The following is a 55,916-nucleotide window of genomic DNA, read 5'->3' on the forward strand; positions in this document are numbered from 1 at the left end:
AAGCGCTGAGGTAACTCAGTAAATATGGCCGGTGTCGATGACGGTGAGGACCCACCTGTTCCCATTCCGAACACAGAAGTTAAGCTCACTTGTGCCGACGATAGTTAGCTGGAAACGGCTTGTGAAAATAGGTAGTCGCCGGCTTCTCTTGAAAACTCCTGGAGCGTGTGCTCCGGGAGTTTTTTGTTTTTGATCGGTATGCAAGGGCAGAGGGGAGAAAAACGCAATGAAAGTTCTGTTTACAGCGACCGTTGTTAAAACCCACATCATGCAGTTTCATATTCCCTACCTCAAGATGTTCCAGGAAATGGGGTGGGAGACCGCCGTGGCCGCCCGGAACGATTACGAGAACCCGGCCGACTGTGTCATCCCCTATTGCGATGTGTACTATGACATCAAGTTTGAGCGAAACCCCCTGAATCCCAAAAACCTGGAGGCATATCGGGAGCTGAAACGGATTCTGGACGAGGGGGAATATGACCTGGTCCACTGCCACACCCCAGTGGGCGGGATGCTGACCCGTCTGGCGGCAGGTTCCGCCCGAAAAAAAGGCAGCAAAATCTTTTACACCGCCCATGGGTTCCACTTTTATCAAGGGGCGCCGCTGCTGAACTGGCTGGTCTATTACCCGCTGGAGCGCTGGATGGCCCGGAAAACCGACGTCCTTATCACCATCAACCAGGAAGATTACCAGCGGGCAAAACACTTCCCGGCAAAACAGGTGGTCTATATCCCGGGAGTAGGGGTGGATTTGCAGCGTTTTGCTCCGGACCGGGCCGCACGCCTCGCCAAGCGGAAGGAATTGGGGCTGGGGGAGGAGGAATTCGCCCTGCTTTCGGTGGGGGAACTGATCCCCCGGAAAAACCATGCCCTGGTGCTGGAAGCCCTGGCCCGGCTCCGGCAGGAGGGAAAACTGGAAAAGATCCGGTATCTGATCTGCGGCCGGGGAAAAATCGAGGCGGAGCTGCGGCAAAAGGCAGAAGCTCTGGGGGTGGCAAATCGGGTTGCCTTTCTGGGATATCGAAAGGACGTTCCCCAGCTCTGCAACGCCTGCGACCTGTTCGTCTTTATGTCCTTGCAGGAGGGGCTGCCGGTGGCGCTGATGGAGGCGATGGCCTGCGGTCTGCCGGTGGTCTGCTCCCGGATCCGGGGGAACACCGACCTGGTGGAAAGCGGGGTCAACGGCGAAATTTTGGACAGCACGCCGGAGGCTCTGGCGGAGTCCATCCAGCGGCTGCGCCTTGACCCGGTGCGCCGGGAACGATACGCCGCCAGCGCGGGCCACACCGTCCAGGCCTACGACCTGCAAAATGTGCAGGAACAGATGAAAAAGGTCTATCTGGAAAATCTATAAATCCAAAACCCCTGGAGAACTTCTGCCCCAGGGGTTTGCTGTGTCGAAATATTCTAAATCAAACAGAAAGCAGCCCCCCTGGCCAAAGCCAGAGGGGCTGCTGTTTTAAAAGCTTTTTGCTCGGCTTTTTCTCGAAAAAGCCGAAGACTCAGGCGGAGAGATTAGCCCTTGCCGGCGCAGCCGAACAGCTCAATCTTCTCCTTGCACTTGGCCTCGATGGCCTTGGCGCCGGGAGCCAGCAGCTTGCGGGGGTCGAAGCCCTTGCCCTGCTGATCCTTGCCCTCTTCGATGTACTTGCGGGTAGCCTCAGCGAAGACCAGCTGGCACTCGGTGTTGATGTTGATCTTGGAGACGCCCAGGCTGATGGCCTTGGCGATCATCTCGTCGGGGATGCCGGTGCCGCCGTGCAGAACCAGAGGAATGTTGTTGGTAGCCTTGTGGATGCGGTCCAGAGCCTCGAAGTCCAGGCCCTTCCAGTTGGCGGGGTAGACGCCGTGGATGTTGCCGATGCCGGCAGCCAGGAAGTCAATGCCCAGAGCGGTGATCTTTGCGCACTCCTCGGGGTCAGCGATCTCGCCGGTGCCCACAACGCCGTCCTCGACGCCGCCGATGGAACCAACCTCGGCCTCGATGGACATGCCCTTGGAGTGAGCCAGCTCCACCAGCTCCTTGGTCTTGGCCACGTTCTCCTCGATGGAGTAGTGGCTGCCGTCGAACATGATGGAAGAGAAGCCGGCCTCGATGCAGGCCATGCAGCCCTCGTAAGAGCCGTGGTCCAGGTGCAGGGCAACGGGAACGGTGATGCCCATGGACTCCACCATAGCCTTGACCATGGCGGCGACGGTCTTGTAGCCGGTCATGTACTTGCCGGCGCCCTCAGAGACACCCAGGATGACGGGGCTCTTCATCTCCTCGCAGGCAGTCAGGACAGCCTTGGTCCACTCCAGGTTGTTGATGTTGAACTGAGGCACACCGTAGTGGCCGTCACGAGCTTTCAAAAGCATTTCGGTTGCATTTACCAACATTCTATTTACCTCCATAATCGTCTGACGCGGCGAGGATTTTTCCGCCGCACATGTACGAAATAAGTATAACCCAAACGAAGGTCAAAATCAATCCACAGCCAGGGTTTTCAGGGCTTTTTTATCCCGGTTTCGGGGCAAAGACTGGTGCGGGCCCAGGCGAAGATATATTGCTGGGCAATTCCCGCGCAATTTCCCGTCCGCCGGTTGAGATAGGCGGCGGGGTCTTTGACCCGGGCGGTAAAGAGGGCCCGGTCCGCCCGCTTGATCCAGACGTCGATGGGGTAGGCGTCCCACCGGCCCAAGCCATAGAGCAGGGTGCAGTCCGCCACCTTGGGGCCCACCCCCTTACATTCCATCAGAATTTCTTTGGCCCGGGCCAGGGGCAAAGCCCGCAGGGCTTCGGGGTCCAGCTGGCCCTCCGTCACCCGACGGGCCGCGTCCAGGATGTATTCTACCCGCCACCCGGCCCGGAGATAGGCCAGCTCCTCGGGGGCACAGGCCGCCAGCCGCTCCGGGGTGGGGAAGGCGTAGTACGGCCCCCCGGGCCCCGGCAGAGCCTCGCCCAGCCCCTCACAGAGACGGGAGACAATCCCCTTGATCCGGGGGATGTTGTTGTTCTGGCTGATCAGAAAGGTCACCAGGGCCTCGAAAAAAGGCTGGCGCAGCACCCGAATCCCCGGGGCGGCGGCGATGCACTCCTTCAGGCCCTTGTGGGCGGCGGACATCTGCTCCAACAGGGCCGGGTAGTTCAGGTCCAGGGCGAAATACTCCCGCCAGAACGCCGGCTCGGCCTCGGGCAGGGGGCCCGCCAGCCCGGTGAGCTCCAGCGCTCCCTCCGTCGATTGACGGGCCCGGACCGCCCGGCCAGCCACCACGCCCACCCAGCCGCCGGAGACGATCTCCGGGGCCCAGCGGAAGCACTGGCCACAGTCCAGGGTCTGGGCCAAATCCAGCCCGTTTGTCTGCGAAATCAACAGCATAAGTCCCTCCAGGAAGTGTTTTCAACATTATATCACATTCAGCAAATTGATGTGGGCGTTTGTTGCAAATCCGGCCAGAATCCGGCGGAAAAAACTGTCAAAATCCCAACTTGAAAATTACAAAGCGTATGTTGGCGGGGAAGATTGGAAAAAGCCAGCCGGTGGAAAACTCGGTGGAAAGTGTGGAATTCCACACGGAAAACAGGCTCATAGAGTGGACTTTTTCACTTTTTCCACGGGGTTTTCCACATGTTGAAAATAAAAAGGGCTGTTTACAGCTTGTATATCGCCCCAATGTGGAAAACTTTTGGGCAGGGCAAAACAGATGAATCGCCCGGGCGGCAGCGGCCAAAACTCCAGCCAGCGGGCAGATGGGCGTTTATGAAAAATGTGCATTTCTATGGCAATATGGGAGGGGTTATGTTATAATTGCCATATATAACCATTGTTTTGTTAGGTTGGAGGAAAAGATGGAAGATACAAGACCCAGCCGCGGCCGACGCCGCCCGGAGGACCCCGCCCAGAAGACCGCCGAGAGCCTGGTTTACGGCAAAAATCCGGTGGCCGAGCTGCTCAAGAGCGGCGCCGGGGTGGATACCGTGCTCCTGGCCGAGGGGATGGCCCCCGCCGTCGCGGCTTATTATACAGCGCTGGCCAAGGAGGCCGGCGCCACCGTCAAACGGGTACATCCGAACAAGCTGCGCATGATGACCGGCACCGAGAGCCACCAGGGAGTGGCCGCCTTTGCCAGCGAGATCGCCTACGCCACGGTGGAAGATTTGCTGGAGGCCGCCCGGGCCAAGGGCGAGCCGCCTTTTTTGGTGCTGAGCGACGGCATCGAGGACCCCCACAACCTGGGGGCGGTGATGCGCAGCGCCCTTTTGTGCGGCGCCCACGGCATGGTGATCCCCAAGCGCGGGGGCGCCTCGGTGACCCCCACCGTGATTAAATCCAGCGCCGGCGCCGCCGAGCGTCTGCCGGTGGCCCGGGTGGCCAACATCGGCGAGACCATCCGCCGGCTGAAGGACCAGGGCGTTTTTGTCTACTGCGCCGATATGGACGGCGTTTCCCTGCGGAAAAACAACCTCACCGGGCCCATCGCCCTGGTATTGGGCAGCGAGGGCAGCGGTGTTTCCCAGCTGGTGAAAAAGCTCTGCGACGGGGTGGTGCGGCTGGATATGGCCGCCCCCGGTACCGGCGTGGACAGCTACAACGTCTCGGTAGCGGCTGGGATTATCCTCTATGAGATCCAGGCCCAGCGCGGGGCGCTGGGGGAGAAATAACCGAAGCTGTGGGCTTCGACAGTGGGAGGGACAAGGATGCCGAGAGATACAGATTCCCGGACCGACACCTGGAACGCGGCCGGGCAGGAAGAAAATGAGAAGTTCCGCACCTTTTTCAGCAACAGTGTGGCGCAGATCCCCAAAAACATGACTGAGCCCATACCGGAGAAAAAGGGCGGGTTCCTGGCCCGGCTGTTCGGAACGAAAAAACGAGAAGAGGACTGGGACGACGAGCCCACCCTGGAACAGACCATCGCCCCCGAGACGGGGGAGATCTTCCTGGAGGAGATGGAGCAGGAGGCCCCTCCGGCCCCGGCGGAACCCATCCGCCTGGCCCCCCAGGCGGACCCGGAACCCCAGCCCGAGCCCCGGGAAGAAAAGCGCTATACCATCCCGGAGGAAGAAAAACGGGCCCCGGGCTATACCCGCGGCGCAGCCCGCCACGCAGCTAAAAAGCCCGCCCGGAAAGGGCCGGGGCTGCGGCTCTTCGGCAGCGGCGAGGATGAGAACACCTCTCCCTCGCCGGTGACCGGGTCCAGCCGGACCGACGGGGAGGACACCATGAGCCTGGATCTCTTTGAGCCCGGGCAGGAGGAGATGGACCAGCCCCTGGAAACCCCGGCGGCGGTGACCTTCCCCCAGAGCGCGGCCCAGACGGAGACCCGGCCGGAGCCCGCCCCCGCGGCAAAGCCCGCCGAGGCCCCGGCGGAAAAACCGGCGGAAACCTCCGCCCCGGAGGCCCCGCAGGAAGGGGAGAAATCCGCAGAGCCGGCGACCCAGACCCGGGAACCGGCGGCGGCCCCGGAGGAGGCCCGCCACGCCCGCTCCAAGCTGAGCGGACCGGACGAGGAGGAGCCCGAGACCCCCGAGGAGATCGGGGAGAGCCTCCACCGTCTCTGCGCCAGCTTGAGTCTGCGGTGCGGCCTCAGCGGTGTGCTGGCGGCGGCCCTGCTGGGGGTCGGATTGATCGGCGAGGGCCTGCTGCCCGCGCTGCCCGGCCTGGACCCGGTGGGAGCGCCGGTGCCCTTTATGGGGGCCAACCTGCTTTTGCTTCTGGCGGCCATGGCCGTCTCCTTTAACGTCCTGCGGGATGGTTTGTGGGGGCTTTTGGATGAGCCCTCTCTGGACGCCATGCCCGCTCTGGCCACGGTGGGCGCTCTGGTACAGGCCCTGGTGGCCGTGATGAACGCCGAGGCCTACCAGGGCGAGGGGCTCAAATTGATGAGCGGGGTGGCCGCCCTGCTGCTCTTCCTGGCCACATTGGGCGAGCGGCTGATGGCCGCCTCGGTGCGGGACGGCTTCGAGCTGATGGACTGCGGCGTGGATCACCAGGGGGCCTACCGGGCCGCCGATAAAGATCTGGTCCGCACCCTGGCCGAAGGGCTGGAAGAGCCCGACCCCTGGATTCTCCTGAGTCGCCCCATCCGCTGGACGGCCCGGTTCATTGAACAGAGCTTCAGCCCCCGGGCCAGCGAGCGGAGCGCCCAAAAGACCGCCCGGCTGCTCTTGGTGGGCGGGCTGCTGGGGGCCGGCCTGATGCTGGTCACCGGCCGGGGCCTGAACGCCGCCGTGGCCGCTCTGGCGGCCATCCTCTGCCTGGGCGCGCCCCTCTCGGCCACCCTGATTGCCGGTCTGGCCAGCCTGCGGATGCAGCGCACCGCCGGGGCGGTGGGGGCCGTGATCCCCGGCTGGGCCTCGGTGGAAGAGCTGGGCGGGGTGGACACCATCCAGGTGGACGCCAGCGAGCTCTTCACCCCCGAGAGCGCCCAGCTGAAGGACATCCGCATCTTCAAGGGCGGCCGGATTGACAAGGCCATCCTCTATGCGGCCAGCACCTTCAACCAGGGGTGTAACACCCTGAACACCCTCTTCCGGGAGATCATCGAGAACCGCACCGATATCCTGCTGCCGGTCAAAGACCTGGTGCAGCGGCCGGGGCTGGGCTTCTCGGGCTGGTGCGACAACAACCAGATTCTCATCGGCACCCGGGAACTGATGGAGCAGGAGGGGGTCCCCCTGCCGGAGAAGGAATACGAGGAGAAAAACTCCAACCACGGGGAGTACCAGCTGCTCTACCTGGCGGTGTCCGGCAACCTCCACGCCATGTTTGTCCTCCACTACATCGGCGGGCGGAATGTGGCCCGGAGCCTCAGCGCCCTGCGGCGGGAGAACATCCGGCTGCTGGTCACCTGCCAGGACCCCTCCCTCACCGCGGAGAAGATCGAGGCGGCCTATCACCTGCCCGAGGGGATGGTCACCATCCTGAACGCCGCCCAGACCGAAGCCCTGGCCCCGGCCCTGGCTTATGTGACGGACGGCCCCTGCTGCATGGTCCACCTGAAAGGCTTTGCCAGCCTGGTGGGGGGCCTGCGGGCCGCTGAGCGGGCCCAGAACGGCGAGAACTTCGGCACCGCCATCCAGAAAGTGTCGGTCTGGTTCTCCCTGGTGATCGGGCTGCTCTTGGCCTATGCGGGCAGCATCGGCGGTCTTTCCCTGGCGGTGGTGCTGATGTACCAGGCCGCCTGGAGCGGGCTGAGCATCGCCGCAGCCGCTATGAAGCAGAACGGCTGATGGGTCAGAATGTGTTCAAATTGTGATAAATGAGAAAAATTCCTAAAAATTCCAAAATACGGGGAAAAACCTCTTGAAAAACCGGGCCAAATCCGGTATGCTGGGAGCAGAAGCAGCCCATGCTGGGCATGGGTGCGAAATAGAGAGTAACCAACCCAAATCTGAAAGGAGCGACAGGGTATTATGGAACTGAAAGGCAGCAAGACCGAGAAAAACCTGATGGAGGCTTTTGCAGGCGAGAGCATGGCCCGCAACAAGTACACCTATTTTGCCAGCAAAGCCAAGAAGGAAGGCTTTGTCCAGATGAGCCAGATCTTTGAGGAGACGGCCAACAACGAGAAGGAGCACGCCAAGATCTGGTTCAAGCTGCTGTGCGGCGGCGCAGTGCCCGATACCGCAGGCTGCCTGGCCATGGCCGCCGGCGGCGAGCACGACGAGTGGACCGAGATGTACCCCCGGATGGCCCAGGAGGCCAAGGAGGAGGGCTTCGACGAGATCGCAAAGCTCTTCACCATGGTGGCCGCCATCGAGAAGGACCACGAGGAGCGTTACCGCGCCCTGGCCGAGAATCTGGCCAAGAGCCAGGTCTTTGCCCGTGAGGAGCAGCAGGTCTGGCAGTGCTCCAACTGCGGCTACACCGTGGTGGCAAAGTCCGCCCCCAAGGAGTGCCCCGTCTGCGCACACCCCCAGAGCTACTTCCAGCTGAAGGTCAAGAACTACTAATCGTTTTTTGACAAGGCTCAACTAAGCGCAAAAAAACCCCCGGCGCCCTGAGCGGTTTGGACCGCAGGCGCCGGGGGTTTTGGTTTTGGGTGGGGATGGGATTACAGATCCAGTTTGCCGGTGACCTTGTTGACCACATAGTAGGCCACGCCTTCCTCCGGCTTGATATAGATTTTGCAGGACTGCACCCCGACTTTGTGGGTGGCGCGGTAATCTGCCTTGGCGCGCTCCACGATATCGGTGACGTTGTACTGGTGGGATGCGGTCTCGACGTAAATTTCGGGCGAGAGGGGCGGGCGGCCGCGGCGGGCAGAAGGCTTGCCGGCCTTTTTGGCGGCTTTCTGCTCAGCAGCGGGCGTTTCCGGGGCGGGCGCTTCCACAGACGCAACGGTCTTTTTCTCAGACATATCCATCTACCTTCCTTTATTTCAAAGTTGCCTGTGCAGGGGGTGCCCCGCACAAGAGGCTGTCTCGGGCGAAAACAAAAACACTCCCCTTATATAATAATTTTTTATTCATCATTTGTAAAGTTCTTTTTTCAAAACTTTGAGGGGAAAAAACAAGAAATAAGTCCATAAATTCGGCCCCGCGCCGCCCCGGCGGGGGCTGCCCCCGAAAAACCGCCCCCGGATCGGTGGCCGCCGGGCACAAATGCGGGGGCAAAATCCGGGGGTAATGGGGGCCGGGTTTGGCCGGGCCGGGGGCTTTTGGCCCGGGAAAAAGATTGCCGCTTGATTTTGGGCCGGGAATACGGTATAATATACCGTGCAATACGCCGGTGTGTCGGAATGGCAGACGAGGGGGACTCAAAATCCCTTGTGCTAATAACACGTGTGGGTTCGACCCCCACCACCGGCACCAAAAAAGACAAGCTCCGTTTGGGGCTTGTCTTTTTTCATTTATATCCAGTTGACTTTTTTCAGGAGCCGACCCGCCGGGAAAAGCGAAAAAACAAAGGTCAATCCGGCACTAGTAACCTCGGCCCGGGCCGGGGGTTTTTACCCGGTTTGGGGGTGGTTTCTCCCGGCGGGGCGGGGCGGCGGCGCCGGGGGCTAAAACTGGCCCAAATACCCGGGGCCCGGGGGGCCCGCATTGGCCCGGTTAAAACCGGGGCCCCCGCCCTTTACACCGCCGCGCCGGATGCGGTATACTAAAACCCAAAACAAGACCCAAAAACCAAAGGAGGGGTGCGGATGAAACGCAGCTGGGCCGCCCGGGCCGGGGCGCTCGTGTTCTGGCTGGGGGTGTGGCAGGCCGCCGCCATGGCCATCGGGCAGGAGGTCTTTTTGGTGTCGCCCCTGCGGGCCCTGGCCACCCTGGCGGGGCTTTTGCCCACCGCGGATTTCTGGGGCCGGGTGGCCTTCAGCAGCGGGCGGATTCTCTTGGGCTTTCTGTTGGGGGCGGTGTCCAGCGTTCTGCTGGCCGCGGCGGCCCACCGTCTAAGCTGGGTGGAGCTGCTGCTCGCGCCGGTGATGCAGCTGGTCAAAGCCACCCCGGTGGCCAGTTTCATTATTTTAGCCCTGGTCTGGGTGCGGGGGTCGAGCCTCTCCACCCTGATCGGCTTTCTGATGGTGCTGCCCGTCCTCTATGGGGCGGTGCAGACCGGCATCCGGAGCGCCGACCCCCAGCTGTTGGAGATGGCCCAGGTCTTCCGGCTGCCGGTGGGGCGGCGGCTGCGGGCCATCTGGCTGCCCGCCGTCCTGCCCGCCTTCCGCCAGGGGTGCAGCGTGGCCCTGGGCATCTGCTGGAAAAGCGGCGTCGCCGCCGAGGTCATCGGCCTGCCCAATGGCAGCATCGGCGACGCCCTCTACCGGGCCAAGATCACCCTTTCCACCGGGGAGCTCTTCGCCTGGACCTTCGTGATTATCTGCCTCAGCGCCGCCTTTGAAAAACTCTTTCTGGCGGGGCTGGACCGGGCCGTGGCCCGGGTGACCCGGGGGGAGGAGCTGTCATGAGCCTGCGTGTGGAGGGGCTCTCCAAAACATTCGGAGAGAAACCCCTGTTTCAAAACCTGACCTTTGAGGCGGCGGGCCCGGCGGTGCTCTGGGCTCCCAGCGGCTGGGGCAAAACCACCCTGCTGCGGATCTTGATGGGCCTCGAAACCCCGGACGCCGGCCATGTAACCGGGGTGGGCCGGGTGGGGGCGGTCTTTCAGGAGGACCGGCTCTGCCCCCAGCTCACCGCCCCCGAGAACGTGGCCCTGGTTCTGCCCGAGGGCAGGGGAGCGGGCCCGGCCCTGGCGGCAGATTTCGCCCGGCTGGGGATGGGCCCCGACGCCCTGAACCTGCCCGCGGGGCGGCTGTCCGGCGGGCAGAAGCGGCGGGCGGCCCTTTTGCGGGCCCTCTGGGCCGAGGCCGACACCCTGCTTTTGGACGAGCCCTTTACCGGGCTGGACCCCGCCGCCCGGGAAGAGGCGGCGGCCCTTCTGCGGGAAAAATGCGCCGGCCGGCCCACCCTGCTGGCCACCCACGACCAGCAGGCCATCCAGGCCCTGGGCTGGCCGGTGCTGGAACTGGCAAAGCTCTGCGATTAAATCAGCTCCACCAAAATACTGTTCTGGACGATCATCCCGGCGGGGGTGAGGGCCAGGGTCTCGCCGTTAAACCGGGCGTACCCCTGGCGGGCGCACTGGTCAAGAAAGGCCCGCTGCCGGGGGGTGAACTCCTTGCCGAACCGGCGCTTGTACTCCGCCAGGTTCAGCCCATGGCGCAGCCGAAGCTGGAGGATCAGATAATCCTCGGCCCCGCAGACCCCGTCCTCCACCGGGGGCGTGTCTCCCCGGAGGAAGGCCTCGGTGTCCGCCGGGTAGTAAAACCGCCGCCCCCCTACGCAGGAGTGGGCCGCCGGGCCCAGGCCCAGATAGTCCCCGCAGTCCCAGTAGATGAGGTTGTGGCGGCCCTCCTGGCCCGGGCGGGCAAAGTTGGAGATTTCGTACTGACGATAGCCGTGGGCTTCCAGCTGTTCCACCCCGTAGAGGTAGAAGTCGGCGGCCTGGTCGGCGGTGGGCAGCCCCTCGGGGGGCTTGCGGCCGAAGGCCGAGTCCGGCTCGATCTTCAAAAGATAGGCGGAGATGTGGTTTGCGCCCCCTTCTTCCAGCAAAGCCAGGGTATCATCGAACTCGGCCTGTGTATAATAAGGGAGAGCCATCATAATATCCCCGTTGATCCGCTCGAACCCCGCCCGGACTGCATCGGCCAGAGCTTGGCGGGCCTGGCGGGCGGTGTGGGGGCGGCCCAGACGGCGGAGCTGGTCGTCCCGGGCGGACTGGACCCCGAAGGAGATCCGGTTGACCCCCGCGGCCCGGTAGGCCGACAGGGTATTGTAGTCCACCGTCTCGGGGTTTGCCTCCAGGGTGATTTCCGCCCCGGGGGCGGGCTGGGCGGCCTCGATCAGCCGGGCCACCGCCGCCGGGTCCAACAGGCTGGGGGTGCCCCCGCCGAAATAAATGGTGTCGGGGCGCAGGGGCTCGCCCCCGGTGTGGCGGGCCAGCTCCCGCAGAAGGGCGTCCGTATACTCGGGAGGAACCCCCCGGGCCCCCGGCCGGGAGTAAAAGTCACAGTACCGGCACTTGGAAAAACAGTAGGGAATATGCAAATATAACCCAAATGGCATAAAGAGATCACGGCCTTTTCATGATTCGTTCATTTCTATGTAGTATACTATGACTCAGAAACCGGCGCAAGGCTCACACCCCTCGGCCGGGAATTGCAATAGGAGGATTCGACTATGGATTACAACAACTACGATCGCGGCTATGCGGAACCCGCCATGACCGCTGCCGATTATATGTCCCGTACCTACCGCTGGATGGCCTGCGGTCTGGTGCTCACCTTTGCCACCGCCTTTGTGACGGCCACGTCCTACACCATGCTCTCCCTGGTCAGCTCCCTTTACCTGGTCCTGACCATCGCCGAGCTGGCCCTGGTCTTTACCCTCAGCGCGCGGGTGCAGAAGATGTCCATCGGCACCGCCCGGGCCCTCTTCCTGGCCTACTCGGTGCTCAACGGCATGGTCCTGAGCTTCTACTTCCTGGCCTTCTCGGTGGGCACTCTGGTGATGGCCTTCCTGAGCTCGGCGGTCTACTTCGGCCTGATGGCCGTCTATGGCCGCACCACCAACCGGGATCTCACCGGCTGGGGCCCCAAGCTGATGCTGGGCCTCATCGCCCTGATGATTACCAGCCTGATCGGCGGCCTGTTCGGCTTCGGGTTCGGCGGCAGTTTGCTGTACAGCGGCATCGGCCTGGTGGTCTTTATGCTGCTGACCGCTTACGACACCCAGAAGCTGCACCAGGTGTACGCCTACTACGCTTATGACAGCGAGATGGCCGAGCGGGCTTCCATCTACGGCGCCCTGACCCTCTATCTCGACTTCATCAACATCTTCCTGTTTGTGGTCCGCCTGATGGGCAGCCGCAGCCGGGACTAAACTTTAAAGACCCACCAGCGCCGCCGGGCCAGCCCCGGCGGCGCTTCTTTTGTGCCGGTTTGCTCCCCCGGATAACCCTAAAGAAAAACCCCCGCCCCGTGAATAAACCCGCCGCCGCTGCTGCAAACTAAGGGCAGACAAAAACTCGTACACAGAAAACGACGGAAAGGGATTGGAGAATCAAACAATGGAGCATATCAGAAACTTTCTGCGGGGCAAGGGCTTTGTTCTGGCCCTGGTGGCCTGCATTCTGGCGGCGGCTGCCGTGGGGGTCTGGGCGGTGCGCACCATCCGCAATGAGATGGAACAGGATCTGAAAAACCAGCAGACCGAGATCATCCCCGGGCAGGAGACCGCCCCCGGCATCGACGAAGGAATGGAAATGGAGGAGGACACATGGCAGCAGGAAACCGCCGACGCGGCCAAAAATGTAGAGGGGGTGCCCGAGGAGGATGCAAAATCCAGCCCGAAACCCTCTTCCTCCTCTTCTGGTGCGTCGTCTGGGTCTGGTACGGTGCTCGAACCCTCCGAGCTGCAAACCGAATCGCCCGCTGCCAGCGTGTCAGTAAAGCCTGCCTACACGCAGCCCGTCTCGGGTCAGGCGCTGGCCGTTTTCAGCGGCGATGACCTGGTGTACAACGAGACCCTGGGCGACTGGCGCACCCACAACGGCGTGGACTACGCCTGCAAGGAGAGCGAAGAGGTCCTCGCCCCGGTCTGCGGCACGGTGGAGATGGTGACCACCGACGGCAACTGGGGCCCGGTGGTGGTGCTGAAAGACGGCGAGGGCCGGCTGTGGCGGCTCTGCGGGGTGGATGACCCCGCCGTCCAGGAGGGCGACGCCGTCACCACCGGCGACAAACTGGGCCAGGCGGGGAGCATCCCCTGTGAGAGCGTGCTCAAGAGCCATATCCACCTGGAGGTGCTGGACGGGGACAAGTATCTGGACCCGGTGAGCATCCTCAAGGGCTGATGCGAAACTGAAACCCCAACGGACGGACGGCAGCGCGGACCCCGCGCCCGGCCGCCCGTTTTTGTTTTTTGCCGCAGGAGCCAGGTTTTTCCGACTCTTGGGCGGAACCGTGGATTGCTTTTGGACGGAGATTCTGGTAAGATAAACTGGAGACACTGTTCGACAGAGAAAAGCAGCCGGGCCGAACCCCGGCAGAAAGGGGATCGGATTTTGGCGGAAGTTATCATCATCGGCGGGGGTGCAGCGGGCCTGATGGCGGCCGGCGCGGCAGCGCGGCAGGGCCACCGGGTCACGGTGCTGGAGCACACCGGCAAACCGGGGCAGAAGATCCTGGTCACCGGCAAGGGCCGCTGCAACCTGACCAACGACTGCGGTGAGGAGGAGTTTCTGCGCCATGTGCGGACGAATCCCCGCTTTTTGTATTCGGCGCTGGCGGCCTTTCCGCCGGCCAAAACCATGGAGCTGTTTGAGAGCCTGGGGGTCGCCCTGAAGGTAGAGCGGGGGCGCCGGGTGTTCCCGGTGTCCGACAAAGCCGAGGAGATCCGCCAGGCTCTGCTGCGGTATGCCAAAGAGGCAAAACTGGTGGAGGACGGGGCCGCCGAGCTCTTGCTGGAACCGGTTGTGACGCCGCCGGAACCGCTGGAAGAAAGCGCCGCCAGCAAGAAAAAGAAGGGGAAAAAGACCCCCGACTTCCGCTGCGTGGGGGTAAAAGGGACTTCCGGCCGGGTCTACCGGGCCGAGGCAGTGCTGGTGGCCACCGGCGGACTCAGCTACCCCACCACCGGCTCCACCGGGGACGGCTACAAGCTGGCCAGACAGGCCGGCCACACCATTGTGGACCCGGTGCCCAGCCTGGTGAGCCTGGTGTCCCACGACCCGGACTGCAAAAAGATGATGGGTCTCGCCCTCAAGAATGTGAATTTGACCCTCTTTGAGGATCAAAAAGCCATCTTCTCGGAACAGGGAGAGATGCTCTTCACCCACTTCGGGATCAGCGGCCCTTTGACCCTCAGCGCCTCCAGCCATCTGGGGGATATGAAAAAGCACCGCTACCATGTGGAGATCGACCTGAAGCCCGCCCTGGACGAGGAGACCCTCTACGACCGGATCACCCGGGATTTCGCCCTGCTTTCGAACCACGCGGCCCAGGGGGCCCTGGTCAAGCTGCTGCCCGCCAGCATGCAGCCGGTGATGGTGGCCCGGTGGGGGATCGACCCCGCCACCCGGGCCAACCAGATCACCCGGGAGCAAAAGCGGGAGCTGGTGCGGCTGTGCAAACACTGGGCGGTGCCCATCGACGCCCGGGGCGATTTGGCCCACGCGGTGATTACATCGGGGGGCGTATCGGTGCGGGAGGTGGACCCCCGCACCATGGAGAGTAAAAAGGCCGCCGGGCTCTACTTTGCCGGCGAGGTGCTGGACGTGGACGGCTACACCGGCGGCTATAATTTACAGATTGCGTTCAGCACGGCCCAGAGCTTTGCCCGGGGGCTGAACCAGGAGAGGAGCTTATAAAGAGAATGTATTCCATCGCCATCGACGGCCCCGCCGGGGCCGGCAAATCCACCCTGGCCCGGCGGCTGGCCAAAGAGCTGGGGTATATTTATGTGGACACCGGGGCCATGTACCGGGCCATCGGGCTGTATGCCCTGCGGGCGGGAGTGGACCCCGCCGACGCCGCCCGGGTGGAGGGGCTTTTGCCCCGGATCGCCCTCCGGCTGGAGAACCCCGCCGGGGCACAGCGGATCTACCTGAACGGCGAGGATGTGAGCGAGGCCATCCGGGCCGAGCAGGTGGGGATGGCCGCCTCGGCGGTGGCCGCCCACCCGGTGGTCCGGGCCTTTTTGCTGGATTTGCAGCGGGGGATGGCCCGCACCCAGAACGTCCTGATGGACGGCCGGGACATCGGCACCGTGATCCTGCCCGACGCCAGCGTCAAAATCTTCCTCACCGCGTCCCCCGAGGCCCGGGCCCGCCGCCGCTGGCTGGAAAACAAGGCCAAGGGGATCGAGGAGGAATACGAGGCGGTGCTGGAGGACGTGAAAAAGCGGGACTATCAGGACAGCCACCGGGCGGCGGCTCCTCTGCGCCAGGCCGAGGACGCCATTCTGGTGGATACCTCCGAGCTGGATTTTGACCAGAGCTTTGAAACCTTAAAAAAGATCATTGCGGAAAAGCTGGGCTGACCGCAGGACAGGATGGAGAAAATGCTGTATTATATTGCTATCCCGGTGGCCTGGCTTCTGTGGCACATCGGCTTCCGGATTCAGGTCATCGGGCGGGAGAATCTCAAAAACCGGGGCACCAAAGGGTTTATCATCGCCCCCACCCATATCTCGGCCATCGACCCGGTGTTTGTGGTGCTGGCCCGGTTCTGGGGCAAACGGATGATGGTCTTTGCCAAAAAAGAGCTGTTCGAGATGAACGCCTTCATCACCTGGTTCATCCGCCAGTGCGGCGCGGTGATGGTCCGGGGCACCCGGGACGAGGTGGACACCATGAACGACACCATTGAATACTGCCGCAGCGGCGGCGGGCTGCTGATCTTCCCCGAGGGCACCCGGGAAAAGGAAGGGGAGCTGATCCCCCCCAAAAGCGGCGTCTTTGTGGTGGCGGCCCAGGCCGGGGTGGATGTGATCCCCTGCCGGGTGCTCTACGACACCCCCGACGGACGGATGAAACTCTTCTGCCGGGTGCGGGTGGTCTTTGGCCCGGCCATGCCGGCCGAGCAGTTCGCCATGGAGGGCCGCCGGGACACCAAGAAGCTCCGGGCCAACAAACAGGCCCTGCTCACCGCCTGGGAGACCCTGGGGGAGGCCAACGCTTTCCCCCCGCGGGCGGCGGTTTGACTGGAAAAAGCCCCCGGACGAATCAAACCGCCCGGCGGCGCGTACACTAACCAGGGTGACACAAGATGAAGATATTGTTAGCCAAGACGGCGGGGTTCTGCTTTGGGGTGAACCGCGCCGTGGAAATGACCTATCAGCTGGTGGACGGGGGGCACAAGGTGGCCACCCTGGGCCCCCTGATCCATAACCCCCAGGCGGTGGCCGAGATGGAAAAGCGGGGGGTGCTGGTGGCGGAGAGCCCCGCCGGCCTGCCCCCGGGGTATGAGGTGGTGATCCGCAGCCACGGGGTGCCCCGCAGCGTCTACGACGAGCTGAGCGAGCGGGGAATCTGCTGGCACGACGCCACCTGCCCCTTTGTCAAAAAGATCCAGAACATCGCCCTCCGGGCCGAAAAAGAGGGGGCTACCCTGCTGGTGGCGGGGGACGCCGCCCACCCCGAGGTTCAGGGCATTGTGGGGCACACCAGCGGCGAGGTCTACGTTTTTTCCGATTTGGCCGGGCTGAAAGCCTGGGCCGGCCCCAAAGACCCCCAAAAACCCCTTTTTGTGGTTGCGCAGACCACATTTCAGGTATCAAAATGGCAAGAATGTTCGGAGTTTCTCAAAAAAGCCTATACAAACGCCGAAATTTTTGATACAATATGTAATGCGACGTGGGCGAGGCAACAGGAAGCGGAAGACCTCAGCCAAAAATGCGACATCCTTGTTGTCATTGGCGGTCATCATTCTTCCAATACCCAGAAGCTGGTCGAGGTCGCCGCAAAGCATACGCGGGCCGTTACGGTTGAAACCGCAAGCGAGCTTCAGCCAGAGTGGTTTGCAGATGTTAAAACGGCGGGCGTGACAGCAGGGGCTTCAACGCCATCGTCTATTATTGAGGAGGTACTTAACAGTATGAGCGAAGAAATCAATGACAGCATGAGCTTTGAGGAGATGCTGAATGCATCTGAGGAGAAGCGTGTTCATGCAGGCAGTATTGTGAAAGGAATCGTGACCAGCATTTCTGCCAACGAGATCCAGGTGGATATCGGTGCGAAGCAGACCGGCTTTGTCAAGCTGAGCGAGCTGAGCGACGATTCCTCCGCCAAGGTCGAAGACCTGGTGAAGGTTGGCGATGAGCTGGACCTCATCGTCGAGAAGGTTATGGATCAGGACGGCGTCATCCAGCTCTCCCGCAAGAAGCTGGCCTCCCGCAAGGGTATGGAAGAGATCGCCAAGGCTGCTGAGTCCGGCGAGGTCGTCGAGGGCGACGTCACCGAGTTCAACAAGGGCGGCGTCGTCGTTAACGTTAAGGGCGTCAAGGTGTTCGTCCCCCGCTCTCAGGCTACCATGCGCCGCGACGAGGACTACACCGCTCTGGTGGGCCAGCACGTCCAGCTGGTTGTCACCGAGTGCTCCGGCCGCAAGATCGTCGGCAGCATCAACAAGGTGACCGCCGAGCAGAACAAGGCCAAGCGCGAGGAGTTCTGGGCCAACGTCGAGATCGGCAAGAGCTACACCGGCGTGGTCAAGAGCCTGACTAGCTACGGCGCCTTTGTTGACATCGGCGGCGTGGATGGCCTGTGCCACATCAGCGAGCTGAGCTGGAACCGCATCAAGCACCCCTCCGAGGTTGTCTCCGTTGGCGACACCATCGAGGTTTATGTCAAGGACATCGACACCGAGAACCACAAGGTTTCCCTGGGCTACAAGAAGGCCGAGGACAACCCCTGGGAGCAGCTGAAGAACAACTACCCCGTGGGCAGCACCTTCCACGCTCCGGTTGTGTCTCTGACCAAGTTCGGCGCTTTCGTGCGCATCCTGCCCGGTGTGGACGGTCTGGTCCACATCAGCGAGATCAGCAACGAGCGCGTTGAGAAGGTCTCCGACGCTCTGAAGGTCGGCGATATGGTCGACGTCAAGCTGCTGGATGTTGACTTCGACAAGAAGCGCATCAGCCTGTCCATGAAGGCCCTGCTGAAGGAGGACGAGGAGTAATCCTCCCCGCCATCCCCACTGCATGAATCCCACAGCCCCGTTGCCGGATGTCGGCGGCGGGGCTGTTTTGGTATCAGAAACCATGAAAAAAGAATTCGAGGCGCACCGCCCCGCCGCCCGCTGGCTGGCGGAACACGGCGAGGTGCTGCGGTATCTCTTCTTCGGGGTGCTGACCACCCTGTTAAACATCCTGCTCTATGGGCTGTTTTTAGCCCTGTTCGGCTACCAGGCCGCCAACAGCTGGGGCAATGTGCTGGACAACGCCCTCTGCATCCTCTTTGCCTACGCCACCAACCGGGCCTTTGTCTTTCGCAGCCGGGCCCGGGGCCGGGCCGCCGCCGCCGAGTTCGGCAAATTTGTGGCCTGCCGCCTGGGCACCATGGCCCTGGATACGGCCGTCATGATCGCCGGGGGCAACTGGCTGGCCGCGCCGGGGGCCGCCCTGGTGGGGGCGGTGCTGGGCCGCTGGCTGGGCCCCGGCCAGGCCCAGGCCCTCTGGGGGCTGGGGGTCAAGGTTTTTTCCAACGGGCTGGTGATCCTGCTCAACTACCGGTTCAGCAAACGGATTATCTTCCGCCCGAAAGGGTAAAACTGGGGTTTATCCGGCTTTTCTTCGTCCAACGCGGGCCCGCGCCCGCTTGCATCCACCAACCGAACCATCTGAAACGGAGGTAACCGCCATGCTGCAAAGATTCAAAGGTTTCGCATTCCTGATTTCCGGCCTGGTGCTGGGAATCATCGGCGCCGTGGTGTCCATCACGGCCATCGTGCTCAGCGCCGTGGGGATGGCCAAGTCCCACCGGGCCCGCAAGAGCCGCGTCTGAAAACTGAACCGGAGGTAAAACTATGACCCGACAAGAAATTCTGGCCCATGTGGACCACACCCTGCTGAAACCCGAGGCCACCTGGCCCCAGATCCAGGCCCTCTGCGACGAGGCCGTCGAAAACAAGACCGCCTCCATCTGCATCAACACCTGCTACGTCAAGCAGGCGGCGGAGTATCTGGCGGGCCGGGTGCCGGTCTGCTGCGTGGTGGGCTTCCCCCTGGGCGCCATGGACACCGCTTCCAAGGCGTTCGAGGCCAAGACCGCCATCGCCAACGGCGCCGAGGAAGTGGACATGGTCATCAACATCGGCCGGCTGAAAAACGGCGAGTACGACGCCGTCCGGGAGGATATCCGGGCCGTCAAGGAGGCGGTGGGGGACAAGATCCTCAAGGTCATCATCGAGACCTGCCTGCTGACCGACGCCGAGAAGGAGAAGATGTGCGACATCGTCTGCGAGGCGGGGGCCGATTACATCAAGACTAGCACCGGCTTCTCCACCGGCGGCGCCACCTTCCACGACATCGAGCTCTTTGTCCGCTGCGTGGCGGGCCGCTGCAAGGTCAAGGCCGCCGGCGGCATCTCCACCGTGGAGGATATGGAAAAGTTCCTCGAACTGGGGGCCGACCGTCTGGGCACCAGCCGGGCCGTCAAGCTGCTCCAGGGCGAGGCCGGCGAGGGTTATTAAGAGACTGTGAAAAATTCGGCGTTCTGTATAAAAATCTTTCGATGATTCTTGACAAAATGCCGGTCGGATGGTACAATACCCTCGTAAAAAACTGAATACCGACTTATCAAGAGTGGCAGAGGGGACAGGCCCTGTGAAGCCCGACAACCTGCGCGCAACCCGCGTAAGGTGCCAAATCCTGCGGGAAACCGGAAGATAAGAGTGCGACGCTCAGAGCCTTCGGGTTCTGAGCGCTTTTATTTTCTCCCGAGCTTGATCGGCTGTGTATGAAGCGGAACGAAACACCCCATTTTGAAAACACGGAGGAAAAATTGATGGACAAGTACTTTTTCACCTCGGAGTCTGTGACCGAAGGCCACCCCGATAAAATCTGCGACCAGATCTCGGACGCCATCCTGGACGAGATCCTGCGCCAGGACCCCGACGCCCGGGTAGCCTGCGAGACCTGCGCCTCCACCGGCCTGGTCCACATCATGGGCGAGATCACCACCAGCTGCTATGTGGATTTCCAGAAGCTGGTCCGCGAGGTGGTGGCCGACATCGGCTACACCCGCGCCAAGTACGGCTTTGACGCCGACACCTGCGCCGTCATCTCCAACATCGACGGCCAGAGCCCCGATATCGCGCTGGGCACCAACGACGAGGTGGGCGGCGCCGGCGACCAGGGCATGATGTTCGGCTACGCCTGCAACGAGACCCCGGAGCTGATGCCCATGCCCATCAGCCTGGCCCACAAGCTGGCCAAGCGGCTGACCGAGGTGCGCAAGAGCGGCCTTCTGCCCTACCTGCGCCCGGACGGAAAGAGCCAGGTCACCATCGAGTATGTGGACGGCAAGCCCACCCGGGTGGAGGCCGTGGTCATCTCCAGCCAGCACAGCGATAGCGTCACCACCGAGCAGCTGCGGGCCGACATCATGGAGCAGGTCATCCGGGCCACCATCCCCGCCGAGCTGCTGGACGAGAACACCAAGTATTTCATCAACCCCACCGGCCGTTTCGTGGTGGGCGGGCCCCAGGGCGACACCGGCCTGACCGGCCGCAAGATCATCGTGGACACCTACGGCGGCTATGCCCGCCACGGCGGCGGCGCCTTCTCGGGCAAGGACCCCAGCAAGGTGGACCGCTCCGCTGCGTATGCGACCCGCTGGGTGGCCAAGAATATTGTGGCCGCCGGTCTGGCCGACAAGTGCGAGGTCCAGGTGGCCTACGCCATCGGCGTGGCCAAGCCCGTCTCCATCATGGTGGACACCTTCGGCACCGGCAAGGTGGAGAACGCCAAGATCGAGGCCGCCGTGGAGAAGGTCTTTGACCTGACCCCCGCCGCCATCATCCGGGACCTGGATCTGCGCAAGCCCATCTACCGTCAGCTGGCCGCCTACGGCCACATGGGCCGGGAGGATCTGGGCGTCAAGTGGGAGAACACCGACCGGGTGGAGGCTCTGCGGGCTGCCGTGGCCGCACTGTAAAGAGCCGGTAAAAACTCTGTCTGTTTTTGTCAAAAACAGACAGACGTGCACAGAAATCACAAAAACAGCTGTGCAAGGCGCAGAAAATGAAAAATCCTGCTGGCAGGGCGCGAAAAATGTGTTAAAATGAGAACGGTTGTACACTTCACAGATCCCGCTTTGGAAATCTGATTGAGAGCAAACAAAAGGAGCTTATTTTATGTCCAATATGATTGGTGCCAAGGATTTTTTTGCTGAGGGCAGCAGCGTCGCCGACCTGCGCCTGCTGGCCTGCCCCGGTGCGGAGGAGCTGACCAACCTGATCGACCGTCATCTGGTGGATTGGGCCAAGGAAGCCGATCCTACCCTGGAAAAAGATACCTTCATCATCCCCTGTGACTGCCCCCGCTTCCAGAGCGGCGACGCCAAGGGCATCGTAAAGGAGTCGGTGCGGGGCGACGATATCTTCATCGTCGTGGACCCCGGCAACTACAGCGTCAGCTATAAGCTGTTCGGCTACGAGAACCACATGTCCCCGGACGACCACTTTGCTAACCTGAAGCGCCTGATCCAGGCCGTGGCCGGCAAAGCCCACCGGGTCTCGGTCATCATGCCCAGCCTCTACGGCGGCCGCCAGCATCGCCGCACCGTCCGGGAGAGCCTGGACTGCGCCGTGGCCCTGCAAGAGCTGCAGAACATGGGCGTGCAGAACATCATCACCTTTGACGCTCACGATCCCCGCGTCCAGAACGCTGTGCCTCTGCTCAGCTTCGACAACGCCATGCCCACCTACCAGGTCCTGAAGAACCTGCTGAAGAAGATGCCGGACCTCTCCTTCGACAAGGAGAAGTTCATGGTGGTCAGCCCCGACGAGGGCGCCATGAGCCGGAACATGTACTTCTCCAGCGTGCTGGGCTGCAACCTGGGCATGTTCTACAAGCGCCGCGACTACACCACCGTGGTCAACGGCCGCAACCCCATCGTGGCCCATGAGTACCTGGGCGAGTCGGTGGAGGGCAAGACCGTCTTTGTCGCCGACGATATCATCGCCTCCGGCGAGAGCATGCTGGAAGTGGCCCACGAGCTGAAGGCCCGGGGCGCCAAGCACATCATCGCCGACGCCACCTTCCCCCTCTTCACCTCCGGCCTGGACAAGTTCGACAAGGCCTACGCCGAGGGCGTGCTGAGCTGCGTGGTGGGCACCAATCTCACCTACCGCAAGCCCGAGCTGCTGGAGCGTGACTGGTACCTGGATGTGGACGTCTCCAAGTACGCCGCCTACTTCGTGGTGGCTCTGAACCACGATATGTCGGTCTCCGCCATCGCCGACCCCATCAAGAAGATCGAGGCTCTGCTGGCCAAGCGCTGAGAGATCCATCTGTGATTTGCCCCGGGGGCTGCCCTTATGCAGCCCCCGGGGTTTTTGCGGGCAAAAAGCGGGATTTTCGGGCGATACAGCAAAGAAAACCCTTGACAAGGGGCGGGGAGTCTGCTATAATCCCTCCGTAAAGCTAAAAAACTTTACAACAGGGCCGGAATGGAGGCTGGAGCGGTGGCCAAAAATCCCAAAAATCTGGAGATGGGGTACCTGCTCGACTTCTACGGCGAGGCCCTGACCGAAAAGCAGCGGGAGATGCTGCGGCAATATTACAACGACGATTTTTCCCTCAGCGAGATCGGGGATAACTTCGGGATCACCCGCCAGGGGGCGCGGGACGCCATCAAACACGGCGAGAGCGCCCTGCTGGAGCTGGAAGCCAAGGTGGGCTTCGCGGCCCGGTACCGCCGGGTGCAGCAGAAGCTGGAAGAGCTGGAACAGCTGGTGATCGACACCCGGTTTGAGTGCACGGGGGCCCATTCGGGGCTGACGGCGGCGGATTTCGCCGCGGCGCTGACCCGGATGCTGGAGCTGATCCGCTCCATCGACGAGGCGAACGAGAGCTGAGCCCCCCATCATACAGAGAAAGGACAGCCCAAGATGGCATTTGAATCCTTAACCGACCGCCTGGCCGGTGTGTTCAAAAAGCTGCGCGGCCACGGCAAGCTGAGCGAGGCCGACATCAAGGCCGCCATGCGCGAGGTGCGGATGGCCCTTTTGGAGGCCGACGTCAACTACAAGGTGGCCAAGGACTTCTGCGCCAAGGTGTCGGAGCGGGCCATGGGCCAGGAGGTCATGGAGAGCCTGACCCCCGCCCAGCAGGTGGTCAAGATCGTCAACGAGGAGCTGACCGCCCTCATGGGCGGCGAGGAAGCCGCCCGGGTCCAGCTCAAGAGCAAGGGCCAGACCGTCCTGATGCTCTGCGGTTTGCAGGGCAACGGCAAAACCACCCACGCGGCGAAACTCGCCAAATACTACATCAAGCAGGGGCATCACCCGCTGCTGGTAGCCTGCGACATCTACCGCCCCGCCGCCATCGAACAGTTGAAGGTGGTGGGCGGCCAGGCCGGCGCGCCGGTCTTTGTGCTGGAAGGGGAAAAGCCCCCCGTCATCGCCCAGAAGGCCCTGAGCTACGCCCGGGACCGGGGCTATGACATCGTCATCCTGGATACCGCCGGCCGTCTGCAAATCGACGACGTGCTGATGCAGGAGCTGGTCCAGATCAAAGAGCGGGTGGAGGTGGACGAAACCCTGCTGGTGGTGGACGCCATGGCCGGCCAGGACGCCGTCAACGTGGCCCGTACCTTCCACGAGAAGGTGGGGATCGACGGCATCATCCTCACCAAGACCGACGGCGACACCCGGGGCGGCGCGGCCCTCTCGGTGCTGGCGGTCACCGGCAAACCCATCAAGTTCCAGGGCGTGGGCGAAAAGCTGGACGACCTGGAGGTGTTCCACCCGGCCCGGATGGCCAGCCGGATCCTGGGCATGGGCGACGTGCTCAGCCTGATCGAGAAGGCGCAGGAAAACGCCGACGAGAAGCTGGCCGAGGAAACCGCCCGCCGGATGATGGAAAACAAGTTCGACATGAACGACATGCTGGCCCAGTTCGCCCAGATCAAAAAGATGGGCGGCGCCTCCGCCATGCTGAGCATGATGCCCGGCGGCGCGGGGATCGACCCCAGCCAGGTGGATGAGAAATCCCTGGCCCGGATCGAGGCCATCATCCTCTCCATGACCCCCGCCGAGCGGGAAAAACCCGAGATCATCAATCCCAAGCGGAAGCGCCGGATCGCCGCGGGCAGCGGCACCCGGGTGGAGGACGTGAACAAACTCCTCCGTCAGTTTGAGATGATGCAGAAGATGATGAAGCAGCTCAAAAAGAGCCCCAAGGGCTTCGCCCGGCGGCTCAGCGGCATGATGGGCCGGAGAGGCGGCTTCTAACACACCCCAAGGTATAGACCCCAGCCCCCGTGGGCCCCGGGTTTTTACAAATAGAATTCGGCCCCACGGGGCCACAAAACAAAATGTAACTTTCAGGAGGATATTTTATTATGGCAGTTAAGATCAGACTGCGCCGCGTTGGCGCCAAGAAGGCTCCCTTCTACCGTGTTGTCGTTGCCGACAGCCGCTTCCCCCGCGACGGCCGTTTCATTGAGGAGATCGGCACCTACGATCCCAACCAGGAGCCCTCTGTCGTGAAGATCGACGCTGAGAAGGCCAAGCAGTGGATCGCCAACGGCGCACAGCCCACCGATACCGTGCGCGTCCTGCTGAAGAAGTCCAACATTCTGTAAGCGGAGGGCGGTCTCATGCAGGAGCTGTTGCTGGCCGTTGCCCGCGGTCTCGTAGAGGATAAGGACGCTGTCCGTGTGACGGCGGACGAGCCCCGTGAGGACGGCACCGTCGTCTACCACCTGAGCGTGGCAGAGGGCGACATGGGCCGTGTCATCGGCAAGCAGGGCCGCATCGCAAAAGCCATTCGTGTGGTGATGCGGGCGGCTGCTGTCCGGGTCAACGAAAAGATCCTTGTCGAGATCGACTGAACCAACCTTTGCAGGCCCTTTGCCCTCGGCGGCAGAGGGCCTTTGCTGTATGATTTTATAAGACAGGAGAAGCAGATGCAGCAGTATCTCGAAGCAGGCAAAGCCGTCACCACCCACGGGGTGCGGGGCGAAATCAAGATGGAACTCTGGTGCGACGGGGTGGACTTTCTCCGCCCGGTGCCCCGGCTCTACCTCTCGGACAAGGGGGGCCGCAGCCTCAAGCTGACCTCCATCCGGCCCATGGGGCGGATGGCCCTGGTGAAGTTCGAGGGGGTAGAGGATATGGACGCCGCCCGGGCGTTGCAGGGCCAGGTGTTCTACTTTGACCGGAACGACGCCCAGCTCCCCGCCGGGCGGTGGTATGTGGCCGACCTGATCGGCTGCGAGGTGCGGGACGCCGACACCGGCAAGGTCTACGGCGTGGTGACCAATGTGGACCACCCCGGCGCCCAGGATATCTACACCGTCAAGGCCCCGAACGGCAAGGAGTATATGTTCCCCGGGGTGGACGCCTTTTTGAAGGAGCGGAACCCGCCGGAGGGGTATATCACCGTCACCCCCATCCCGGGGCTTTTGGACGACGGCGGCGTCAGCGAGCGGGAGGATTGAGCCATGGGTATGCGGGTAGACATTGCGACCCTTTTCCCCGAGATGTGCCAGCAGGTGCTGGACACGAGCATCCTGGGCCGGGCGGCCCAGCGGGGGTATATTGAGACCCACTGCCACCAGATCCGGGACTACACCCTCAACCGCCAGAAGCAGACCGACGACTATCCCTACGGCGGCGGCTGCGGCATGGTGATGTACGCCCAGCCCATCGCCGACTGCATCCGGGACATTCAGGCCCAGGTGGCTGCACAGGGCCGCCCGGCTCCGCATATCGTCTTTATGACGGCGGGGGGCGCCCGGTACAACGAGGAACACGCCCGCCGCCTGGCCCAATACGACAGCCTTCTGCTGGTCTGCGGCCACTACGAGGGGATCGACGAGCGGGTGATCGAGGCCTTCGCCGACGAGGAACTCTCCATCGGGGATTATATCCTCACCGGCGGCGAGCTGGCCAGCCTGGTGGTGGCGGACAGCGTCCTCCGGCTTCAGCCCGGGGTGCTGGCCGAGCAGAAGGGCTACGAGGAAGAGAGCTACTGGAACGACCTTTTGGAGTACCCCCAGTACACCCGCCCCGAGGTCTGGGAGGGCCGCGCCGTGCCCCCGATCCTCCTCAGCGGCAACCACAAAGCGGTGGACGATTGGCGGGGCCAGCAGAGCCGGGAACGGACCAAATTACGCCGCCCGGATTTGTGGGAGAAATACCTGGCCGCCGGAGGCTGGGACGGCACCCCCAAACCCAAGAAACCCAGCCGCCACCGGAAGAAAAAACCGGCCCCGGAAACGGTAACAGCCGCCCCTGAAACGGCCCCCGAAACCGCCCCCGAGGCCCCGGTCACCCCCCCGGAACCGGAAAATTGTTGAAAACTTTTGTATGCACCCGCCAACGAATGGGAATAACTTTTATGAAAAAGGCATAATTAGAGCAAAAGAGCCCGGATTGGATTGGGAAAACCGACAAAAATACAAAAAGCCTCTGTACAAGCGAGGCCCCTTGCGTTAAAATAGTTACAATGTAGCAGGTGTGGCACACAATTGCATCACCAAAAACGATAAGAGATAGGAGCGTTTTTACTATGTATGTGAAAGAAGTTACCGTTGAAAATCAGGTTGGTCTGCATGCTCGTCCGGCTACCTTTTTCATCCAGAAGGCCAATGAGTTCAAGTCTTCGATCTGGGTTGAGAAGGAAGAGCGCCGTGTGAACGCAAAGAGCCTGCTGGGTGTGCTGAGCCTGGGCATCGTGGGCGGCACCAGCATCCGCATCATTGCCGACGGTGTGGATGAGCAGGCTGCTGTGGATGGCCTGATCAAGCTGGTGGAGTCCGGCTTTGCTGAGTAATCCACACAAAGGATTGTTTTGGAGAGAGGGCGGGAACCTTGTTCCGCCTTCTTTTTTATTTTCGGCCCCTTTGGGGCAGAGTAGAGGGGAGGGGGTGCCGGAATGACCAAAGCCGAACTGTACCAGAAAGCCTGCATGCTGCCCATGCTGCCCGGGGTGTATATCATCCGGGACAAGAGCGACACCATCATCTACATCGGCAAGGCCAAGCGGCTGCGGGTGCGGGTGAGCCAGTATTTCCGGGAGGGGGTGCCCCACGACAACAAGGTCACCCAGATGATCGCCCACGCCTATACCTTTGACGTGATTGTCTGTCAGAGCGAGTTCGAGGCCCTGGTGCTGGAAGCCAGCCAGATCAAGGCCCACACCCCCAAATACAACATCCTGCTCAAGGACGGCAAGGGCTACTCCTACATCAAGATCACCCGGGAGGAATGGCCCCGTCTCTCCTTCGCCCTCCAAAAGGACGAGGACGGCGCCGAGTACATCGGCCCCTATACCTCGGCCTTTGCGGCCCGGGAGATGGCCGAGAGCGCCATGGACGCCTTTCTGCTGCCCCGGTGCAATAAGCGTTTCCCCCAGGACATCGGCAAGGGCCGCCCCTGCCTGAACGCCCACATCGGCAAGTGCATGGGGGTGTGCAGCGGCAAAATCAGCTGCGAGGAGTACAACCAGGCGGTGAAAAACGCTGCCCGGCTGATCCGCTACGGCAAAAAGGAAATCCTGAAAACCCTCCATCAGCGGATGGAGGAGGCCGCCGAGCGGCTGGAATTTGAGACGGCGGCCCTGCTGCGGGACCAGATCGCCGCCATCACCAAGCTGTCCGCCGGGCAGAAAGTCGTCGTGGACCCCGACGTGGAGATGGACGTCATCGCCCTGGCGGGCACCCCCCGCAGCGTCTGTGCGGCGGTGCTCCGGTTCCGGGAGGGGCGGCTCACCGACAAGCGGGAGTTTGTCTTTCACGACACGGCGGACGTGGACGCGGTGCGGGAGGAGTTCCTGCCCCGGTATTACCTGGACGACGAGCAGGTGCCCCGGGTGGTGGCGGTGGACGCCCTGCCCCCCGACGCCGACGCCCTGCGCCAGGCCCTGAGCGAGAAGCGGGGGAGCGAGGTCCAGCTCTACATCCCCCAGCGGGGGGACAAGGCCCATCTGATCGAGATGGCCCATACCAACGCGGTGGAGCGTCTGGCCCGGGAGAGCGGCCGCTACGCCCGGGAGGAAAAGCTGCTGGACGAGCTGGCCCAGGTGCTGGGGCTCTCCGCCCCGCCCCAGTGGATCGAGAGCTACGATATCTCCAACTGGGGCGATGGTTCCAGCGTCTGCGGCATGGTGACCTTCCGGGAGGGGAAACCCTATAAACCCGGGTACCGCCGGTTCAAGATCCAGACGGTGGCGGGGACGGACGACTACGCCTCCCTGGCCGAGACCATGACCCGCCGGGCCGCCGAGTACGACAAATACGCCGCCCTGGCGGCGGAGGGGAACCCCAGCGAAAATGCCTTTGGAAAAAAGCCGGATCTGTTCCTCATGGACGGCGGCAAAGGCCAGGTCAGCGCCGCCCGCCAGGCCCTGGCGGGGACAGCCCTCGCGGACGTGCCCCTCTACGGCATGGTGAAGGACGACCACCACCGCACCCGGGCCATTGTGGACAGCGCCGGGCGGGAGATCGCCATCAACATGAATCGGGGAACCTTCACCTTCATCACGGCGATTCAGGACGAGACCCACCGTTTTGCCAACGAATACCGCAAACAGCAGATGAAGAAAAAGAGCTATTCCTCCACCCTGACCGAGATCCCGGGCATCGGCCCCAAGACCGCCAAAGCCCTTTTGACCCAGTTCAAGACGGTGGGGGCGGTGAAGGAAGCCACCCCCGACCAGCTGGCCCAGACCCCCGGGGTGGGGGGCCAGACCGCCCAGACCATCTACGATTATTTCCACCCCGCAGAAGCAGGGGAATGAGAGAAGAAAAAGCCTCCGATCTAACGATGCTGTGAAGATTATAGATTGTGTTTCACAGGAGGATATGTTATACTTTACAAAACAGAAGAACCGGAATAAAACATGAAAGTTCGGCGCGAGGCAGAGCAAAGGATTGCGGCCCTGGCCCGAAAGTGAAACCGTCCCATCTGAAATGCGTTTTCAGAGAAGATAAAAGGAGGAATCACAAATGTATTACGCCAACTGGAGGGAAAACGGTTCAAAAAAGAGGCGCCGCTGGCCCAAATGGGTTGCGGGGGCAATGGCGGCGGCGGTGCTGCTGGGGGCCGGCTGGATGGCGGTTCAGCCAGCACAGATGACCGCTCCGACCCTGAACCAGGAGAGCCGACCTGAGACCGCCGTAGTCCAGCTGCTGGGGGCGGCGCAGACGAAACCCGGACAATCCGGCTTTGTGGCCCAGACAACCAGCAGCAAAACACTGGTGGCGGACGCCCTGGAATCTGCGGGGGTAAAGCATGGCGCCTCTGAATTTATGGGGCTGGAATATTATACAGATACCTTATCGGTGGGCAAAGAGGAGCAGAGCGACGGCTTTTTGGTGCGTTCCTTCAGCGGCAGCGCGTCCGACTACAACGCCCTCAAAGCCTATGTGGATCTGCTCTGCTCGCAGTATGATTTTGCGTTGGTGGGTACGCCGTATTACAAGAAGATAACTGACACATTTTTCGAGTTCACCCTGCGGTATACGGGGTCGGCTTCCCTCTCCGGCCAAAAGACCCCGGGCACCTTTGTGGATTATGAAGGGAATATGATGATCTACGGCACCATTGATGGGAACCGGCTGAAGGGCGCGATCTGGTACGACCGAAAGCTGACAACCTATGATGGCGGCTACCGGTACGGGAAATCGTCGGTCCAGACCGATCTGGTGGGGGATTCGATTACTGCGGGGCTGTATCGTATGTCCAACGGCAGTTATGCCACCTCCGACGGCCGGCTTCAGGCGGCGGTGGGCCGGGCTGTCCTCGTTCAGGATGGCAAATCCTCGCAATGCACCGCCACATATACTTTTTCCGCTGATTCCAACCGGCAGGAGATCCTTGTGACGGACAAAAACGGGATTCCGCAGATGAAATTCTATTTCCCGGCCACCTACACCATGACGACCGGACAGATTTATGCAGAATCTGAGTTTATCATCGAATCCAGTTACGCGGTAAAAGACGGGGGCCGCTTTGACCGGATGCCGGAATATACCTGGCCCTCCATGTTCGCCCTGGCCCACGGGGGAGGATACGTTGTCCCCGTTTTGGGAATGTCTGGTGATATGCAGCGGGTCAATGTGCGGGTCATGTACTCAGACGACTCGGTGAGCGTATTTTATGCCTGCGCCCAGATGGACAGCGCGCCCTATCAGATAGAGGCTTTGATCGCTGCCCGCCCCACAAAGGCGGCGGCCGGGCAGCAGGCTTCGGGCGGGTCGTCCAACTGGTGTTCTGCCTGCGGCGGCAGCGGAAAATGTTCTTCCTGCGGCGGCTCCGGCAAGGTGCGCAAGCTGCTGGCCGGGACAGGGGAGTGGGTCCAGCAGGACTGCACCTCCTGCCGCCCTGCCGGCTCCGGCAACTGCCCCTTCTGCGGCGGCTCCGGCACAAAATAAGAGGCGCGGCCTAAGACTTATTGATTCGTTGAATATGAAAAAATCCGCAGGCTCTGGGCCGAAAACCGGTCCAAAGCCTGCGGATTTGTTTTTTAGCAAGAGCGCCGTTGCGGCGGTTCAGGACTCGGAAGAAATATCGGTGCCGAAGTACCGCTGGGAGATCTCGGCCAGGGTGCCGTCGGCCCGCAGTTCCTCAATGGCCTCGTCCAGGGCGGCCAGCAGGGTGGCGGTCTCCTCGCCTTTGCGCACCGGGATGCAGACCTGAGAGGCCTCGTCGGTCAGGGCCACGATCTTAAAGTCCGCCTCGGGGTGGACGTTCAGATAATCGTAGAAGGAGACGTCGGCGTTGAGGGTGGCGTCCACCCGGCCCGCCACCAGCATCTGGATGGTCTCGTCCAGGGTGTCGATGCCCAGGACCTCGGCCCCGTAGGACTCCGCCAGGGTCATATAGGTGCTGGCGATGCTGTTGGCGGTGGTCTTGCCCGCCAGATCCTCGAAGGTGGTGATGTCGGTGTTGTCCGACCGGACCGCCAGGGCGGTGTGGATGTAGCCGTAGGGGACGGTGAAGTCGTAGGTCAGGGCCCGCTCCTCGGTCAGCTCCACGCCGTTGCAGACGATGTCATACCGGCCCGAATCCAGACCGGCGAAGAGGCCGTCCCAGGCGCCCTCCACAAACTCGGCCTTGACCCCCAGCTTTTCGGCCAGGGCGGTGGCGACCTCTACGTCGTAGCCCACCAGTTTGTCCGATTCGTCGTGGTAGGTCCAGGGAGACCAGGCGCCCTCGGTGGCCACCACCAGGGTGCCCCGGGTCTGGATGGCCTCCAGCAGGTCCACGGGGGCCGGCCCGGCGGCGCTGGAAGCGTCGGCTGCGGTGCTGCTGGAAGCCGAGCAGCCGCTCAGCTGGACAACCCCTGCCGCGCCCAGAACGGCCAGCAGGGAGATAAAGGTTCTTCTTTTCATGGCAAAATATCCTTTCTTTGGTTCAATCGGCAGAGGGGGCGGCGGTTTCTTCCGGGTGGGTGATCCGCCGGAGGAAAGCCCGGGTCCGCTCCTCTTTGGGGCTCGCGAAAAATTCCTTGGAGGGGCCCTGTTCCACCACATGGCCCCCCTCCATAAAGATCACCTTGGAGGAGACCTCCCGGGCGAAACTCATCTCGTGGGTGACCACCAGCATGGTCATCCCCTCGGCGGCCAGCTGGCGCATCACCGCCAGCACCTCCCCGATCAGCTCGGGGTCCAGGGCGCTGGTGGGCTCGTCGAAGTAGATGATCTCGGGGCTGGTGGCCAGGGCCCGGGCGATGGCCACCCGCTGCTGCTGGCCCCCCGAGAGCTGGTGGGGGAAGTAGTCCCGCCGGTCGGCCATCCCGACTTTCTCCAGCATTTGCAGCCCGATGGCCTCGGCCTGGGCCTTGGGCATCTTCCGGGCGGTGATCAACCCCTCGGTGACATTCTGGAGGGCGGTTTTGTTCCGGAAAAGGTTGTAGTTCTGGAAGACGAAGGCCGTCTTTTTCCGCAGGCGGGCGATCTCCCGGCGGGTGATCCGGCCCAGGTCGAAGTCCTCGCCGTCAAAGACCAGCCGGCCGCTGTCGGCCTTCTCCAAAAAGTTGATGCAGCGCAAAAGGGTGGTTTTGCCCGAGCCGCTGGGGCCCAGGATGGCCACCACGTCCCCCTTTTCCACCGTGAGGCTGACCCCTTTCAGGACTTGCAGCTCCCCAAAGGCTTTGTGCAGGTTTTCCACTTGGAGCATCCGAAAGCCCCCTTTCTCACTGGAAGCCCCGGGCGTTGAGGTATTTTTCGCCCAGGTGCTGAATTTTGGTCAATACGGTGCAGAAGATAAGATAGATCAGGGCCACCTCGCAGTAGAGGGGCAGGAAGAGATAGGTCCGGGAGGCGATCCGCTGGGTGGACATGAACATCTCGGCCACCGTGATGTTGGCGGCCAGGGAGGTATCCTTCACCATCCCGATCAGGGAATTGGACAGGGGCGGGAAGGCTGTCCGCAACGCCTGGGGCAGGACGATCCGCCGCATGATTTGGAGCCAGGACATCCCCACGCAGTAGCCCGCCTCGATCTGGCCCTTGGGCACCGATTCCAACGCCGCCCGCATGGTTTCGGCGCAGTAGGCCCCCTCGTTGATGGAGAAAACAATCACCGCCGTGGGGAAGGCGTCGATCACCACCCCCACGTTGGGCAGGCCGTAAAAGACGATGAAGAGCTGGACCAAAAGCGGGGTGCCCCGGATGATCCAGATGTAAAACCGGGCCAGCTGCCGCAGCACCGGCACCTGGGCGAACTGCACCAGGGCCACCACCACCGAGATAATCATGGCGAAACTGAAGGCCAGCACCGTCAGGGGGATGGTGACGGTCAGCCCCGGCAGCAGAATTTTGGGGAAGGCTTCGATCAATACATCCAGCGTCCGGCTGGAAAAAAGCTGTTCTAACATAGTGGGTCTCAATTCCTCTTGCGCCGTGGGCGCTCTGAAAATGGCATTTCCTACCTGCTTACTATAACATTAAATAAAGAGAATGGCAAATGCTTTTTTTCGATTCCCCGCCATAGGCAAAAGGTATGATCCGGCGGGGCCAAACTTGTGCAGAATGTCAAGCGAACCGGGGCCCCCGGCTTGACGGGGCAGGCCCTTTCGGGTACAATGAAACCAACAAAGATGCACGGGCCGGTTTTTTGCCCCGGCCCCCGCGAGGCAGAAACAGAGTGGAGGTTTTTCAACGTGAAGGAACGCAAGATCGGTATTTTGGGCGCCGGTACCTGGGGCATGGCCCTGGCCCGGATGCTGACCAACAGCGGCAACGACGTGCTGGTCTGGTCGGCCATCGAGCAGGAGATCGATAACCTCTCGGCTGCCCGGGTCCACCCCAATCTGCCCGGGATGGTCATCCCCGAGGCGCTGCGGTTCACCAAGAGTCTGGAGGAGGTCTGCTCCGGCAAGGATATCCTGCTGTTTGCGGTACCCTCGGTTTTTGTCCGCTCCACGGCGGCCAAGGCCCGGCCCTATATCCGGGACGGCCAGGTGATCGTGGATGTGGCCAAGGGCATCGAGCCCGAGACCCTCTTCACCATGACCGAAGTCCTGGCCGACGAGCTGGGCAAGGAGGACGGCCCCAAGGGCCTGCGTCTGGTGGCCCTGTCCGGCCCCACCCACGCCGAGGAGGTGGCCCAGGACCTGCCCACCACCATCGTATCCGCCAGCCCCGACCAGACCGCCGCCGAGCTGGTGCGGGATGTGTTCACCAACACCTGCATGCGGGTGTACACCAACGCCGACTGCAAGGGCGTGGAGCTCTGCGGCGCCATGAAGAACGTCATCGCCCTGGGGGTGGGCATTTCCACCGGCCTGGGCTACGGCGACAACACCCGCGCCGCCCTCATCACCCGGGGCATCGCCGAGATCGCCCGGCTGGGGGTGGCCATGGGCTGCAACCTCCAGACCTTCGCGGGGCTGGCGGGCATCGGCGACCTGATCGTCACCGCCACCAGCCGCCACAGCCGGAACAACCGGGCGGGCTTTTTGATCGGCCAGGGCCGCACCCCCGAGCAGGCCGTCAAGGAGGTCGGCATGGTGGTGGAGGGCATCAACGCCCTGCCCGCCGCCATGGAGCTGTCCGAGCGGTACCAGGTGGAGATGCCCATCGCCAAGACGGTCAACGCCATCGTTCGGGAGGGGATGAGCCCCGCCGACGCGGTGCGGGCCCTGATGGACCGCAACCCCAAGGACGAGACCGCCGCGGGGTACCAGGATTTCTAAGAAATTGGGCAAATTTTGACGGGCGAACCCAAAACAGCCTGCTGCCCTTGCCGCACCCTGGCGGCGGGGGCAGTTTTTTGCGCCCGGTGTGAAAAGCGAGGAACCTATGACCCAGACCAAAACCTATACCAAATACGTCTCCCAGAACATTCTCGGCCAGCTGGGGGTGTCCTGCTATATTCTGGCGGATACCTTTTTCATCTCCCAGGCGGCCGGGGCCGACGGCATCACGGTGCTGAACCTCTGCCTGCCCCTGTATAACCTGATCTTTGCCGTTGGCTCCATGCTGGGGCTGGGGTCGGCCACCCGGTTCGCCATCCTCCGCAGCCAGGGGGATGGCCGGGCCCACCGATATTTCTTCAACGCCCTGGTGTGGGCGGTCCTCTTGGGGCTGCCCTTTATGGCGGCGGGGCTGCTGGGCCCCGGCACCCTGCTGCGCTGGATGGGGGGCGACCCCCAGATCGTGGCCCTGGGGCTGGGCTATACCCAGATTTTTCTTCTCTTCGCCCCCTTCTTCATGATCAACTATATCGTCCAGGCCTTTGTCCGGAACGACGGCGAGCCCGCCCTGGCCATGGCGGCCACCTTGTCGGGGAGCCTGTTCAACATTGTGTTTGACTATATCTTCATGTTCCCCATGGGGCTGGGGCTGCCCGGCGCGGCGCTGGCCACCGCGGCTTCCCCCATCGTCAGCGTGTTGATTTGCAGCCGCCACTTTTTCAAAAAGGAGAGCGGCCTCCGGCTGGAACCCCGGCTGCCCTCGGCCCGGCTGCTGGCCCAGAGCTGCCAGCTGGGGGTCACCGGCTTTGTGGGGGAGATCTCCTCCGGCGTCACCACCACCGTCTTTAACTTTTTGCTGCTGGGCCTGGCGGGCAACCTGGGCGTGGCGGCCTACGGCGTGGTGGCAAACTTCGCCCTGGTGGCCACCGCCATCTTCAACGGCGCGGCCCAGGGCGCCCAGCCCCTCATCAGCGACTGCTACGGCCGGCGGGACATCGCCGGGGCCCGCCATCTGCTCCGGCTGGGGCTGGCCACCGCCCTGGTGCTGGCGGGGCTGCTCTACGGGGCGGTGTTCTTCTTCGCCGAGCCCATGGCGGCCCTCTTCAACAGCGAGGGCTCGGCCCAGCTGGCGGAATACGCGGCCCGGGGCCTGCGGATCTACTTTGTGGGCTACCTCTTGGCCGGGGTGAACATCACGGCGGCGGGCTACCTCAGCGCCATCGACCGCCCGGCGGGGGCCTTTGTCCTCTCCATCTGCCGGGGCGCGGTGGCCATCGTGGGCTGCGCGGTTCTGCTGTCGGCCCTCTTTGAGATGGACGGCATCTGGTGCTCCTTCGGGGCCGCCGAGCTGCTGACCGGCCTGTTGACCCTCTATTTCCTCCGGCGGGAAAAGAAAACCGCCTGAGCGTTTAAGGCATAAAGAAAAATCCTGATCGGACGACATGTGCGTACGATCAGGATTTTTTTTCGTTAGATGTAGAGTGCCTGCTCCCGCTGCATCTCCTCGGGGGAGAGGTCGGTGAGGGCCGTCCGAGCCGCCAGGGCCCGCCACTGGGCGGGGGTCTGGCCGGTCTCTTTTTTAAAGACCCGGCAGAGGTAGTTTGCCCCCGAGAATCCGCAGAGGCTGGCCACCACGTCCAGGGTGTATTCCCGGTGGAGCAAAAGCCGCATGGCCGCCTCGATCCGCACGTTGGTCAGGTACCGCCCCGGGGTCATGTTCACCGCCGCCGTGAACACCCGCACCAGATGGCTCTTGGAGACCCCCAGCCGCTCGCTGAGTTCCTCCACCCCATAAAGGCCCGCGTAGTTTTTCCGGATGTCCTCGATGGCGGCCGCCACCAGCGGGGGCAGGGCAGGGGCGGTGCTGTCGGCGTCGGCCAGCTCACACAGCAGGCCGAACACCAGCTGGCTCCGCATCCGGCTGGGGCTGTCCGCCTCGGCGGCCAGCTGGCCCACCAGCTCGGCGGCGGCGGGGCAGGTCTCGCCCCGGGCCAGAAAGGGCAGGCTCGCCAGCCCGCTGAGAAACTGGGCCGGGGCCAGCCCGGTCAGCTGGACGCAGAGCAGGTGACAGCTGCCCTGGGGGGTCAGGTTCAGGGGGGCCCGGCTCAGGATCAGGGCCCCGGCCTGGGCGGTCTGGGGCGGCAGGGCCCCCGCCGTATCCGCCAGGGCCGCGGCACAGCTGCCGCTGGACACCAGGCAGACCCAGAGACCTTCCCCCGCCAGGGCGACCGGCGTTTCGGCCTGGAGATCCCGCACAATCCCCAGGTCCGCCGTGGCTTTCCAGTCGTAAAGCAATATCTGACACCTCAAATCAATATAATGCTATTTTATATCACAAAATTGTCTGGTATTATGATACCAGTGAATCAGCCCACCGTCAAGTGTGGGAGCGGAACAACCTGAAACAGATTTCATAATGGAGGAAAGAACCTATGGCTTCGATCAGCTGCCGGCATATTTACAAGATCTACCCGGGCGCTACTGCCCCGTCTGTGACCGATTTCAACCTGGAGATCCAGGATAAAGAGTTCATCATCTTCGTCGGCCCCTCTGGCTGCGGCAAGTCCACCACCCTGCGGATGATCGCCGGCCTGGAGGAGATCTCCAAGGGCGAGATGTACATCGGCGGCCGCCTGATCAACGACGTTCCCCCGAAGGACCGCGACATCGCCATGGTGTTCCAGAGCTACGCTCTGTACCCCCACATGACCGTGTATAAGAACATCGCCTTCGGCCTGGAGCTGCGCAAGACCCCGAAGGACGAGATCGACAAGCGGGTCCACGAGGCCGCCAAGATCCTGGAGATCGAGCACCTGCTGGACCGCAAGCCCAAGGCTCTGTCCGGCGGCCAGCGCCAGCGTGTCGCCCTGGGCCGCGCCATGGTCCGCAACCCGGCCGTCTTCCTGCTGGACGAGCCCCTGTCCAACCTGGACGCCAAGCTCCGCACCAGCATGCGCACTGAGATCATCAAGCTGCACAAGAAGCTGGCCACCACCTTCATCTACGTTACCCACGACCAGACCGAGGCTATGACCATGGGCGACCGGATCGTCGTCATGAAGGATGGCATCATCCAGCAGGTCGATACCCCCCAGAACCTTTACGATATGCCCTGCAACATGTTCGTTGCCGGCTTCATCGGCAGCCCCCAGATGAACTTCCTGGACGGCACCCTGGTCAAGAAGGGCGACCAGTACAGCATCGACCTGGGCGGCGACCTGATCCCCCTGCCCAAGGAGAAGACCGCCGACGGCAAGCTGGACTCCTACGTCGGCAAGAAGATCAAGATGGGCATCCGTCCCGAGGACATCGACGACGAGCCCGAGTTTATGGCCAAGCACCCCGACTGCCAGCTGAATGCGGAAGTCGATGTTTCCGAAATGATGGGCGCCGAGATCTACCTGTACATGGAGTACAAGGGCAACAAGATGACCGCTCGCGTCGCGCCCACCTCCAAGGCCCGCAACGGGGACACCGTCCGTGTGGCGTTCGATCCCCACAAGGTCCACGTCTTCGACGTCGAGACCGAGCAGACCATCCTCAACTAATTGCCAGCAATCTCTCTCAACATCATCCGGCAGAGGCCCGACGGGGTAAAACCCGCCGGGCTTTTGTCCGCGCTGCCCTAGGGCAGGCATAAGAAAACCCCCTGACGTAAGCACCCAAACGTCAGGGGGAATTTTTTGTCTTAATTTACTTTCCGGCCCGCCGGGCGTAGAAGGCCGCCCGCTCCCGGAAATAACACTGGGGGCACATGCTGACGTACTGGACGTCGTTTTCCAGGTCGATGGCTACCTGTTCGCCCTCAAAGACGAACTGCCCGCCCACTTTCCGGACGTTGCAGGTGGCTTTGCGGCCGCAGGTGCAGATGGTTTTCATCTCCTCGATGGTGTGGGCCAGCTCCAAAAGACGGGTGGAGCCGGGGAACCCTTTCAAAGAGAAATCGGTCCGCAGCCCGTAGCAGATCACCGGGACGTTCAGCTCCACCGTCACCCGGAACAGCTGCTCGGCCTGCTCGGCGGTGAAAAACTGGCTCTCATCGCAGAGCACGCAGGCCAAGGGCGCGGCATGGGCGGCCTGGTCGGCGGCCACCGCCGCGAAGACATCCACCCCGGGGCCGATGAGCAGGTCGGCTTTCCGGCGGACGCCCAGCCGGCTCACCAGTTCGCCCCCGCCCTTGGTGTCGATCTGGGGTTTCAGGATCAAGACCCGCATCCCCTGTTCTTCGTAGTTATAGGCTACCTGCATCAGGGCGGTGCTCTTGCCGCTGTTCATGGCGCCGTAGCGGAAATACAATTTTGCCATGGGCGGCCTCTCAGTCCTGGTTCCGCAGCCGGAAGCCGAGGCTCATGAGGCTGTCGCCCAGATGGACGTTCTCCACAATCACATTGGGGTAGGGCACCGACAGGTCGTAGTGGGAGAAGTTCCAGAACCCTTCGATCCCTAGATTCACCAGCCGGCCGCTGACCTGCTCGGCCCCCTCCCGGGGGACGCAGAGGACCGCCACCTGGGGGTGGTGCTCGGAACAGAAATCCTCCAGCTCGTCGATGTGACGGATCTGGATGCCGCTGATGGTCTTGCCCACCTCGTCGGGGCTGGAGTCAAAGGCGGCGATCAGGGTGTAGCCGTTGGTGTTGGTGGTGATGAACCGGCTGACGGCTTTGCCCAGGCGGCCGCAGCCGATCAGGATAGCGGGCAGCCGCTCCCCGTTGCCGAAGAGCAGGCTCTCCAGGATGGTGAGCAGATTCTCCACCGAGTAGCCGATGCCCTGGCGGCCGTTCACATCCCCGATGCAGTTGAAATCCTGCCGGACCTGGGAGGCGGTGGTGCCCATCTGGGCGGCGAGCTCACGGGAGGAAATGCTGGTGATGCCGGTCTCCTGAAGGCCCTTGAGATAGCGGTAATATTTGGGCAGGCGCTTGATGACGGGAAGAGAGGCTTTACTCGGCGTGGTCATAGAAAATCTCCTTTTGCGGCAGCTGATCAGAATAAAAAGAGAATGTACTCTTTAGTATATATCATTTGAGCCGAATGTCAAATCCTCCCGGCCCGATCTTTAAGAAAATTTCATCAGGATATTTGCCGCCCGGCGGGGAAAAACTGAGAGAAAAAGGAGGCTGAACCCATGAACCACACCCAAAACGCCCCGTCGCCCACCCCCGAGGCCATCGAACAGGAGCGGCTGGAAAAAGAAAAAATCGAGGACCTGGGGGCCCTCAGCTGCACCCGGGGGCCCCATATCATCCACTGTCTCACCGTCATCGGCCAGATCGAGGGCCATGTGGAGGCCCCCCAGGGCCAGAAAACCACCAAGTACGAACACGTGATCCCTCAGCTGGTGGCGGTCCAGGAGGACCCCCGGATCGAGGGGCTGCTGGTCCTGTTGAACACGGTGGGGGGCGACGTGGAGGCGGGTCTCGCCCTGGCCGAACTGATCGCCAGCATCCGAAAACCCAGTGCCACCCTGGTTTTGGGGGGCGGGCACTCCATTGGGATTCCGCTGGCCGTCAGCGCCCAGCGGAGTTTTATTGTGCCTACCGCCACCATGACCGTCCACCCGGTCCGCCACTCGGGGATGATCCTGGGGGTGCCCCAGACCATGCGGTGGTTCGAGCAGATGCAGGAGCGGATCACCGGCTTTGTGGCGGGGCACAGCGGCATGAGCGAAAAGCGGTTCACCGAGCTGATGCTCCACACCGGGGAGCTGGTGCTGGATATGGGCACTGTGCTGGACGGCCGCCACGCCGTGAAAGAAAAATTGATCGACCAGCTGGGGGGCATTTCGGACGCTCTGAGCTGGCTTTACAGCGAGATCGAGAGCCGGGGCGGCGGCCCGGCCTGAGATTTTCCGCCGGGGCGCCATGGTTTGCCATTTTGTCCGGGTCGTGATACAATACAATAATGGCAAATCTTATGGAATACAGGTAGGGAAACTATGGCAACAAGAAAACGCAAATCCCGCGCCCGCCACGGCGGCGCTGCGGCCCGACGGGAGACCCGGGACCGGCTTTTGGCCAGCTGCGTCACCCTGTTCGGGGGGATTCTGCTGCTTTTGATCGCCTTCGTGGAGGGCGATTCGGTCTGGCGGGCGGCCCACACCGCCCTGTTCGGGATGTTCGGCTGCTGCAGCCTGGTGCTGGGGGTGGCCGTCTGTTATCTGGCGGTGCTGCTGGCCCAGGACGAGCCCCTGGCCCCCCGGATCTTCAAGCTCTTTTTGGGGATGCTCTTTGTCAGCGGGACGGTGATCGTCTTTTCGGACATCCCGGCCCAGGGGATGAGCTCGAGCCAGATGGTGGCCGCCTGCTATGAGAACGGCTACACCGCCTGGCTCAGCGGCGGCGCACTGGGGGCCGTGCTGGGGGGCACTCTGCTCTTGCTCTGCGGCCGCCCGGCGGCGAATCTCGTCATGCTGGCCCTAGCCGCCTGCGTCAGTTTTTATATCTTTGACCTGACCCCCGCCGACCTCTGGCAGTGGCTGGGCTGGGTCTTTGGCGGCGTGCGGGAAAAGGGCGTGGCCGTCTATGAGGAGGGCCGGGTCCGCCAGGCCGAGCGGAAGGCCGCCCGCCTGGCCCAGCAGGCCGAGGAGGAAGCCGCCCGGGCCGCCGAAGAGGAATACGAGGAAGAATACGACGAATACGACGAGGAGGAAGAACCCGCCCCGGGCTTCCGGATGCCCGGCTGGCTGAGCGGGATTCTGGGCCGGGGGCGGCTGCCCCGGGAGGACGAGGACGCCCCCGCCGAACCGGAGGAAACCCCCATCCGCACCGCCCAGCCGGTGGCCGAAGCGCCCCGGTTCCGGGCTTCCTTTGACATTGACCTGGGCCCCGACCACCCCGAGGAGACCCCGGCGGAAACTTCGCCCGAGGCCCCGGTGGTCATCGGCCCGGGCGGTACATTTGGGATGGACGCTCTGACCCCCGAGGCCCTGCGCCCCGAGGTCCCGCCGGCCGAACCGGTGGCCCCGGCTGTGCCCGGACCGGAGGCAGCCCCGGCCCAGCCCGCCGAGGAGGACGGCTGGATCCGGATCGACGCCGAGCCGGAGGAGGCCGGGGACCTGAACAGCCTGGTGGCCGCCGCCATGGAGAAACCCCAGGCCTCGGAGGAGGCCGCCGCGGCCGCCCCCATCCCCGAGGAGGAAGAAGCTGCCCCGGTGCAGCAGTACCAGTACCCCTCCATCGAGCTGTTTGACCCGCCGAAAGAAGAGCAGGACGAGAGCGCCCAGGCTGAGCTCAAGGCCAACGCCCAGAAACTGGTGGATACTCTGGAGAGCTTCGGGGTCAAAACCCGGGTACTGGATATCTCCCGGGGCCCCTCGGTCACCCGGTATGAGGTCCAGCCCATGGCGGGCGTCAAGATCAGCCGGATCACCTCTCTGGCCGACGACCTGGCCCTGAACCTGGCGGTGGCGGACGTCCGTATGGAGGCCCCCATCCCCGGCAAGCCCGCCGTGGGCATCGAGGTGCCCAACCGGAAAAAGACCGCCGTCAGCATCCGCAGCATCTTCGAGAGCCAGAGCTTTATGCACATGACCTCGCCTTTGACCATCGCCCTGGGCAAGGACATCGCCGGCGTGGCCCAGGTGGCGGATCTGTGCAAGATGCCCCACCTCTTGATCGCGGGCAGCACCGGCAGCGGTAAATCTGTCTGTGTCAACAGCATCATCATGAGCCTGCTCTACCGCTCCAGCCCCGAGGACGTGAAACTCCTCCTCATCGACCCCAAGGTCGTGGAGCTGGCCGAGTACAACGGCATCCCCCATCTGTTGATGCCGGTGGTCACCGAACCCCGGAAAGCCGCCGGCGCCCTGGGCTCGGCGGTGGCCGAGATGGAGCGGCGGTACCGCCTCTTCGCGGACAACAACGTCCGAGACATCAAGACCTTTAACAAGCTGGCGGCGGAAGACCCCATGCTGGAAAAACTGCCCTACATCGCCATTGTCATCGACGAGCTGGCCGACCTGATGATGGTGGTGGGCAAGGACGTGGAGGACTCCATCTGCCGGATCGCCCAGAAAGCCCGCGCCGCGGGTATGCACCTGATCGTGGCCACCCAGCGCCCCAGCGTGGACGTCATCACCGGCCTGATCAAGGCCAACATCCCCAGCCGGATCGCCTTTGCGGTGTCCAGCCAGGTGGACAGCCGGACCATCCTGGACGGCGCGGGCGCCGAGAAACTGCTGGGCATGGGCGATATGCTCTTTATGCCGGTGGGCGCCCCGAAACCCATCCGCATCCAGGGCACCTACGTCAAGGATGAAGAGATCAGCCGGGTGCTGGACTTCATCAAGGCAGGGGGCTCGGCCCAGTACGACGAGGTCATGATCGAGGCCATGGAGAAGCACACCATCCAGGAGAAGGGCGGCGGAAAAGATTCCGGCTCCGACGAGGAGGGCGAGGGCAGCGACCCGATGCTCAAACAGGCGGTGGAAGTGGTCATCGATGCGGGCCAGGCCTCCACCAGCCTGCTCCAGCGCCGGTGCAAGCTGGGCTATGCCCGGGCCGCCCGGATCATGGACGAGATGGAACAGAAGGGGATCATCGGCCCTTATGAGGGGGCCAAGCCCCGGGCCGTGCTGGTGAGCCGCCAGCAGTGGCTGGAAATGAATCTGAACCAGCCCGACGAATAAAAGAGAGGAATAAAACATGGAATACATAGATCTTGATCTCCAAAGTAAATTTGAGTTCCATAGTTATGGTCATGCGTTGGAAATCCTCCACGATGCTTTCCCGGTGGAGTGGGAAGAAGTGCAGACTTGTTTGCGCCAACTTCGGCTAACGATAGCGGATTTAAAAAAAGCGGGAGGAAACGAATCGCCGATTCCTAAAAAATTTGACAGTGTGCTCTATCCTTATGGCTGGAGAGAAATTCGCATCAGTGGAGATCTGATTGTTAAAAAGTATCTGCGACAGACTGCTCAAAGACGTGGTGGTTTTGCAGATCAGCCATATGAAACGGAAATAATTAAAGGCTATATTGATGGTCATAATATTGACTTTCTGAAAAATCGGGTTGCTTTTGATTTAGAGTGGAATAGTAAAGACCAGACTTTTGACCGGGATCTTTTAGCTATGCGGACTTATTTTGATTGTGGTTTGATTGATGTAGGCATCATTGTAACCAGGTCGGAAGAGTTAAATGATATTTTCCGAAAAGAAAATATTCTGGGAAAGTATGGAGCAAGTACCACTTGGATGGGAAAACTGATTACCAGGCTGGACTCACGTCGGAACGGCGGTTGTCCGATTCTGGCGGTTGGAATCAGAAAGGGGTGTGTAGAAGAAAATGGCTGATCTGGAAGGAACTCTGCAAAATTTTTGTGCATTTACTAGAGGAAAGAAGTACAATACCATTTATGCGGATCCTCCATGGCAGTTTCAGAACAGAACTGGAAAAGTTGCTCCGGAGCATAAAAGGCTGACGCGCTATGAAACCATGACTTTGGATGAAATTAAAGCGTTGCCGGTTTCTGAAATTGCAGGTGATAAGGCTCATTTGTATCTGTGGGTTCCTAATGCTCTTTTGCCTGTAGGGCTGGAAGTGATGGACGCATGGGGATTTGAATATAAAAGCAATATTGTTTGGGAAAAGGTGCGCAAAGACGGCGGACCGGATGGAAGAGGAGTAGGATTTTACTTTAGAAATGTGACAGAATTGATTTTATTTGGCATAAAGAAAAAAAGTGCACCCAATCGGACGCTTTCTCCGGCACGCTCGCAGGTCAATCTGATTCGGGCGATGAAAAGAGAACACAGTCGTAAACCGGATGAAATTATTCCGATCATAGAGGCGTGTAGCTCAGCGCCGCGCATCGAGTTATTTGCCCGTGGTGTAAGAGAAGGCTGGGATATGTGGGGAAACCAGGCTACAGCAGATTACGAGCCTACATGGAGCACTTATGCAAATCATACAGTAGCGCAATCTGAAGACAAAGCAAAGCTTGCTGCGGCATCCTCAGGCAGATATGAAAAAATTTGACCGCTTAAAATATTTTATGACCTAGTAAGGATCAATGCTATGAATAAAACGACCTGCACAGCATACACCGAGTTTCTGCCCATCTGCCGGGAGGATATGGCCCGGCGGGGCTGGGACGAGCTGGATTTCGTGGTGGTGGGCGGCGACGCCTATGTGGACCACCCCAGCTTCGGCACCGCCATCATCAGCCGCCTTTTGGAGGCCGAGGGCTACCGGGTGGGGGTGCTGGCCCAGCCCCGGTATACCGACTGCGAGGACTTCAAGCGGTTCGGCAAACCCAAATACGGCTTTTTCATCGGCGGCGGCAACGTGGACAGCATGGTCAGCCACTACTCGGTGGCCAAGATCGCCCGGGCCGAGGACGAATATTCCCCCGGCGGCAAGGCGGGGGCCCGCCCCGACCGGAGCGCCACCGTCTACACCAAACTGGCCAAAGAGGCCTACCCCGACCTGCCGGTGATCCTGGGCGGGCTGGAAGCCTCCCTGCGGCGGTTCGCCCACTACGACTACTGGCTGGACACCGTCCTGCCCAGCATCGCTGAGGACTCGGGGGCGGACCTCATCAGCTTCGGCATGGGAGAGCACCAGACGGTGGAGATCGCCCGCCGCCTGGCCGCCGGGGAATCCATCGAGACCATCACCGACGTGAACGGCACCTGCTACATGACCGATTTCGACCACCTGCCCGCCCGGTATGTGGAGTGCGCGGGGTACAAAAAGGTCGCCTCGGATAAAGTGGCCTACGCCAAGGCCTGCCGGATCCAGATGGACAACCAGGATGTGGTCAGCGGCCAGATCATCGTCCAGAAACAGAGCGAGAAATATCTCGTCCAGAACCTGCCCGCCAAACCCCTGGTGCGGTGGGAGCTGGATAAAGTTTACGCCCTGCCCTACACCCGGCGGTATCACCCCATCTATGAGGCCATGGGGGGCGTGCCCGCCATCCGGGAGGTGCAGTTCTCCATCATCCAGAACCGTGGGTGCTTCGGCGGCTGCAACTTCTGCGCCATCCAGCTCCACCAGGGCCGCCGGGTCACCAGCCGCAGCGCCGACAGCATTGTGGCCGAGGCCGAGCGGATGACCCACGAGCCCGATTTCAAGGGCTATATCCACGACATCGGCGGCCCGACGGCAAACTTCCGGTTCCCCTCCTGCCGGGAACAGATGCTCAAGGGAATGTGCACCGGCGGCAAGCACTGCCTGGCGCCCCAGGCCTGCCCCCACCTGATCGTGGACCACAGCGATTATCTGAACATCCTCCGCCGGGTGCGCCAGCTGCCCGGGGTCAAAAAGGTGTTCGTCCGCAGCGGCATCCGGTTTGACTACCTGATGGCCGACCCCGACGAGACCTTCTTCAAAGAGCTGGTGGAGCACCACGTCTCGGGCCAGCTGAAGGTGGCCCCCGAGCACTGCGCCCCCAACACCCTGGCCTATATGGGCAAACCCCCCATCGAGGTCTTTAACAAGTTCAAGGATAAGTTCTACGAGCTGAGCAAGAAGGCGGGCAAAAAGCAATACCTGGTGCCCTACCTCATGTCCAGCCACCCGGGCAGCACCCTCAAGGACGCGGTCTATCTGGCCGAGTACCTCTACAAAAACCACATGCGGCCCGAGCAGGTCCAGGACTTTTACCCCACCCCCGGCACCGTCAGCACCTGTATGTTCTACACCGGCCTCGACCCCTACACCCTCAAGCCGGTGTTTGTGGAAAAGACCGCCGAGGGCAAAGCCCTCCAGCGGGCGCTGCTCCAGTACTACGAGCCCCGGAACGCCGAAAAGGTGGTGAAGGCCCTCAAGATGACCCACCGGGAGGACCTGATCCCCCTGCTGGTGCCCGCCGAGGGCCGCCGGGCCGTCCAGCGGAGCGCCAAGCGGGCAGGGGAGAGCCCCGAGGTGACCATCCATCCCGACGGCAGCTACACCGTCCGCCACGGCCAAAAGGGGAAAAAGCCCGCCGCCCCGGCGGTGGCCCCGGGGGCACGGTTTGCGCCCCGGACCAAACCCATCAAGAAAAAAGCCGAGGGCGGCCCCGCTGCCCCCGGGAAGGAGAACGCAAAAGCATGGAATTCCAAAAAGAAAAAGTAACCCGCCCCGGGCTTTGGGCCCGGCTGGCGGCCCTGGCCCTTTCCTTTGTGCTGGCCCTGAGCCTTGGCGGCTGTTCCGACCTGGCGGGGGCCGTGGGGGATCTGGCGGGCCAGAACACCCCCAGCGCCCCCGTCACCGGGACCGAGGTCTCGGGGAATTTTGAGATGCACTTCATCGACGTGGGCCAGGCCCTCAGCGTCCTGGTCACCTGCGACGGGGTGAGCATGCTCTACGACGGCGGCAACGTGGACGACGGCAGCCTCGTGGTCTCCTACCTCCAGAACCAGGGGGTGGAGCGGCTGGAATACGTCTTTTGCAGCCACGCCCACGAGGACCATGTGGGGGGCCTGGCGGCGGCGCTGGCGGCCATCCCGGCGGGGCATGTCTACGCCCCGGTGACCTCGGCGGACACCAAATGCTTCTCCGATTTCGTCAAGTACACCCAGCAGCAGGGCCTCGCGATAGAAGTGCCCGCCGTGGGCACCACCTGGGCTCTGGGCGGGGCCACCGTCCAGCTTCTCGGCCCGGTGGCCCAGTACGACGACACCAACGACACCTCCCTGGTGCTGCGGATTGACTACGGCCAGACCAGTTTCCTCCTCACCGGCGACATGGAGTCGGACGCGGAGAAAGACCTGGTCGAGAGCGGGGCCAACCTGGATGTGGACGTCTTACAGGTGGGGCACCACGGCTCCGAGACTTCCACCAGCTATGTCTTTTTGAATGAGGTCCTGCCCGAGATGGGCGTGATCTCGGTGGGGACCGGCAACAGCTACGGCCACCCCCACGAGGCGGCCCTGAGCCGTCTGCGGGACGCCGGGGTGGACGTTTACCGCACCGACCTGATGGGCACCATCACCATCGCCAGCGACGGGACCAACTACACCGTGGGCAGCGAGCATTATGTGCCCACCGAACAGCAGAACCCCACCCTCACCGACGGCAGCGGCCAGATGGCCGCGAGTACCCCGGCCGAGACCACTTACATCGGCAATGTAAACTCCAAGAAGTTCCATCTGCCCACCTGCCCGAACCTGCCCGCCGAGCAGAACCAGATTCTTTTCTCGAGTTATGACCAGGCCATCGCCGAGGGGTACAGCCCCTGCGGTACCTGCCTGAAATAAGGTCTAAAATCCCTCCGGCCCCCGCCGGGGGGATTTTTTCGGCTGTGGGGAAAAACGGAAAATTGATTTCCGGTCCTCCCCGCTGTATAATGGAAACCATTACAAAAAGGGGGTGCGGTATGCAGAAGAATATCCCTTGCCCGCTGGGGGTGGAACTCCCGGCACAGATCGACCTGGTGGAGGCGGCCCGGTATTTCGGGGCCCGGGGCCAGCCCGACCCCGGCACACTGGCTCTCTTGGAGCGGTGCGCCGGGCCTTTGCTGAAAGCCGCCGCCCCCCGGGCGGTCTGGCTGCGGGCCGGGCGGGAATCGCTCTCCGGCCTGATTCGGGGCAAAGACGCCGAGAAGCATCTGGCCGGCTGCGGAGAGTGCGTTCTGCTGGCCGTCACCCTGGGGGCCGGGGTGGATGAAGCCATCCGCCGGCTGGGGGTGGGGGACATCGCCGCCGGGGTGGCGGCGGACGCCCTGGCCAGCGCCCTGGCGGAACAGGTCTGCGACGCCGCCGAGGCGGCCCTGCGGCAGCTGGCGGCGGGGGAGAGTCTCTATCTCACCGGGCGGTTTTCGCCGGGGTACGGGGACTGGCCCATCCAGGTCCAGCCCGAACTGGCCCGGCTGCTGGACACCCCCCGGCGGATCGGACTCTGCGTCACCGACAGCTTTTTGATGACCCCCCGCAAGAGCGTCACCGCCGTGTTGGGCCTGAGTGAACAGCCGGTCACCGGCTGGCGGGCCGGGTGCGGCCAGTGCGCCCTGCGGGAAAAATGCGAATACCGAAAGAGAGGACAGACCTGTGAAGGCTGAAGATTTATTCAAACAAGACAATACCCTCCTGCTGGACGGCGGCATGGGCACCATGCTCCAGGCGGCGGGGCTGGCCCTGGGGGAGAAACCCGAGGCCCTCAACTTGAAAGACCCCGCCCTGATCGAGAGCATCCACGCCCGGTATGCGGCGGCGGGCAGCGCCATCCTCAACGCCAACACCTTCGGCGCCTCGGCCCATAAGCTGGCGGGCACCGGCTATACGGTGGAACAGGTCATCGCCGCGGGCATCGGCTGCGCCAAGCGGGCGGCGGCGCCCTATGGCGCCCTGGTGGCCCTGGATGTGGGCCCTCTGGGGGAACTGCTGGAACCCTCCGGAACCCTGGCCTTTGAGGATGCGGTGGAGGAATACGCCCGGATCGTCCGGGCCGGCGTGGCCGCCGGGGCGGATCTGGTTTTTTTCGAGACCTTCACCGATCTCTATGAGCTGAAAGCCGCCCTCCTGGCCTGCAAGGAGAACTGTGATCTGCCCATCCTGGCCAGCATGAGCTTCGAGGCCGGGGGACGGACCTTCACCGGCTGCACGGTGGAGAGTTTCGCCGCTACCGCCCGGGGCCTCGGGGCGGACGCCCTGGGCATCAACTGCAGTTTGGGGCCCAAGGAGATTTTCCCCATGGCCCAGCGGCTGGCGGCCGCTCTGCCGGGGGATTACCCGGTGTTTGTCAAACCCAACGCCGGGCTGCCCCGGGCCGACGGCAGCGGCTACGACGTCACCCCCCAGCTCTTCGCCCATCAGATGAAGCCCTACCGGGCCCTGGGGCTCTTTGCGGCGGGGGGGTGCTGCGGCACCACCCCCGACTATATCCGGCTTTTGAACTCGGTCTTTGCGGGCTGCCAGCCGGGCCGGGAGGCTCACCCCATGCCCTCGGTGCTCTGCACCCCGGTGGACTGCGTCACGGTGGACGGGATCACGGTAGTAGGGGAGCGGATCAACCCCACCGGCAAAAAGCGGTTCCAGCAGGCCGTCCGGGAGGGGGACATGAATTACCTTTTGGAAGTGGCGGTCAGCCAGGCCGAGAGCGGCGCGGCGGTGCTGGATGTGAACGTGGGCGTCCCCGGGGTGGACGAGCCCGCAGTCATGGCCCGGGCCATCAAGGCCATCCAGAGCGTGGTCAGCCTGCCCTTGCAGCTGGACAGCTCGAACCCCGAGGCCCTGGCCCGGGGCCTGCGGGTCTACAACGGCAAACCCATCGTCAACTCGGTGAACGGGGAGCGGGCGGTGCTGGAAAAGATTCTCCCCCTCTGCAAAAAATACGGCGCGGCGGTGGTGGGCCTGACCCTGGACGAGAACGGCATCCCCAAGGAGGCCGCCCGCCGGGTGGAGATCGCCCGCCGGATTCGGGATGCGGCCCTAGAAGCCGGCATCCCCCGGGAGGACATCTATATCGACTGCCTGACCTTGACCGCCAGTGCCCAGCAGGAGGACGTTCTGGCCACCGTCCAGGCCCTGCGAGAGTGCAAAGAGACTCTCGGGGTGCGGACGGTGCTGGGGGTCTCCAACATCAGCTTCGGGCTGCCCTGCCGCCCCTACCTGAACACCACATTCCTTACCATGGCCATGTCCGCCGGGCTGGACCTGGCCATTATGAACCCCGCCAGCGAGGAGATGATGGCGGCGGTCTACGCCTATAACGTCCTGACCAATCGGGACAAGCAGAGCGCGGCCTACATTGCCCGGTATGCGGGCCGGACCCTGCCCCAGGCGGCGGCCGCCGCAGCCCCGTCTGCCCCCGCCCCGGCGGAAGGGGCAGAGCCCGGGGGAATCTATGCCCCCCTGATGAAGGCGGTGGAGCAGGGCCTGAAAGGGGAGGCCGCGGCCCAGACCCGGGCCCTGCTGGCCGAGAAGGAGCCTCTGGCAGTGGTGGACGAGGCGCTGATCCCTGCCCTGGACGTGGTGGGGGCCAAGTACGAGAAAGGGACCCTCTTTTTGCCCCAGCTGCTCCAGGCCGCCAGCGCGGCCCAGAGCGCCTTTGAGGAGATCAAGACCGCCATCGCCAAAAACGGCGCCGCAGGCGGGAGCAAAGGCCGGATCCTCCTGGCCACCGTCAAGGGGGATGTCCACGACATCGGCAAGAACATCGTCCGGGTGATCCTGGAGAATTACGGCTTCGAGGTGATCGACCTGGGCCGGGATGTGCCGGTGGAAGCGGTGGTGGAAACCGCCCGGGAGAAAGAGATCCATCTGGTGGGCCTCTCGGCCCTGATGACCACCACTTTAAAGAGCATGGAAGAGACCATCGCGGCGCTCCACGCGGCGGGCCTCGACTGCAAGGTGATGGTAGGGGGCGCCGTCCTCACCGAGAGCTACGCCAAACAGATCGGCGCCGACTGGTACGCCAAAGACGCCAAGCAGAGCGCCGACATCGCCCGGGCTTTCTTCGGCGTATCGTAAAAAAAGAAAAACGTATAGGACAGATCCTGCCCCGCATATCATGGAAGTGAGATGCGGGGTATGATTTTGCAATTCGTTCAAATTCACAACAAAAAACTGCCACATATTTCCGGTACAATAAGGGTGCAGTCAGGGAAGCAGGCCAAACAACCCCAACATGGATTGCAAAGCACACTCCCGCCCGCCGAGGGCCCGCCCAGCCGGGGAGCCCCGCGGGATCAAATGATTTCCTGTTCCCCCGTCCATGCCAGGCAATCGCCGGACGGCGGACAGACTACCAACCCTCTCCTACACCCACAGGAGCTTTCATACAGACAGCGCCCGAGTTTTCCTCCTTTCTCGGGCGCTGTATTTTGTTTTAAAAAACTTGAAAAAAGTGCTTGACATTTTCCTTGCCCGTGGTATAATGACAAATGTTCCGAGCGACGCGAACACAAAACGCAAACGGAACGACAACGAAATATGCGGATATGGCGGAATTGGCAGACGCGTTAGATTCAGGTTCTAATCGGGGCAACTCGGTGGAGGTTCAAGTCCTCTTATCCGCACCAAAGAAACAAAATCCGAACCTTTTTCCTGTGGGAGAAGGGTTCGGGTTTTTGATTTTTTTAGGATCATGAAGCAGAGCGGTCTTAGGCGTATGATAAACAATCTCCTACGGCCTCCTTTTGTGAAGCTGCCGGAGGCTATCTTGTTTCTTCTAATTTGGGTTGTTTTGCGCCTGTGCAGGTGTTCCCCATTGGGATGCACTGGGCGGCGCGAATAGTCAATCCCTGCACACCATACCTCTAGTGCTTACAAGGGAGGAAGCTATTCAAAGAGGCTAGTATAGTGAAAAACATCACCATCTCAGTAGACCATATTGTTGAAGTTCTATTTTTTCCAGTATGAAGATCACCAAAAAAGACAAATTCCCGCAGCTTTCGCTCGATGATTGTAAATGTAAGGAGAAGCTTTTTACATAGAAGAATTTTCTCAAAGTGAAAATTTAGACTTTATTATTAATTCAAACTGTATTATAATATAGTTGATAATGTAGTGAAAAGTTCAACCAAAATAATGTTAATATGCAAAATCGTTCAATAAAAAAGAAAGCCAGTAATACTTTAAAGGAAAAATCTGCAACCGTAGAAGATGTTGCACGTGTACAACGTTTATTTGAAGAGAAAGGTTGGCCATTGGAATCCGGTGAATTTGATGACTTCTGTACAATGATCGCCAACTTGGCCAACGAAGCACAAAAAGAGTTGATCTTACAGCTATCCAAACGTTTTTGTTGGATTACCGCGAATGATTATTATCAAATGTTTGTGACAGCATTTGATCAGATGGTTAAAGCAAAAATTGGTGCTACTGTAAGAAAACTTACATTTACCATTCTTCCATTACTCCCGTCTGATAATGTGAATGATGTAAAAAGTGGACATTTTCTGTATTATTTAGTAAAAGCTCATTTGCCAAAGCTCCAAAAACAATATAAAGAAAAATGTGTCATCAGTTGTTTAGAAGGTGTTACAGCTATTATAGAAAATAATACTACTATGCAACTGAAAAAAATGTATAGCGATCCAGATATATTTATATGTCCTATAGATGACTATATTGGATCTGGAAATACCGTTTTGGATTGCTTGCATAATCTGGAGAGTTGGGGGATCCCAAAAGAAAAAATCACTTTTCTGGCTTTGGTATCACAAGAGCAGGGACTGAAAAAATGCGCCGATGAAGCTGTAAGTGTTTTTTCAACTATGCAAATGAAAAGACAAATTACTGATTATCCCAATTCAGAGAAAAATACTCAAGTAATGACTGAAATTGAAGAATCTATTAATATTAAAGATGAATTTCGCTTTGGCTATGAGAAAAGTGAGGCGCTCGTCAAATTAGAGCATACTCCCAACAATACCTTTCCTGTATATTGGTTTACTAATAAGAACAGAAGGACGGTCCCGTTTCCTCGATAGTAGGTAATTGGTATGAATGCTAGACTTTTGGTTAATATCATTATTTTGGCACAAGGCAATGCAAGTCTTACTAGCTTGAGAGAGCAGGGATATACTTATGCCCAAATTGCAAATGCAATCAGTGATGCAGAAGATATGGGATTTCTGGAACTTGTGAATAATAAGATCAGAGTCACAAATACAGGAAAAGAATACATTGAAAAAATAAATAAAACCCATTCTGCCGGAAGCGGTTTTTGGATTGTACCTCAAGGAAAAAATTATAGAAAACCTGTAGATAGAAATTCCATTATTTTTAGAAAGAAAAAATAACATCAAATCTTGGTCAAGCGTTTTGAAGTGCTCCATGCTAGAACTATATTCTGTAAGAATATAATGAATGGCGAGTCGTCATTCTTTGAAGAACCCCTTTTCGAGCCCTCAGGGATTCAAAGCAAAAGACGGAGCTTTTCCTTTGAATCCCTGATGCTTCGCAAGAGTTTACACTCTTGCTCAGTCGGTTACCATGTTTGACACATGGTAACCGGAGGACATTTTAAAGTAGCATGGAGTACTTCTAAGCGTTTGACTTAAATGAGGATTATATGATGGATTGGGATAAATTTAAAACCCAAGCGATACAAAAAGCCAGAGTTGATAGGATTCGTGATATTGAACTAAGGAGTTATCTATCGTACGCCGAAAAATTGGTGAAGCAGAATCTACCTGTTATTGTAGATGCTGCAAGTTTAGCAAGTTTCGTTGGGATAGATCTTCTCTATTTATGTCAAATGGCCTATGGAACAGAATATTTTTACAGAAGATTTCAAATATCCAAAAAAAGTGGTGGAATGCGTGAAATCGCAGAACCGCTACCAGATTTAAAAGCTGTACAAAATTGGATTTTAACGAATATATTAAATTACACCTCGGTTAGCAAATATGCTAAAGCTTATGTAAAAAATCAAAGTATAAAAAGCAATGCACGCTTTCATAGAGAGCAGAAAGTTTTAGTTTCAATGGATGTTAAAGACTTTTTTCCTTCAATTAAAATAGAGGATGTCTTTAAAATTTTTGTAAATCTTGGTTATATAGAAAACGTCTCTTGGTTTCTTGCTCATTTGTGCTGCTTAAATGGAGAATTGCCTCAAGGAGCTCCAACGAGTCCATATCTTTCTAACCTAAGAATGAGAAATTTCGACAGTGAAGTAGGCACTTATGCACTTGAAAATGGTTGGAGATATACGCGTTATGCAGATGATTTGACATTTTCTGGAGATGGAAATGTTAAAGAATTAATTCGGACTGTATCGGGTTTACTTCTAAAGAATCATTTGTATCCTAACACAAAGAAGACTCGAGTTGCACGACAAAATACACGTCAGGAAGTAACTGGAATTGTTGTAAATAAAAAGATCCAAACAGCCAAACAGTATAGAAAAAAGATTCGACAGGAAGTCTATTATATAAAAAAATATGGTTTGGATTCACACTTGACTTTTTGTCAGATCAGCCAAAAGAATTACTTGAATCATTTACAGGGTAAAATCTTATATGCGCTTTTTGTCAACCCAAAAGACAAAGAACTCTTGGAATATAAGGAATTTATTTCTGATCTTTTGATAAAAACAAAAAGTTCATTAAAATAAAGGGTAAGCGCTCCATAATCCCCCGTGAGGGATAAAGAAAAGAGCTCCCATAAGGATCTCAAATCGGTTAAAATTATTTGAGTTTGCAATACTCGGGAAGGCTTTCAGCCCAGGGGAGCAGCGGAACCAGTTGTTCCTCGGTAGGATTTTCGCCCAGTTTGGGCAGCTCCTGCAGCAGGAACAGTAGGTAACCAAAGGGATCCAGACCATTGTGCTTGGCTGTCTCGATCACACTGAAACATAGGGCACTGGCATCGGCACCCTTTGCGGTGTCGCAGAACAGAAAATTCTTGCGCGCCATCACGAAAGGCTTCACCGTGCGTTCGGCAAGGTTATTGGTCAGTTCCAGGCGGCCGTCCAGAAGCACGGCGCTCAGCGCTTGCTTCTGGTTGAGAGAGTAGGCTTTGGCCTTGCTCAGCGCAGTGCCTTCTGCCGCCTCGAAGCTGTCCAGCAGTTCCCAGTAACTGTTCAACAGCGGCCGGAGTTTTTCCTGCCGCTGCGTAAAGCGGGCCTCTGGCGATTGGTCTTTCCAGGCCTGCTCCAGGGAGAACATCTCCTCAATCAGATGAAAAGCTGCCTCGGATCGGCTTCCCTGTACCGGCTTGCCGTCCACAAAGCATTCCACCCACTTGCGTCTTGCGTGAGCCCAACAGCCCACATGGGTCACGGAATCCAGACAATTGTAACCCGAATAGCCGTCGGTCTGGGTATAGCCGGAGAAGCCCTGCAGCATCTCTTTGGCTACCCGGCCTGAACGGCTGGGACTGTACTGGTACAGTGCAATTTTCTTTTCGGCAGAACAGAACACCCACATCTGGGACATCTGACTGGATTCCCGGCCATCCTCTTTCAGGACATGGACGCGGGTCTCGTCCACATTCACAATGTCCTGCCGCAGCAGCTCCCTGCGAAGCTGCTCATACAGGGGCTTGAACCAACGGGCACTGCGGATTACCCAGTTGGCCATGGTATTGCGCCGAAGATCCACACCCTGCCCCTTCCAGTAAGCCTCCTGGCGATACAGCGGAACTCCGTTCTGGAACTTCTCCTGCATGATATAGGCTACCGTGGAGGGAGCCGCCATGCTTTTCTTCATCACTGGAACAGGAGCTTCGGCCTGCCGGATATAGCTCTCCCCAGTCTGGGCTTCACAGTGCGCACATTTGTAGCTGGCGGCATAGTAATCCACCACATACACCTGGGCCGGCACAATCACCAGTTCAGACCGGACAAACTTTTCTCCAATCCGTACCATGGTGCTGCCGCACTTGGCGCAAATCTGTTCCTGCTCCGGCAGCTCACAGACTACCTTCTTGTGTTCCAAGCCTTCTGTCAGTTCTTCTTTGGTCCGTTTCGCTTTCCGGGCATGGGCCTTCACCGGGGTCGTTTTTCCCGGTTCCGGAGCAGATGCATCGCTGCAGGCTTCCGCTTCATTGAAGAAGTCCAACTGTTGAGCGTCCACATACTGAATCTGCTCACTGGATTGCCCAAACATCCGTTTGCGCATCTGAACCAGCTGTTCATTCAGGGACTGCATCTTCACCAGCTGTTTTTCCAGTAACTGCTTCTCCTG

General features: G+C 60.7%; 52 protein-coding genes, 2 tRNA genes, 1 rRNA gene and 1 riboswitch (1 of these 56 running past the window's edge). Of the genes, 44 read left to right on the plus strand and 11 right to left on the minus strand.

Annotation, left to right across the window (positions count from 1 at the left end; translation table 11 throughout):
- The first annotated feature begins 27 nt into the window (after positions 1 to 27).
- Positions 28 to 144: ribosomal RNA gene (rrf, locus tag JCM17207_RS06215) — 5S ribosomal RNA — on the plus strand.
- An 82-nt stretch (positions 145 to 226) separates the two neighbouring features.
- Positions 227 to 1,354, plus strand: a complete 1,128-nt coding sequence (locus JCM17207_RS06220; RefSeq protein ID WP_238316758.1) for a glycosyltransferase family 4 protein — start codon at positions 227 to 229, stop codon at positions 1,352 to 1,354.
- Between the two features lie 161 nt (positions 1,355 to 1,515).
- Here JCM17207_RS06220 and fba read toward each other — a convergent pair whose 3' ends face one another.
- Together fba and JCM17207_RS06230 are read right to left on the minus strand one after the other, a co-directional pair.
- On the minus strand, positions 1,516 to 2,379 hold the full coding sequence (gene fba, locus JCM17207_RS06225; protein ID WP_238316759.1) for a class II fructose-1,6-bisphosphate aldolase: 864 nt from the start codon (positions 2,377 to 2,379) through the stop codon (positions 1,516 to 1,518).
- A gap of 107 nt (positions 2,380 to 2,486) precedes the next feature.
- The gene (locus JCM17207_RS06230) at positions 2,487 to 3,359 is read right to left on the minus strand and encodes a DNA-3-methyladenine glycosylase family protein (RefSeq protein ID WP_238316760.1); all 873 of its coding nucleotides are present in this window, start codon (positions 3,357 to 3,359) and stop codon (positions 2,487 to 2,489) included.
- 110 nt (positions 3,360 to 3,469) lie between these two features.
- Between JCM17207_RS06230 and JCM17207_RS06235 the strand changes: the two genes are divergently transcribed.
- The 4 genes from JCM17207_RS06235 (at position 3,470) to rbr (ending at position 7,936) form a co-directional block, all read left to right on the plus strand.
- A complete protein-coding gene (locus tag JCM17207_RS06235; RefSeq protein WP_238316761.1) occupies positions 3,470 to 3,688 on the plus strand; it encodes a hypothetical protein in 219 nt (72 codons plus the stop codon).
- Positions 3,689 to 3,829: 141 nt separating this feature from the next.
- On the plus strand, positions 3,830 to 4,642 hold the full coding sequence (rlmB, locus tag JCM17207_RS06240) for a 23S rRNA (guanosine(2251)-2'-O)-methyltransferase RlmB (protein WP_238316762.1): 813 nt from the start codon (positions 3,830 to 3,832) through the stop codon (positions 4,640 to 4,642).
- Between the two features lie 36 nt (positions 4,643 to 4,678).
- Positions 4,679 to 7,213 carry an HAD family hydrolase gene (locus tag JCM17207_RS06245; protein ID WP_238316763.1) on the plus strand — a complete coding sequence of 845 codons (2,535 nt, stop codon included), beginning with the start codon at positions 4,679 to 4,681 and terminating at the stop codon, positions 7,211 to 7,213.
- A 183-nt stretch (positions 7,214 to 7,396) separates the two neighbouring features.
- Positions 7,397 to 7,936 carry a rubrerythrin gene (gene rbr / locus JCM17207_RS06250; protein ID WP_273494141.1) on the plus strand — a complete coding sequence of 180 codons (540 nt, stop codon included), beginning with the start codon at positions 7,397 to 7,399 and terminating at the stop codon, positions 7,934 to 7,936.
- Between the two features lie 101 nt (positions 7,937 to 8,037).
- On the opposite strand, the gene JCM17207_RS06255 is transcribed toward rbr, so the two are convergent.
- Positions 8,038 to 8,343 (minus strand): DUF6465 family protein, encoded by a 306-nt coding sequence (locus tag JCM17207_RS06255; RefSeq protein ID WP_238316764.1) that lies wholly within the window; start codon positions 8,341 to 8,343, stop codon positions 8,038 to 8,040.
- Between the two features lie 367 nt (positions 8,344 to 8,710).
- On the opposite strand from JCM17207_RS06255, the gene JCM17207_RS06260 reads away from it, so the two are divergent.
- The 3 genes from JCM17207_RS06260 (at position 8,711) to JCM17207_RS06270 (ending at position 10,469) form a co-directional block, all read left to right on the plus strand.
- Positions 8,711 to 8,797, plus strand: a tRNA-Leu gene (locus JCM17207_RS06260).
- Between the two features lie 332 nt (positions 8,798 to 9,129).
- Complete coding sequence (locus tag JCM17207_RS06265) at positions 9,130 to 9,891, plus strand: ABC transporter permease (RefSeq protein ID WP_238316765.1); 762 nt, start codon at positions 9,130 to 9,132, stop codon at positions 9,889 to 9,891.
- Positions 9,888 to 10,469 carry an ABC transporter ATP-binding protein gene (locus JCM17207_RS06270; protein ID WP_238316766.1) on the plus strand — a complete coding sequence of 194 codons (582 nt, stop codon included), beginning with the start codon at positions 9,888 to 9,890 and terminating at the stop codon, positions 10,467 to 10,469. The genes JCM17207_RS06265 and JCM17207_RS06270 overlap by 4 nt, the downstream gene beginning before the upstream one ends.
- On the opposite strand, the gene hemW is transcribed toward JCM17207_RS06270, so the two are convergent.
- Positions 10,466 to 11,548, minus strand: coding sequence for a radical SAM family heme chaperone HemW (gene hemW / locus JCM17207_RS06275; RefSeq protein WP_238316767.1), 1,083 nt, complete (start codon positions 11,546 to 11,548; stop codon positions 10,466 to 10,468). The two genes, JCM17207_RS06270 and hemW, sit on opposite strands and share 4 nt — an antisense overlap.
- Before the next feature lie 114 nt (positions 11,549 to 11,662).
- On the opposite strand from hemW, the gene JCM17207_RS06280 reads away from it, so the two are divergent.
- The 20 genes from JCM17207_RS06280 (at position 11,663) to JCM17207_RS06375 (ending at position 30,590) form a co-directional block, all read left to right on the plus strand.
- Positions 11,663 to 12,364 carry a Bax inhibitor-1/YccA family protein gene (locus tag JCM17207_RS06280; protein ID WP_238316768.1) on the plus strand — a complete coding sequence of 234 codons (702 nt, stop codon included), beginning with the start codon at positions 11,663 to 11,665 and terminating at the stop codon, positions 12,362 to 12,364.
- A gap of 187 nt (positions 12,365 to 12,551) precedes the next feature.
- Positions 12,552 to 13,337 carry a M23 family metallopeptidase gene (locus tag JCM17207_RS06285; RefSeq protein WP_238316769.1) on the plus strand — a complete coding sequence of 262 codons (786 nt, stop codon included), beginning with the start codon at positions 12,552 to 12,554 and terminating at the stop codon, positions 13,335 to 13,337.
- 210 nt (positions 13,338 to 13,547) lie between these two features.
- Positions 13,548 to 14,852: a BaiN/RdsA family NAD(P)/FAD-dependent oxidoreductase gene (locus JCM17207_RS06290; RefSeq protein ID WP_238316770.1), complete on the plus strand. Its 1,305-nt coding sequence runs from the start codon at positions 13,548 to 13,550 to the stop codon at positions 14,850 to 14,852.
- Positions 14,853 to 14,857: 5 nt separating this feature from the next.
- Positions 14,858 to 15,523, plus strand: coding sequence for a (d)CMP kinase (cmk, locus tag JCM17207_RS06295; protein ID WP_238316771.1), 666 nt, complete (start codon positions 14,858 to 14,860; stop codon positions 15,521 to 15,523).
- Between the two features lie 21 nt (positions 15,524 to 15,544).
- Positions 15,545 to 16,186, plus strand: coding sequence for a lysophospholipid acyltransferase family protein (locus JCM17207_RS06300; protein ID WP_238316772.1), 642 nt, complete (start codon positions 15,545 to 15,547; stop codon positions 16,184 to 16,186).
- 65 nt (positions 16,187 to 16,251) lie between these two features.
- Positions 16,252 to 18,162 carry a bifunctional 4-hydroxy-3-methylbut-2-enyl diphosphate reductase/30S ribosomal protein S1 gene (locus JCM17207_RS06305; RefSeq protein WP_238316773.1) on the plus strand — a complete coding sequence of 637 codons (1,911 nt, stop codon included), beginning with the start codon at positions 16,252 to 16,254 and terminating at the stop codon, positions 18,160 to 18,162.
- An 82-nt stretch (positions 18,163 to 18,244) separates the two neighbouring features.
- Positions 18,245 to 18,751, plus strand: a complete 507-nt coding sequence (locus JCM17207_RS06310) for a GtrA family protein (RefSeq protein ID WP_238316774.1) — start codon at positions 18,245 to 18,247, stop codon at positions 18,749 to 18,751.
- Between the two features lie 91 nt (positions 18,752 to 18,842).
- The gene (locus JCM17207_RS06315) at positions 18,843 to 18,986 is read left to right on the plus strand and encodes a hypothetical protein (protein ID WP_238316775.1); all 144 of its coding nucleotides are present in this window, start codon (positions 18,843 to 18,845) and stop codon (positions 18,984 to 18,986) included.
- A gap of 22 nt (positions 18,987 to 19,008) precedes the next feature.
- The gene (gene deoC / locus JCM17207_RS06320; RefSeq protein WP_238316776.1) at positions 19,009 to 19,674 is read left to right on the plus strand and encodes a deoxyribose-phosphate aldolase; all 666 of its coding nucleotides are present in this window, start codon (positions 19,009 to 19,011) and stop codon (positions 19,672 to 19,674) included.
- Positions 19,675 to 19,774: 100 nt separating this feature from the next.
- Positions 19,775 to 19,876, plus strand: a riboswitch (SAM riboswitch).
- Between the two features lie 112 nt (positions 19,877 to 19,988).
- Complete coding sequence (gene metK / locus JCM17207_RS06325) at positions 19,989 to 21,140, plus strand: methionine adenosyltransferase (protein ID WP_238316777.1); 1,152 nt, start codon at positions 19,989 to 19,991, stop codon at positions 21,138 to 21,140.
- A 199-nt stretch (positions 21,141 to 21,339) separates the two neighbouring features.
- A complete protein-coding gene (locus tag JCM17207_RS06330; protein ID WP_238316778.1) occupies positions 21,340 to 22,488 on the plus strand; it encodes a ribose-phosphate pyrophosphokinase in 1,149 nt (382 codons plus the stop codon).
- A gap of 168 nt (positions 22,489 to 22,656) precedes the next feature.
- Positions 22,657 to 23,064, plus strand: a complete 408-nt coding sequence (locus JCM17207_RS06335) for a sigma factor-like helix-turn-helix DNA-binding protein (RefSeq protein WP_238316779.1) — start codon at positions 22,657 to 22,659, stop codon at positions 23,062 to 23,064.
- A 33-nt stretch (positions 23,065 to 23,097) separates the two neighbouring features.
- Complete coding sequence (gene ffh, locus JCM17207_RS06340; protein WP_238316780.1) at positions 23,098 to 24,441, plus strand: signal recognition particle protein; 1,344 nt, start codon at positions 23,098 to 23,100, stop codon at positions 24,439 to 24,441.
- Positions 24,442 to 24,551: 110 nt separating this feature from the next.
- The gene (rpsP, locus tag JCM17207_RS06345; protein ID WP_238316781.1) at positions 24,552 to 24,794 is read left to right on the plus strand and encodes a 30S ribosomal protein S16; all 243 of its coding nucleotides are present in this window, start codon (positions 24,552 to 24,554) and stop codon (positions 24,792 to 24,794) included.
- A 15-nt stretch (positions 24,795 to 24,809) separates the two neighbouring features.
- Positions 24,810 to 25,043 carry a KH domain-containing protein gene (locus JCM17207_RS06350; RefSeq protein ID WP_238316782.1) on the plus strand — a complete coding sequence of 78 codons (234 nt, stop codon included), beginning with the start codon at positions 24,810 to 24,812 and terminating at the stop codon, positions 25,041 to 25,043.
- 75 nt (positions 25,044 to 25,118) lie between these two features.
- Positions 25,119 to 25,652, plus strand: coding sequence for a ribosome maturation factor RimM (gene rimM, locus JCM17207_RS06355; protein ID WP_238316783.1), 534 nt, complete (start codon positions 25,119 to 25,121; stop codon positions 25,650 to 25,652).
- Between the two features lie 3 nt (positions 25,653 to 25,655).
- Positions 25,656 to 26,513 (plus strand): tRNA (guanosine(37)-N1)-methyltransferase TrmD, encoded by an 858-nt coding sequence (gene trmD, locus JCM17207_RS06360; protein ID WP_238316784.1) that lies wholly within the window; start codon positions 25,656 to 25,658, stop codon positions 26,511 to 26,513.
- A gap of 212 nt (positions 26,514 to 26,725) precedes the next feature.
- Positions 26,726 to 26,989, plus strand: coding sequence for an HPr family phosphocarrier protein (locus JCM17207_RS06365; protein WP_238316785.1), 264 nt, complete (start codon positions 26,726 to 26,728; stop codon positions 26,987 to 26,989).
- Positions 26,990 to 27,091: 102 nt separating this feature from the next.
- The gene (gene uvrC / locus JCM17207_RS06370) at positions 27,092 to 28,954 is read left to right on the plus strand and encodes an excinuclease ABC subunit UvrC (protein ID WP_238316786.1); all 1,863 of its coding nucleotides are present in this window, start codon (positions 27,092 to 27,094) and stop codon (positions 28,952 to 28,954) included.
- A 208-nt stretch (positions 28,955 to 29,162) separates the two neighbouring features.
- On the plus strand, positions 29,163 to 30,590 hold the full coding sequence (locus JCM17207_RS06375; protein ID WP_238316787.1) for a DnaJ-like cysteine-rich domain-containing protein: 1,428 nt from the start codon (positions 29,163 to 29,165) through the stop codon (positions 30,588 to 30,590).
- 117 nt (positions 30,591 to 30,707) lie between these two features.
- Here JCM17207_RS06375 and JCM17207_RS06380 read toward each other — a convergent pair whose 3' ends face one another.
- Genes JCM17207_RS06380 through JCM17207_RS06390 form a run of 3 tightly spaced genes read right to left on the minus strand, consistent with a single transcriptional unit; the run spans position 30,708 to position 33,037 of the window.
- The gene (locus tag JCM17207_RS06380; protein WP_238316788.1) at positions 30,708 to 31,550 is read right to left on the minus strand and encodes a transporter substrate-binding domain-containing protein; all 843 of its coding nucleotides are present in this window, start codon (positions 31,548 to 31,550) and stop codon (positions 30,708 to 30,710) included.
- Between the two features lie 22 nt (positions 31,551 to 31,572).
- Entirely contained in the window at positions 31,573 to 32,337 is a 765-nt protein-coding gene (locus JCM17207_RS06385; RefSeq protein WP_238316789.1) for an amino acid ABC transporter ATP-binding protein, read from the minus strand.
- A gap of 16 nt (positions 32,338 to 32,353) precedes the next feature.
- Positions 32,354 to 33,037 carry an amino acid ABC transporter permease gene (locus JCM17207_RS06390; RefSeq protein WP_238316790.1) on the minus strand — a complete coding sequence of 228 codons (684 nt, stop codon included), beginning with the start codon at positions 33,035 to 33,037 and terminating at the stop codon, positions 32,354 to 32,356.
- Positions 33,038 to 33,259: 222 nt separating this feature from the next.
- On the opposite strand from JCM17207_RS06390, the gene JCM17207_RS06395 reads away from it, so the two are divergent.
- Positions 33,260 to 34,357 carry an NAD(P)H-dependent glycerol-3-phosphate dehydrogenase gene (locus tag JCM17207_RS06395; RefSeq protein WP_373871934.1) on the plus strand — a complete coding sequence of 366 codons (1,098 nt, stop codon included), beginning with the start codon at positions 33,260 to 33,262 and terminating at the stop codon, positions 34,355 to 34,357.
- A 106-nt stretch (positions 34,358 to 34,463) separates the two neighbouring features.
- A complete protein-coding gene (locus JCM17207_RS06400) occupies positions 34,464 to 35,762 on the plus strand; it encodes an MATE family efflux transporter (protein WP_238316791.1) in 1,299 nt (432 codons plus the stop codon).
- Between the two features lie 65 nt (positions 35,763 to 35,827).
- Here JCM17207_RS06400 and JCM17207_RS06405 read toward each other — a convergent pair whose 3' ends face one another.
- Complete coding sequence (locus tag JCM17207_RS06405; RefSeq protein ID WP_238316792.1) at positions 35,828 to 36,652, minus strand: helix-turn-helix transcriptional regulator; 825 nt, start codon at positions 36,650 to 36,652, stop codon at positions 35,828 to 35,830.
- A gap of 137 nt (positions 36,653 to 36,789) precedes the next feature.
- Here JCM17207_RS06405 and JCM17207_RS06410 point away from each other — a divergent pair, with 137 nt between their 5' ends.
- Positions 36,790 to 37,905, plus strand: a complete 1,116-nt coding sequence (locus JCM17207_RS06410; protein ID WP_238316793.1) for an ABC transporter ATP-binding protein — start codon at positions 36,790 to 36,792, stop codon at positions 37,903 to 37,905.
- Between the two features lie 145 nt (positions 37,906 to 38,050).
- On the opposite strand, the gene JCM17207_RS06415 is transcribed toward JCM17207_RS06410, so the two are convergent.
- Positions 38,051 to 38,662 carry a thymidine kinase gene (locus JCM17207_RS06415; protein ID WP_238316794.1) on the minus strand — a complete coding sequence of 204 codons (612 nt, stop codon included), beginning with the start codon at positions 38,660 to 38,662 and terminating at the stop codon, positions 38,051 to 38,053.
- A gap of 10 nt (positions 38,663 to 38,672) precedes the next feature.
- A complete protein-coding gene (locus JCM17207_RS06420; RefSeq protein WP_238316795.1) occupies positions 38,673 to 39,314 on the minus strand; it encodes a redox-sensing transcriptional repressor Rex in 642 nt (213 codons plus the stop codon).
- Between the two features lie 168 nt (positions 39,315 to 39,482).
- Between JCM17207_RS06420 and JCM17207_RS06425 the strand changes: the two genes are divergently transcribed.
- The 12 genes from JCM17207_RS06425 (at position 39,483) to JCM17207_RS06480 (ending at position 54,343) form a co-directional block, all read left to right on the plus strand.
- The gene (locus JCM17207_RS06425) at positions 39,483 to 40,199 is read left to right on the plus strand and encodes a ClpP family protease (protein WP_238316796.1); all 717 of its coding nucleotides are present in this window, start codon (positions 39,483 to 39,485) and stop codon (positions 40,197 to 40,199) included.
- Between the two features lie 93 nt (positions 40,200 to 40,292).
- On the plus strand, positions 40,293 to 42,983 hold the full coding sequence (locus tag JCM17207_RS06430; protein WP_238316797.1) for a DNA translocase FtsK: 2,691 nt from the start codon (positions 40,293 to 40,295) through the stop codon (positions 42,981 to 42,983).
- Between the two features lie 16 nt (positions 42,984 to 42,999).
- Positions 43,000 to 43,647: a BglII/BstYI family type II restriction endonuclease gene (locus tag JCM17207_RS06435; protein WP_238316798.1), complete on the plus strand. Its 648-nt coding sequence runs from the start codon at positions 43,000 to 43,002 to the stop codon at positions 43,645 to 43,647.
- Positions 43,640 to 44,332 (plus strand): MT-A70 family methyltransferase, encoded by a 693-nt coding sequence (locus JCM17207_RS06440; RefSeq protein WP_238316799.1) that lies wholly within the window; start codon positions 43,640 to 43,642, stop codon positions 44,330 to 44,332. Before JCM17207_RS06435 ends, JCM17207_RS06440 begins: the two co-directional genes overlap by 8 nt.
- A gap of 39 nt (positions 44,333 to 44,371) precedes the next feature.
- Positions 44,372 to 46,417, plus strand: a complete 2,046-nt coding sequence (locus JCM17207_RS06445) for a YgiQ family radical SAM protein (RefSeq protein WP_238316800.1) — start codon at positions 44,372 to 44,374, stop codon at positions 46,415 to 46,417.
- On the plus strand, positions 46,393 to 47,541 hold the full coding sequence (locus JCM17207_RS06450; protein ID WP_238316801.1) for a ComEC/Rec2 family competence protein: 1,149 nt from the start codon (positions 46,393 to 46,395) through the stop codon (positions 47,539 to 47,541). Before JCM17207_RS06445 ends, JCM17207_RS06450 begins: the two co-directional genes overlap by 25 nt.
- A gap of 119 nt (positions 47,542 to 47,660) precedes the next feature.
- Complete coding sequence (locus tag JCM17207_RS06455; RefSeq protein ID WP_238316802.1) at positions 47,661 to 48,341, plus strand: vitamin B12 dependent-methionine synthase activation domain-containing protein; 681 nt, start codon at positions 47,661 to 47,663, stop codon at positions 48,339 to 48,341.
- On the plus strand, positions 48,331 to 50,751 hold the full coding sequence (locus JCM17207_RS06460; protein WP_282449873.1) for a homocysteine S-methyltransferase family protein: 2,421 nt from the start codon (positions 48,331 to 48,333) through the stop codon (positions 50,749 to 50,751). Before JCM17207_RS06455 ends, JCM17207_RS06460 begins: the two co-directional genes overlap by 11 nt.
- Before the next feature lie 464 nt (positions 50,752 to 51,215).
- Positions 51,216 to 51,302 (plus strand) — tRNA-Leu (locus JCM17207_RS06465).
- 516 nt (positions 51,303 to 51,818) lie between these two features.
- Positions 51,819 to 52,715, plus strand: coding sequence for a phosphoribosyltransferase-like protein (locus tag JCM17207_RS06470; protein ID WP_238316803.1), 897 nt, complete (start codon positions 51,819 to 51,821; stop codon positions 52,713 to 52,715).
- Positions 52,716 to 52,727: 12 nt separating this feature from the next.
- The gene (locus tag JCM17207_RS06475) at positions 52,728 to 53,027 is read left to right on the plus strand and encodes a hypothetical protein (RefSeq protein ID WP_238316804.1); all 300 of its coding nucleotides are present in this window, start codon (positions 52,728 to 52,730) and stop codon (positions 53,025 to 53,027) included.
- A 272-nt stretch (positions 53,028 to 53,299) separates the two neighbouring features.
- A complete protein-coding gene (locus JCM17207_RS06480) occupies positions 53,300 to 54,343 on the plus strand; it encodes a retron St85 family RNA-directed DNA polymerase (protein WP_238316805.1) in 1,044 nt (347 codons plus the stop codon).
- Positions 54,344 to 54,416: 73 nt separating this feature from the next.
- Here JCM17207_RS06480 and tnpC read toward each other — a convergent pair whose 3' ends face one another.
- A protein-coding gene (gene tnpC, locus JCM17207_RS06485) for an IS66 family transposase (protein WP_238316806.1) crosses the window boundary here: on the minus strand, positions 54,417 to 55,916 show its 3' portion. Its footprint extends 81 nt past the window's final position; only the last 1,500 of its 1,581 coding nucleotides appear in the window; its start codon lies beyond the right edge, outside the window — the gene reads right to left on this strand; the stop codon is at positions 54,417 to 54,419.

This window comes from Faecalibacterium gallinarum (assembly GCF_022180365.1).
Lineage (GTDB): Bacteria > Bacillota > Clostridia > Oscillospirales > Ruminococcaceae > Faecalibacterium > Faecalibacterium gallinarum.

Excerpts from the sequence above, each read along its gene's own strand:
- JCM17207_RS06220 (WP_238316758.1), top strand. The coding sequence starts at position 227 with ATGAAAGTTCTGTTTACAGCGACCGTTGTTAAAACCCACATCATGCAG.
- fba (WP_238316759.1), bottom strand. The coding sequence starts at position 2,379 with ATGTTGGTAAATGCAACCGAAATGCTTTTGAAAGCTCGTGACGGCCAC.
- JCM17207_RS06230 (WP_238316760.1), bottom strand. The coding sequence starts at position 3,359 with ATGCTGTTGATTTCGCAGACAAACGGGCTGGATTTGGCCCAGACCCTG.
- rlmB (WP_238316762.1), top strand. The coding sequence starts at position 3,830 with ATGGAAGATACAAGACCCAGCCGCGGCCGACGCCGCCCGGAGGACCCC.
- JCM17207_RS06245 (WP_238316763.1), top strand. The coding sequence starts at position 4,679 with ATGCCGAGAGATACAGATTCCCGGACCGACACCTGGAACGCGGCCGGG.
- rbr (WP_273494141.1), top strand. The coding sequence starts at position 7,397 with ATGGAACTGAAAGGCAGCAAGACCGAGAAAAACCTGATGGAGGCTTTT.
- JCM17207_RS06255 (WP_238316764.1), bottom strand. The coding sequence starts at position 8,343 with ATGTCTGAGAAAAAGACCGTTGCGTCTGTGGAAGCGCCCGCCCCGGAA.
- JCM17207_RS06265 (WP_238316765.1), top strand. The coding sequence starts at position 9,130 with ATGAAACGCAGCTGGGCCGCCCGGGCCGGGGCGCTCGTGTTCTGGCTG.
- JCM17207_RS06270 (WP_238316766.1), top strand. The coding sequence starts at position 9,888 with ATGAGCCTGCGTGTGGAGGGGCTCTCCAAAACATTCGGAGAGAAACCC.
- hemW (WP_238316767.1), bottom strand. The coding sequence starts at position 11,548 with ATGCCATTTGGGTTATATTTGCATATTCCCTACTGTTTTTCCAAGTGC.
- JCM17207_RS06280 (WP_238316768.1), top strand. The coding sequence starts at position 11,663 with ATGGATTACAACAACTACGATCGCGGCTATGCGGAACCCGCCATGACC.
- JCM17207_RS06285 (WP_238316769.1), top strand. The coding sequence starts at position 12,552 with ATGGAGCATATCAGAAACTTTCTGCGGGGCAAGGGCTTTGTTCTGGCC.
- cmk (WP_238316771.1), top strand. The coding sequence starts at position 14,858 with ATGTATTCCATCGCCATCGACGGCCCCGCCGGGGCCGGCAAATCCACC.
- JCM17207_RS06300 (WP_238316772.1), top strand. The coding sequence starts at position 15,545 with ATGCTGTATTATATTGCTATCCCGGTGGCCTGGCTTCTGTGGCACATC.
- JCM17207_RS06305 (WP_238316773.1), top strand. The coding sequence starts at position 16,252 with ATGAAGATATTGTTAGCCAAGACGGCGGGGTTCTGCTTTGGGGTGAAC.
- JCM17207_RS06310 (WP_238316774.1), top strand. The coding sequence starts at position 18,245 with ATGAAAAAAGAATTCGAGGCGCACCGCCCCGCCGCCCGCTGGCTGGCG.
- JCM17207_RS06315 (WP_238316775.1), top strand. The coding sequence starts at position 18,843 with ATGCTGCAAAGATTCAAAGGTTTCGCATTCCTGATTTCCGGCCTGGTG.
- deoC (WP_238316776.1), top strand. The coding sequence starts at position 19,009 with ATGACCCGACAAGAAATTCTGGCCCATGTGGACCACACCCTGCTGAAA.
- metK (WP_238316777.1), top strand. The coding sequence starts at position 19,989 with ATGGACAAGTACTTTTTCACCTCGGAGTCTGTGACCGAAGGCCACCCC.
- JCM17207_RS06330 (WP_238316778.1), top strand. The coding sequence starts at position 21,340 with ATGTCCAATATGATTGGTGCCAAGGATTTTTTTGCTGAGGGCAGCAGC.
- JCM17207_RS06335 (WP_238316779.1), top strand. The coding sequence starts at position 22,657 with ATGGAGGCTGGAGCGGTGGCCAAAAATCCCAAAAATCTGGAGATGGGG.
- ffh (WP_238316780.1), top strand. The coding sequence starts at position 23,098 with ATGGCATTTGAATCCTTAACCGACCGCCTGGCCGGTGTGTTCAAAAAG.
- rpsP (WP_238316781.1), top strand. The coding sequence starts at position 24,552 with ATGGCAGTTAAGATCAGACTGCGCCGCGTTGGCGCCAAGAAGGCTCCC.
- JCM17207_RS06350 (WP_238316782.1), top strand. The coding sequence starts at position 24,810 with ATGCAGGAGCTGTTGCTGGCCGTTGCCCGCGGTCTCGTAGAGGATAAG.
- rimM (WP_238316783.1), top strand. The coding sequence starts at position 25,119 with ATGCAGCAGTATCTCGAAGCAGGCAAAGCCGTCACCACCCACGGGGTG.
- trmD (WP_238316784.1), top strand. The coding sequence starts at position 25,656 with ATGGGTATGCGGGTAGACATTGCGACCCTTTTCCCCGAGATGTGCCAG.
- JCM17207_RS06365 (WP_238316785.1), top strand. The coding sequence starts at position 26,726 with ATGTATGTGAAAGAAGTTACCGTTGAAAATCAGGTTGGTCTGCATGCT.
- uvrC (WP_238316786.1), top strand. The coding sequence starts at position 27,092 with ATGACCAAAGCCGAACTGTACCAGAAAGCCTGCATGCTGCCCATGCTG.
- JCM17207_RS06375 (WP_238316787.1), top strand. The coding sequence starts at position 29,163 with ATGTATTACGCCAACTGGAGGGAAAACGGTTCAAAAAAGAGGCGCCGC.
- JCM17207_RS06380 (WP_238316788.1), bottom strand. The coding sequence starts at position 31,550 with ATGAAAAGAAGAACCTTTATCTCCCTGCTGGCCGTTCTGGGCGCGGCA.
- JCM17207_RS06385 (WP_238316789.1), bottom strand. The coding sequence starts at position 32,337 with ATGCTCCAAGTGGAAAACCTGCACAAAGCCTTTGGGGAGCTGCAAGTC.
- JCM17207_RS06390 (WP_238316790.1), bottom strand. The coding sequence starts at position 33,037 with ATGTTAGAACAGCTTTTTTCCAGCCGGACGCTGGATGTATTGATCGAA.
- JCM17207_RS06395 (WP_373871934.1), top strand. The coding sequence starts at position 33,260 with ATGCACGGGCCGGTTTTTTGCCCCGGCCCCCGCGAGGCAGAAACAGAG.
- JCM17207_RS06400 (WP_238316791.1), top strand. The coding sequence starts at position 34,464 with ATGACCCAGACCAAAACCTATACCAAATACGTCTCCCAGAACATTCTC.
- JCM17207_RS06410 (WP_238316793.1), top strand. The coding sequence starts at position 36,790 with ATGGCTTCGATCAGCTGCCGGCATATTTACAAGATCTACCCGGGCGCT.
- JCM17207_RS06415 (WP_238316794.1), bottom strand. The coding sequence starts at position 38,662 with ATGGCAAAATTGTATTTCCGCTACGGCGCCATGAACAGCGGCAAGAGC.
- JCM17207_RS06420 (WP_238316795.1), bottom strand. The coding sequence starts at position 39,314 with ATGACCACGCCGAGTAAAGCCTCTCTTCCCGTCATCAAGCGCCTGCCC.
- JCM17207_RS06425 (WP_238316796.1), top strand. The coding sequence starts at position 39,483 with ATGAACCACACCCAAAACGCCCCGTCGCCCACCCCCGAGGCCATCGAA.
- JCM17207_RS06430 (WP_238316797.1), top strand. The coding sequence starts at position 40,293 with ATGGCAACAAGAAAACGCAAATCCCGCGCCCGCCACGGCGGCGCTGCG.
- JCM17207_RS06435 (WP_238316798.1), top strand. The coding sequence starts at position 43,000 with ATGGAATACATAGATCTTGATCTCCAAAGTAAATTTGAGTTCCATAGT.
- JCM17207_RS06440 (WP_238316799.1), top strand. The coding sequence starts at position 43,640 with ATGGCTGATCTGGAAGGAACTCTGCAAAATTTTTGTGCATTTACTAGA.
- JCM17207_RS06445 (WP_238316800.1), top strand. The coding sequence starts at position 44,372 with ATGAATAAAACGACCTGCACAGCATACACCGAGTTTCTGCCCATCTGC.
- JCM17207_RS06450 (WP_238316801.1), top strand. The coding sequence starts at position 46,393 with ATGGAATTCCAAAAAGAAAAAGTAACCCGCCCCGGGCTTTGGGCCCGG.
- JCM17207_RS06455 (WP_238316802.1), top strand. The coding sequence starts at position 47,661 with ATGCAGAAGAATATCCCTTGCCCGCTGGGGGTGGAACTCCCGGCACAG.
- JCM17207_RS06470 (WP_238316803.1), top strand. The coding sequence starts at position 51,819 with ATGCAAAATCGTTCAATAAAAAAGAAAGCCAGTAATACTTTAAAGGAA.
- JCM17207_RS06475 (WP_238316804.1), top strand. The coding sequence starts at position 52,728 with ATGAATGCTAGACTTTTGGTTAATATCATTATTTTGGCACAAGGCAAT.
- JCM17207_RS06480 (WP_238316805.1), top strand. The coding sequence starts at position 53,300 with ATGATGGATTGGGATAAATTTAAAACCCAAGCGATACAAAAAGCCAGA.